General features: G+C 60.0%; 45 protein-coding genes and 1 CRISPR repeat array (2 of these 46 cut by a window edge). Of the genes, 13 read left to right on the plus strand and 32 right to left on the minus strand.

Annotated features, from left to right (window positions below):
• Positions 1–164, minus strand: partial view of a hypothetical protein gene (locus IPM16_00185; protein MBK9121524.1) — the 5' end (the start) only. The gene continues 493 nt to the left of window position 1, outside the view; the window shows 164 of its 657 coding nt (coding positions 1–164); its start codon is at positions 162–164; its stop codon lies off the left edge, out of view.
• 67 nt (positions 165–231) lie between these two features.
• Between IPM16_00185 and IPM16_00190 the strand changes: the two genes are divergently transcribed.
• Positions 232–963 (plus strand): hypothetical protein, encoded by a 732-nt coding sequence (locus IPM16_00190; protein ID MBK9121525.1) that lies wholly within the window; start codon positions 232–234, stop codon positions 961–963.
• 44 nt (positions 964–1007) lie between these two features.
• Positions 1008–1385 carry a hypothetical protein gene (locus tag IPM16_00195; protein ID MBK9121526.1) on the plus strand — a complete coding sequence of 126 codons (378 nt, stop codon included), beginning with the start codon at positions 1008–1010 and terminating at the stop codon, positions 1383–1385.
• On the opposite strand, the gene IPM16_00200 is transcribed toward IPM16_00195, so the two are convergent.
• From IPM16_00200 to IPM16_00230, 7 genes are all read right to left on the minus strand, one after another.
• Positions 1375–2208 carry a hypothetical protein gene (locus IPM16_00200; GenBank protein MBK9121527.1) on the minus strand — a complete coding sequence of 278 codons (834 nt, stop codon included), beginning with the start codon at positions 2206–2208 and terminating at the stop codon, positions 1375–1377. The two genes, IPM16_00195 and IPM16_00200, sit on opposite strands and share 11 nt — an antisense overlap.
• Entirely contained in the window at positions 2205–2462 is a 258-nt protein-coding gene (locus tag IPM16_00205; GenBank protein ID MBK9121528.1) for a hypothetical protein, read from the minus strand. The genes IPM16_00200 and IPM16_00205 overlap by 4 nt, the downstream gene beginning before the upstream one ends.
• Before the next feature lie 204 nt (positions 2463–2666).
• Positions 2667–4394, minus strand: coding sequence for a TniQ family protein (locus IPM16_00210; GenBank protein ID MBK9121529.1), 1728 nt, complete (start codon positions 4392–4394; stop codon positions 2667–2669).
• The gene (locus IPM16_00215; GenBank protein ID MBK9121530.1) at positions 4387–5520 is read right to left on the minus strand and encodes an ATP-binding protein; all 1134 of its coding nucleotides are present in this window, start codon (positions 5518–5520) and stop codon (positions 4387–4389) included. The genes IPM16_00210 and IPM16_00215 overlap by 8 nt, the downstream gene beginning before the upstream one ends.
• Positions 5521–5631: 111 nt before the next feature.
• Entirely contained in the window at positions 5632–8082 is a 2451-nt protein-coding gene (locus IPM16_00220; protein MBK9121531.1) for a DDE-type integrase/transposase/recombinase, read from the minus strand.
• Positions 8083–8259: 177 nt separating this feature from the next.
• Complete coding sequence (locus IPM16_00225; GenBank protein MBK9121532.1) at positions 8260–8475, minus strand: hypothetical protein; 216 nt, start codon at positions 8473–8475, stop codon at positions 8260–8262.
• Positions 8476–8506: 31 nt separating this feature from the next.
• The gene (locus tag IPM16_00230; GenBank protein MBK9121533.1) at positions 8507–9061 is read right to left on the minus strand and encodes a hypothetical protein; all 555 of its coding nucleotides are present in this window, start codon (positions 9059–9061) and stop codon (positions 8507–8509) included.
• A 20-nt stretch (positions 9062–9081) separates the two neighbouring features.
• On the opposite strand from IPM16_00230, the gene IPM16_00235 reads away from it, so the two are divergent.
• On the plus strand, positions 9082–9531 hold the full coding sequence (locus tag IPM16_00235) for a hypothetical protein (protein ID MBK9121534.1): 450 nt from the start codon (positions 9082–9084) through the stop codon (positions 9529–9531).
• Positions 9532–9539: 8 nt separating this feature from the next.
• On the opposite strand, the gene IPM16_00240 is transcribed toward IPM16_00235, so the two are convergent.
• From IPM16_00240 to IPM16_00350, 23 genes are all read right to left on the minus strand, one after another.
• Positions 9540–10409 (minus strand): hypothetical protein, encoded by an 870-nt coding sequence (locus tag IPM16_00240; protein ID MBK9121535.1) that lies wholly within the window; start codon positions 10407–10409, stop codon positions 9540–9542.
• Positions 10409–14221, minus strand: coding sequence for a hypothetical protein (locus IPM16_00245; protein MBK9121536.1), 3813 nt, complete (start codon positions 14219–14221; stop codon positions 10409–10411). The genes IPM16_00240 and IPM16_00245 overlap by 1 nt, the downstream gene beginning before the upstream one ends.
• A gap of 17 nt (positions 14222–14238) precedes the next feature.
• Positions 14239–15312, minus strand: a complete 1074-nt coding sequence (locus IPM16_00250) for a hypothetical protein (protein ID MBK9121537.1) — start codon at positions 15310–15312, stop codon at positions 14239–14241.
• Positions 15305–15766: a hypothetical protein gene (locus IPM16_00255; protein MBK9121538.1), complete on the minus strand. Its 462-nt coding sequence runs from the start codon at positions 15764–15766 to the stop codon at positions 15305–15307. Before IPM16_00255 ends, IPM16_00250 begins: the two co-directional genes overlap by 8 nt.
• Before the next feature lie 716 nt (positions 15767–16482).
• Positions 16483–18099: a CRISPR direct-repeat array (repeat unit 36 nt; unit sequence TTTCAGTACCCTCTGCGGGTTTTGATCTCTGGGAAC).
• 177 nt (positions 18100–18276) lie between these two features.
• Positions 18277–18864: a CRISPR-associated protein Cas4 gene (cas4, locus tag IPM16_00260; protein ID MBK9121539.1), complete on the minus strand. Its 588-nt coding sequence runs from the start codon at positions 18862–18864 to the stop codon at positions 18277–18279.
• Positions 18857–19117, minus strand: coding sequence for a CRISPR-associated endonuclease Cas2 (cas2, locus tag IPM16_00265; protein ID MBK9121540.1), 261 nt, complete (start codon positions 19115–19117; stop codon positions 18857–18859). Before cas2 ends, cas4 begins: the two co-directional genes overlap by 8 nt.
• Positions 19118–19123: 6 nt before the next feature.
• Entirely contained in the window at positions 19124–20146 is a 1023-nt protein-coding gene (gene cas1 / locus IPM16_00270) for a CRISPR-associated endonuclease Cas1 (protein MBK9121541.1), read from the minus strand.
• Positions 20147–20210: 64 nt separating this feature from the next.
• On the minus strand, positions 20211–21191 hold the full coding sequence (cas6, locus tag IPM16_00275; GenBank protein ID MBK9121542.1) for a CRISPR system precrRNA processing endoribonuclease RAMP protein Cas6: 981 nt from the start codon (positions 21189–21191) through the stop codon (positions 20211–20213).
• On the minus strand, positions 21188–21895 hold the full coding sequence (locus IPM16_00280; protein MBK9121543.1) for a hypothetical protein: 708 nt from the start codon (positions 21893–21895) through the stop codon (positions 21188–21190). The genes cas6 and IPM16_00280 overlap by 4 nt, the downstream gene beginning before the upstream one ends.
• A gap of 17 nt (positions 21896–21912) precedes the next feature.
• Positions 21913–22893, minus strand: coding sequence for a DevR family CRISPR-associated autoregulator (locus IPM16_00285; GenBank protein MBK9121544.1), 981 nt, complete (start codon positions 22891–22893; stop codon positions 21913–21915).
• A gap of 57 nt (positions 22894–22950) precedes the next feature.
• Positions 22951–24678, minus strand: a complete 1728-nt coding sequence (locus tag IPM16_00290) for a hypothetical protein (GenBank protein ID MBK9121545.1) — start codon at positions 24676–24678, stop codon at positions 22951–22953.
• A gap of 46 nt (positions 24679–24724) precedes the next feature.
• Complete coding sequence (gene cas3, locus IPM16_00295; GenBank protein MBK9121546.1) at positions 24725–27118, minus strand: CRISPR-associated helicase Cas3'; 2394 nt, start codon at positions 27116–27118, stop codon at positions 24725–24727.
• The gene (locus IPM16_00300) at positions 27111–28172 is read right to left on the minus strand and encodes a WYL domain-containing transcriptional regulator (GenBank protein MBK9121547.1); all 1062 of its coding nucleotides are present in this window, start codon (positions 28170–28172) and stop codon (positions 27111–27113) included. Before IPM16_00300 ends, cas3 begins: the two co-directional genes overlap by 8 nt.
• 403 nt (positions 28173–28575) lie before the next feature.
• Positions 28576–29679, minus strand: coding sequence for a helix-turn-helix domain-containing protein (locus tag IPM16_00305; GenBank protein ID MBK9121548.1), 1104 nt, complete (start codon positions 29677–29679; stop codon positions 28576–28578).
• 372 nt (positions 29680–30051) lie between these two features.
• Complete coding sequence (locus tag IPM16_00310; GenBank protein ID MBK9121549.1) at positions 30052–31245, minus strand: ParB N-terminal domain-containing protein; 1194 nt, start codon at positions 31243–31245, stop codon at positions 30052–30054.
• Positions 31242–32066, minus strand: a complete 825-nt coding sequence (locus tag IPM16_00315) for a ParA family protein (GenBank protein MBK9121550.1) — start codon at positions 32064–32066, stop codon at positions 31242–31244. The genes IPM16_00310 and IPM16_00315 overlap by 4 nt, the downstream gene beginning before the upstream one ends.
• 412 nt (positions 32067–32478) lie before the next feature.
• A complete protein-coding gene (locus tag IPM16_00320) occupies positions 32479–33675 on the minus strand; it encodes an MFS transporter (protein ID MBK9121551.1) in 1197 nt (398 codons plus the stop codon).
• Between the two features lie 99 nt (positions 33676–33774).
• Complete coding sequence (gene bglX, locus IPM16_00325) at positions 33775–36009, minus strand: beta-glucosidase BglX (protein ID MBK9121552.1); 2235 nt, start codon at positions 36007–36009, stop codon at positions 33775–33777.
• 73 nt (positions 36010–36082) lie between these two features.
• Positions 36083–37882, minus strand: a complete 1800-nt coding sequence (locus IPM16_00330) for a sulfatase (GenBank protein MBK9121553.1) — start codon at positions 37880–37882, stop codon at positions 36083–36085.
• Positions 37883–37966: 84 nt separating this feature from the next.
• On the minus strand, positions 37967–39640 hold the full coding sequence (locus IPM16_00335; GenBank protein ID MBK9121554.1) for an ABC transporter substrate-binding protein: 1674 nt from the start codon (positions 39638–39640) through the stop codon (positions 37967–37969).
• 82 nt (positions 39641–39722) lie between these two features.
• A complete protein-coding gene (locus tag IPM16_00340) occupies positions 39723–40532 on the minus strand; it encodes an ABC transporter ATP-binding protein (protein ID MBK9121555.1) in 810 nt (269 codons plus the stop codon).
• Positions 40522–42483 carry a dipeptide/oligopeptide/nickel ABC transporter permease/ATP-binding protein gene (locus IPM16_00345; GenBank protein ID MBK9121556.1) on the minus strand — a complete coding sequence of 654 codons (1962 nt, stop codon included), beginning with the start codon at positions 42481–42483 and terminating at the stop codon, positions 40522–40524. Before IPM16_00345 ends, IPM16_00340 begins: the two co-directional genes overlap by 11 nt.
• Positions 42484–42501: 18 nt before the next feature.
• Entirely contained in the window at positions 42502–43482 is a 981-nt protein-coding gene (locus IPM16_00350; GenBank protein MBK9121557.1) for an ABC transporter permease, read from the minus strand.
• Positions 43483–43669: 187 nt separating this feature from the next.
• Between IPM16_00350 and IPM16_00355 the strand changes: the two genes are divergently transcribed.
• Together IPM16_00355 and IPM16_00360 are read left to right on the plus strand one after the other, a co-directional pair.
• The gene (locus IPM16_00355; protein ID MBK9121558.1) at positions 43670–44446 is read left to right on the plus strand and encodes a FadR family transcriptional regulator; all 777 of its coding nucleotides are present in this window, start codon (positions 43670–43672) and stop codon (positions 44444–44446) included.
• Positions 44447–44520: 74 nt separating this feature from the next.
• Positions 44521–45837 (plus strand): anaerobic sulfatase maturase, encoded by a 1317-nt coding sequence (locus IPM16_00360; protein MBK9121559.1) that lies wholly within the window; start codon positions 44521–44523, stop codon positions 45835–45837.
• 2 nt (positions 45838–45839) lie between these two features.
• Here IPM16_00360 and IPM16_00365 read toward each other — a convergent pair whose 3' ends face one another.
• Complete coding sequence (locus IPM16_00365; protein MBK9121560.1) at positions 45840–46265, minus strand: hypothetical protein; 426 nt, start codon at positions 46263–46265, stop codon at positions 45840–45842.
• 135 nt (positions 46266–46400) lie between these two features.
• Between IPM16_00365 and IPM16_00370 the strand changes: the two genes are divergently transcribed.
• The 8 genes from IPM16_00370 to IPM16_00405 all read left to right on the plus strand — a co-directional run.
• The gene (locus IPM16_00370; protein ID MBK9121561.1) at positions 46401–47411 is read left to right on the plus strand and encodes a LacI family DNA-binding transcriptional regulator; all 1011 of its coding nucleotides are present in this window, start codon (positions 46401–46403) and stop codon (positions 47409–47411) included.
• 306 nt (positions 47412–47717) lie between these two features.
• Entirely contained in the window at positions 47718–49019 is a 1302-nt protein-coding gene (locus IPM16_00375) for an extracellular solute-binding protein (GenBank protein MBK9121562.1), read from the plus strand.
• A 96-nt stretch (positions 49020–49115) separates the two neighbouring features.
• Complete coding sequence (locus IPM16_00380; GenBank protein MBK9121563.1) at positions 49116–50036, plus strand: sugar ABC transporter permease; 921 nt, start codon at positions 49116–49118, stop codon at positions 50034–50036.
• A complete protein-coding gene (locus tag IPM16_00385) occupies positions 50033–50914 on the plus strand; it encodes a carbohydrate ABC transporter permease (protein ID MBK9121564.1) in 882 nt (293 codons plus the stop codon). Before IPM16_00380 ends, IPM16_00385 begins: the two co-directional genes overlap by 4 nt.
• A gap of 5 nt (positions 50915–50919) precedes the next feature.
• Entirely contained in the window at positions 50920–54381 is a 3462-nt protein-coding gene (locus IPM16_00390) for a hypothetical protein (protein MBK9121565.1), read from the plus strand.
• A 13-nt stretch (positions 54382–54394) separates the two neighbouring features.
• A complete protein-coding gene (locus IPM16_00395; GenBank protein MBK9121566.1) occupies positions 54395–55204 on the plus strand; it encodes an SDR family oxidoreductase in 810 nt (269 codons plus the stop codon).
• A 145-nt stretch (positions 55205–55349) separates the two neighbouring features.
• Positions 55350–56552 (plus strand): starvation-sensing protein RspA, encoded by a 1203-nt coding sequence (locus IPM16_00400; GenBank protein MBK9121567.1) that lies wholly within the window; start codon positions 55350–55352, stop codon positions 56550–56552.
• Positions 56553–56597: 45 nt separating this feature from the next.
• Positions 56598–57671, plus strand: the 5' portion of a protein-coding gene (locus IPM16_00405) for a glycoside hydrolase family 3 C-terminal domain-containing protein (GenBank protein ID MBK9121568.1). Its footprint extends 846 nt past the window's final position; 1074 of the gene's 1920 nt are visible here — the first part of the coding sequence; the start codon lies at positions 56598–56600; its stop codon lies off the right edge, out of view.

A 57671-nucleotide genomic window follows, 5' to 3' on the forward strand; every position in this document is an offset into this window, starting at 1 on the left:
AGCGCCGCTGCGACCTGCGCCGGATCGACCGGGTATTCGGTGACGGTTCCGCCATCGGACCTACGCAGCATCAGGCCGAAGCTGTAGAACGACAGCGTCAGCGACGGCTGTTCGGTCAGCACCGTCTTGAGTGCGTGGCCATTCGAGTGGGCTACGGTGTTCATACCACTGCCTTTCTGTGTTGGGTTCTCAGGTTATGATGGAGTGCATGAAAATCGTTCAGGACCTCTGATGGTTGCTCGTTTGTGCTGTTTCTCTCTCCTAGTCTTGGCGTTTGCCTTGCCGTCTTTCGGACAGGCGAGAACCTGCAACGACGGGTTTGGCACAGTTGTGCAGGCTGACCCGGATGAACCCGTCACTCCGCAAGCTCAGGTTGGCGCGACTACCATCGCTTGGACCTCCCCGCAATGCATTCTCATTGGTTCAACAACTGGCTTGTGGCTTGTTGACATTAGCCATCCAGACAATCCCTACCGGCTCGCCTATCATGATGAACAGGCGGTCGGAAGCGTTGCGGTTAACTCTGAAGACGGCAGCATTGCTTTCAGCTTCGCGCACGATCGTTCTGTACATCGACTGTTTCCAGGCGGTGCGATTTCCACTTTGGAAGCCGGCGGAAGTTTTGTCACTGATCTGGCGTTCTCGTCCGGTGGCACGCTTCTTGGAGTAGCCAGCATGGACAATGAAGACGATTTACCCGGTCCTTATTCCCCGCGCATCCAGTTTTGGAATGACGATCAATTGGTCACGGACATCGTGACAAGTGAAGTGGGCGTCATTCTCCGTCTCGACTTCAGCGCGGATGATCAGCATGTGCTGATACAGCGTCTACGATCAGGCTACTTCGGTGACCAAGTCGAGTATTGGGATATTGTCCGGGCTGAGCGCCTCTGGGGTTACGACGATGTATTGAGAGAATTGAGCGTTGGTCGGAGAACGATCCGCTCGCAGTTGCTTTCATGACCATGCGGGGAGAAGTTCTGGCATTGGGTGGACTGGATGGTTACATGAACTGGGACGAGTACTTCGGTTCAGCAGTTCATGTATGGGACGTGGAATTGATGCAGCGCCGACGACAGATTGTCATTTCGCGTGGTCGTGCTGAACAAGAGGACACGCTGGCAGGCATCGCCTTGAACTCGAACGGCGGACTTCTGGCAACAGTGACACAGGATGGCAGGCTTCAGCTCTGGAATACCACAAATGGTGATCAAGTGACTGAATTCAACCTTGGCGCACGGCAGATCACCCAGTTGGCTTTCAGTCCTGATGATCGCCTGCTAGCGATTCTCAGTGAGTCTGAGACAGCGATTTGGGACATTCACTCTTTGGAGCGACAGGCACAGATTGATGTGCGAGATTTTTCCGCTGTCACTACTCACTAGGCACGAGCAAGGGCCATGTGAGTTTCATTGAAGAAGTGTCCCGCCGTTGCCCGCCATACTGCTTAACTGTACCTGTGCACAACCGCCTTACGTTCTCAACAAGCGCTTGCATGATTGATGGCGTGGACTTGAGAAGATCCAAACCCGCCATTGCGTCCGCCATGATTTCGTCCGCCTCTTCGATCATCTCGATGGCGAAGGCGACGTCGTCACTGGACCACGAGAGCGGTTCCATTTCGTTCAACGCCTCGTCGGAGCAGTCGACCAATGAGTTTCCGGTGCCGCTGAACAGCCAGCCGAGCAGCCAGCCCACCTGCCGCAGCGCCGGATCGTCCTGCGCATGCAAGCTGAGCGCAAGCGCGCGCCCGATGTCGTAAGCCCGTTCCGGCACATCGACGCGCCCCACCGTAGCGTCCGGCAGCTTGACGCCAAACAGCGCGAGGATCGGCAGCAGATCGGGATGTGCGGCATAGAACTCGGGTTCGGTCAGCTCGGCGCCGTATGCGTACAGCGGGATCCCCCAACTCATCATGTACAGATCGTCCAGCGGGATGCCTTTGGCGCTGATCGCGCTGCAGATCAGCCGGTCGAGTTCGGCCGTGGTCGCGCCCTGCCGCATCTGCTCGACGACCTCGGCGTACACGTCAGGAAACGCGCCGCGGGCGACGCGCAGGCCGACCTCCAGCGGATCGGGCTCGTCCTCATCCTCGTCTTCGACATTCCAGAACGGGTCGAAGGTTGCCACCGCCGACGCCAGCAGCAGCAGCGGATCGGTGGTCAGTGCGGCGGACAACAGCGTGGTGATCTCGGTCAGGATATTCATACGCCGAACTCCAGCACGCTCACCGCCTTCAGCGGAACGGGCCCGATGCCGGCCAGCTTGTGCGCCGCCGCTGAACACTGGTCGGTGTAGGCGATCAACTCTGTGACGGCGTCGACAAGCCGCTGGCGCGGGATAGGCTGCGACGCGGAGAGAACATGAGGCCGCTCCTTGAGCAGCCTCATTCCCTGTAGCTCCACCGGCGCAATCGACACAAGACACTGGTGCAGATCGGCCTGACTTGTGACTTGACCCATAAAATTTCCTCATCTTGAAGCATATCCTTGCCAAATCGGGCGGTTTGGTTGTGGTTTTGCGGTCGTTGAATCATCGGTCTTGAAGCATATCCTTTCCAAAGTTGCAAAAACGGAAGCATAAAACGTCCTAACGTCGCGCTCTTACGACGTGAGCAAAAGCAGAGCAGTGAACACTGTCCACTGCTCTAATGCAACGGCTGAGGTTTACCGCGACGGGGTGGACAGATACCCACAAAAGGTCATCGCCTCGTTGTAGGCATGGCGGTACGGTTTCCCGTGAACCATCCAAGTGCCAATGACCGCATGAATCCTGTCCACGCTGGGATAGATACCCTGTTGGTGCAGGTCGAAAACAGACTGGCGGATGCGCTCACAAGTCGCTTCAACTTGTCTGGCGACATGCTTACCCCGTCGCACGAGCAGGATACGCGACTGCAGCGGAAAGTGGTTTTTGAGGTAGCGCACACTTTTCCCCACTGCTTTAGCAACTTGGTGCAGAGAAGGTACTGCTTCAGTGTTGGTCAGCATTCGGTCGAGATAGCCCCCGACGAAAGCTTCGTGGTGTTCAATCTGCGCTTGTCTCCGGGATTTAATGACCTGAAGCTCCTCGTCAAAATGCTGCTTCAGATAATGGTCACTCACATTCAGCGTGGCACAGATTTCACTCAGGCTGGGCGGTGTCTGCTGTTGCAGAAGCGTTTGCAGATAAGCACGACAGCGTACTTCTTTAGCTGCCTGAAAGCGCTGCGTCACCTGCAGACATAAATCATAGAAGTGGTAGTAAAGGTCGCCCGTTCGGTAACCGTGCTGCTGCGCCCATTTGGAGAGCAGTACGGGAGGCTCCTGCTGAAGCGCCAACTCCAGCACCGTACGCTGCTCGTCATGAATGCGCTGTGAAACCATTTTGTACTGAGCTGGAGCAGCTTTCTGGAAAGCAGCCGTCGTGCCAAAACCATTCTGGCGGGCAAGCGTCTGAAGGGAAGGTAAACGTTGTGAAGGGGTAAGCAGAGACTTCACTTCAGCGCAGATTCCCGCAGTCTGCACAGCATCGTCTGCCTGTGTCAGGGCTTGCCAGAAAGGTTGGTCACAAAACGCTGCCAAGCGCGAAAAGACAGCCAGATTGGGGAGGCGAGCCTCTGTCAGCAGCATACTCAATCCGCTCGGGGTGGTCTGCATGACTCGTGCAAAATGGGTATGGGTCGTTTGCTGCTGCTGCCTGAGGAGTGGTAAGACGTGTCCCATTCCGCTGCATTGGTCGGGACTTGTTCCGGGCGCAAGCGACAGCAACTTCCCCACTGCTTCTGCGCGTTTGCAGGCATCCGTCTCGTACAATGAGGGCTGTCCTGCGGGTTTTCCAAGCCAACCTTCACACTTTGGGCAACAGCCTACTACAGCCACATTCGACAGTGCGGTGAACGACTTGCCACAGGTTGGACACTGCTCAACCAGCGGAGATCCATGATGAATACAAACTTCTACAGCCTGCAAACGCCACGCCAGCGGTTCGTAGAGTGGAGTCTGGTCTTGAAGCGCGTCCGTAAAACACAGCGGACACCAAGCATGGCACTGTCGCAGCAGTTGGTACGGATTGAGCAGCAACCGCCAATAGTTCATGCTCAGACAGGCGATGCTGTTTTGGCAAGTTAGGTCACGCAGCAGGGCTGACCAGATTGCACCACTCTCCGTTATCCCATCTATTCGCGACAGCTTTTGCAGCGTCGAGGGGAGAATATCTGTCTCGCGCTGCGTGCCACAAAACGTCACCAGATCCACTACCTTGAGATGATGTGCCTGTGCTAGGCGTTTGAGGTAGCTGGTCAGGCTCTCAACAAAGGGCGTACCCACCCCAAGCGGTGCAAGCGGGTACAGGACACTCGGAGATACTTGTGGAGAGGCGTGCATCTCCCAGAAGGTCGTTTCCATCTCAACCATGACCGACCACCTTGTCGCGTACCGGATTACGAGTTCCCGGTCTGGATTTCCGCTTCAAGGGTTGAGGACGGGATGCAGAAACGGTGGTTTTACTGGTTTGCCCTAATCCCAGCAGCGTTCGCAGTTCGGTTGTGCTGTGTTCTTGGATGAACTGTGTCTCTCCACTGGTTATTCGTTGGAGCATATCCACTAGCACGTCGGTCTCTCTTGCCCATGTATCGCACATGCTGCGTGTGAGCGTCGGCTCATTCCGGTCAAAGGCAGCCCCTGCTGCTTGGTACAACCAGTCCTTGAGGATGCCTACACAGCCCAACGACCCGGTGAAGAAATACTCCCAGTCCTCGACCAACTGCGGTTCTTCTGGAAAGGGAAGATGTTTTTGCAGTCCGAACAATACCTGCTGGAATGCAGTGACATCTGTGGGATGAGCAGCCCGGTAGCGCGGAAGGTGGATGCGGAAAATACGTCGGTCGAGCTGCGGACTCAACCCGAGCAGCACATTCATTTCGTAGGTTCCAAACAGCACCGTTGGGATGTGTGAACGGTTTGCCAGAGATTTCAGTACGTCCAACTGGTCGAGCAGTCCTCTTGCCCCAGCCACTTTAATGAGATGCTGCCCTTCGTCGAACCACAACGCCTGAGGCTGGCGCTGTGCCAATACTGTCAGCAGCAGTTCGCCTAAATCGTCCGAGGACAGGCGGGTGCTGCGCTGTAAAACAGCATGTTCACCTTCCATGGTCGTGGAATACCACACTTTTTTGTCCACCATGGGTTCGTGCAGTGCGCGCAGTAGTGCCTGACGAGTCTGTTTCCACTTGAAGTTCCCGCCTCCAAACGCTTCCAGTTCAATGCCCGCGACCGGAAGATGCCCCGGATGGCGCTCAGGTTGAGCCAGAAACTGCGTGGTCAGGTCGCGCACCATGGCTTTACGCACCGTCGTCTTACCCACGCCCGGTGCGCCAATGACCATGATAATCTGCCCATCGGTAGGATGTCGCAGTGCAGACATGAGCAGCGTGTGGGCATGAGTAATACTGGGATGGGCAACGACTTTGCTGCTGAAGTAGGCTTTGCGTGCTTCCGGGGAGGCTTGCAGCAGCTCCTGAGGGAATTGAGGACTATCCATGTGCAGTGTCCTTTTCATGACTAAAAGTCGTCCGGGAGTAGCAAATGCGTCAACAAGGGTTTGGATGCAGCCTCACCGTTTGCTCCATCTACAAAGGAACGTATCTCCGTTTCAGCAGTGGACCCGGGCGCGGACTCGGTCATACTCGACCGGAGGGACTGCATCGCGTCGTCGCACTGCTGCTGCTTCCAGCAGGCGCTCCGAAGTGGTCGTACGCTCCAGAAAGTCTGCCAACAGTCTGGCGTTGAGGGTGCGAATGTCGCGTCCCCGTGCGCGGTAGCTGGCAACTAACTCTTCCCGTGCAATCTGGAGTTCCTGCTCGGTGCGGTTGTGGAAGGTCGCGTAATATTCTGACGTGCAGCGCGTCCACAGATGGTCGAGGTAAGCGTAAGCCACACCTACGTTGAATGGGTCGTAGCGAACTGCAACCTGTGTTCCGAGAATATCTGGGCGGTACATGAGGTCATGCCAATAGTAGATGTGCTCAATTTTGACTCCACTGCGCTGAACCGTGCGCAGGTCTCCCCGTGCGGGTGCAGGCAGCGCCTGCAGGATGAAAGCGTTGTAATCCAACTGCTGGAACGCTCGTTCACCATGCTGTACCAGACTATCTTCGTAGACCTCGCGGGGAGATTGTCCCAGTGAAGCATGTATGGTCTGGTCATAGACTTCGTATGCCCATTCTCGCAGCGCAGCGTTGAGCGCTTCCAGCGTCCACAGCGCCAGATGACGTGGGTCATGCGAGGCAGTCATGAGGCGAACGTGACGGGAGAGCTGTGTATTCCCCGTCAGGTTGTAGATGAATTGGGTATGGGCAGTGCGAAACAGGCGCTCCACGACATCGCCAAAGCGGGGTTGAGCGGGTGGTCGGTAGGCGACCTCGACCGCGTAATGCGCGAGCAGCGCCTGAAAGTAGGTGCTGTGAAACTCTTTTCCGTTGTCCACCACCAGCGTTTGTGGCAAGCGTCCCAACCGCGACACCATTTCGCGTAGCACCAGCATACAGGTGCGGTAGCTGGGTTGGTCATCCAGCGTGAGGACGACGGCGAGCAGACGACGGCTGTAAGCATCTACTGCGAAGGTCGCCCATGGACGGCCCAACACCTGTCCAGTATGTGCATGGCGCAGTTGGATGTCCAACAGCGTGTGGTCGAGATGCACAATCTGCCAGATCCGTTCGCCATGCTTGGGTGTGGTTGACTCAAGCACCCAATAGCGTTTCTGAATCTGGTGAACGGCTCGCTTGCCTTGTCGTCTGTACACTTGTATCTCTTGTGGACGCTGCTTGACTGCTTTTCTAAATGTCTTCAGGCTGGCAGGCGGAATGCCTTCACACTCACATGCCTGACGGTAAGCAGCCCATACAGAAGCAGCATGAGGCTGACGTGCGGTTTCGTAGTCTTGGTCGATGTAGTGTTCTAGCTTCTCCCATGCTGCGTTTGAGAGCTTGCGCTCACGGTTGCCCCGTTCGTGAATGCGGGGAAGCAGCCCCACATATCCACTGCCTGAAACCTGTTGAGCATCTCGAAATTGCTTCTGCCATCCGCGAATGGTGCGTGGACTTTTTTGCGTCCCCAGAATGCTGCCAATCTCCTCCTGCTGCCAGACCTGTTCCAAGGACATCCCTGCATCCAAGGCACGCAGCACTTGAAGGCGCGCATTGGCAATCCGGTAATCCTGTTCACTGGCAGCACGCCAATGAAGGTTCTGGGATGCTGTTGCGGACAGACTATGAAATTGTGTCTCCGTCGTGTACTGGTGTGCTTCAGCAGCAGACTGACTACTGAAAACATGGACGTGCGCTGGCTCGACCAAACGCTCGTGCTGAAGATTGACATACAAATGACGTAGCGCAACGAGCAGGTAAACTTCATCCGGGGGATATTCTTCAAGCAGCTCCACTAGGAGCATGCCCTGCTGTTGGCGAACCCGCTCAATGACCGCCATACGATTCAGTGAAGTCAGTTCTGTTGCCCCAAGATACTCGTGTAAAAATTCCAAGTTACTGAATAGTGTCCAGTTCACTTCCGCATTTGAGCGTAGGCGGTAGTACAGACCGAACTTCGCAGCATATGCCTCTCCGGGTGGGCAATGCCACTGCCCTGCCTCATCTCTCTGGTAGCGAGCAGGCTGGTGCAGAGACAAGTGGCTCAGTTCCGGTTCCGTTTTCCATTCTTCCCATCCAGCGCCATCCTCTCGGATGACAAAGAAATCCGGGGTATGCCAAGTCGTGACAGCACGTCCACGCGCTGAAGCGTAACGCAGCACTATTCGGTCTGGTTGGTCGTAGTATTCCAGAACACGGGTCTCGTCTGGGTTTTCCAGGAGATGGTCGTACTCGTAGAAAATGCGAATACCTGGTTTTTCTGCCGTTCGGCTTTCGCTTTGGATGGTCACCCCCATTTTGTGACTGGGCAGACGGGCGCTGACATTGCCTTTCCCGCCTGCAACATTTCTGGAGGGTGGTGACGTGCGGATGCGCTCTATGAGATGAATGGCGGGTTCGTCGTACCCAACCGCCTTGCACCAGCACGCAAAGGCGACTTCATTTTTGAACTTCATTTGTCCATTCCTTTGTACTTACAGGTCGTTGCTTGCAGCATACGTCCTGAATTAGGAATGACAATTCTTGTGTGCTGGTGGAAGCATATTCTTGCCATGCGGTTTTGGAACGATATCACTGCCATTTGGCAGTTTTATGCTTCAAGTCACATGAGTCATCAGGTTCGCGGACACGGGCTATCCTTTCCGCCCCGGCTGCGGCAGGAACTCGACCACGCGCAGGCCGTTTTCGTCTCGCTCGCGCACGGTCGCATTGGCAACTTCCGGGTAACTTGGTTTGAGCAGATCGCGCACCTGATCGCTGCTGAGGCCGGACATCGCCTCGGTCTCGACAATGCGCGCTGCGCCGATCTTGAACACGCGGGGAAGTTGGTTCGAAGTCTGGTCGGTCATGAGGTTGGGTCTCCGTTTACTGGGCGATGGGCTAAAGCAGTGCATCGGTCTGGGTGTCGGTCGGGACGCCTCCGATCTGAACAAAGTCCTCCAGCTTGAACAACGCGAAATCGCCGTCAGTCAGGTACTTCATCTTTCGGGCGACAGCTGGCACATCGTCGAACCGGATCGGTGTCTCGCCGTCCCACAACTTGCCGTCGATCAGGCGGCCCGCCAGTAGCACCGCTTGACGATAGGCCGCGGCATCGGTGTCACCGGCGGTAATCTTGATGTGGCTGATCCTGACTGCCTTCGTCCCTTTCCGGAGCGGCACATCGACTGTCGGCTCGGACGGCGCAGCCGGAACAGGTTTGGCCGGCGTCGCAGTCTTTCTGGCGGACGGAGGTGCCGCGGGCGCCTCCGGGATCACCGGCGGATCGGCTTCGACCGCGTCCAGTGCGATCAACGCCTCGGCGATGATCTCGCTTAAGTCGCCGATGTGGCTGTACGTGAACTGGTGGATGCGCGCCAGCTCGCCGCGCTGGACGAGAATGCTTCCCTCTGTGTGAGAATCGTGTAGACTAATCGTGATGGTCGTGTGAGGCATACGTTCTCCTTTGGAGTGTTGTGACTGATCCGATTGAAATCCGTTTTGGGACGAACGACGAGACATTTCTCTCGCTCCAGATTGTGGGGCGCGCTGTTCCCGGAAGTGATGACTATTGGGATGGGAATTCGCTGGTCGCCCATGCTGAGGTCAAGGTCGAAGGACTTTCAGGGAAACTCACCGGTGTGCTGAGAAGCGAGGAGATCTTGCGGTTCGGCGAGCAGCTCCAGCACGGCTACGAAACGCTCTCGGGGGAGGTCACGTTCACCACGATGGAAGGGTGGATAGAGTTTGTCGTGAGGTTCTTGAGAGCAGGAAGCGTTGTCGTGGAGGGCGTCGTGACGCCGGATCTCGCACTAAGGTCCCGACTCCAATTCGATCTCGGTCTCGACCAGTCGTATCTCCCTGCTGTCCTGGCACAGATTCGGCAAGTTGTCAAACGCTTCCCGGTTGTCGGACGCGCACGCTGATTTTGGATTCAACGGGCATCAAGGACGGCAGACAACTCTCTCAGCAGCATCGAGCCGCAGACGTGGCAGAAGCCGTAGCCGGTGCGCGTATTGAAGCCGAACGACGGATGCCGGTCGCCGTGTTTGTGCCGATCCGCGTTGGGACACGGTCCGTTCAGCCAGTCGCCGCGCCGCGTGAATCCTTGAAGCGAGAGCATGTCGGCGACCTGCCCGATGCGCTCCGTGACGGTGTAGTGCGGCAGATGAATGGCGGTCGGCAGTGTGTGGACGCGCGGCGTCGGCAGCGGGAAGGCGTCCAGCGGGTAACGCCGGTCATCGAGATGCACGAGACGGCACAGCGCACCCCTGCGGGCCGGCTTGGTGTTGACCGTCCCGACGATGCGCAGGCTTTGCGCGACGCTCGTATGGTCGCCGCCGAGGCAGGCTGCCAGTGCCTGCAGCACCCTGCGTGCCTGATCCAGCTCGCGGGTTGGCGCTTCCAACCACCAGTACGCGTGGAATCCGCCGCCGCTGTGGACGATGCACGACGGAGGCAGGCCAAACCCGCGCAGCCGCGCGAGCGCATCCGGCGACCGGTCGTCGATGTCGACGAACACAGCCGGCAGCGCGACGACATCGTCCACGCTGCCACGCTGCCAGCGGCTCAAGCCCGGCCGGCGCAGCCCGATCGCCACGAACGCGCCCCAGCCCTGCCGGTTGGCCGCGTCGAGATCTGCCAGTGCGTCACGCAGCGCCGCCTTGTCTGCGAACCGGACGTGGCGTGAGGGATGGGGATGGCTGCCGTCCGGATGGATGGCGGTGAGCGTGATGCAGGCTTCGTCGTGTGGCGCAGTCCGGTGGAACAGTGCGTCAAAGAACACGTCGCGTTCATCGCGCATCAGAACAACGCGAGCTGCCGAGCGGAGGCATCGTCGCGAGCCGGTTCGGTTTGCGGGAAGGGCACGATCTTTGCTGAAGGCTTGTGCTTCGATTTGACGGGGTCGACCGAAGGCTTTGGCTGTTCGGCTGATAAGAAAGCCTCCTGCAATCCGTCGGCAATGACCAGTGCATGAAGGCGCGATGCCACTTCACGCTCACAGCCGGGGAAGACGACCCGGTTTGCCGACAGCCAGTCAGACAGATCAGCGTGAGACGCGCCCGATTCAGCTATATCGATCACTTCGGCGCGCAGCGTGCGCCACTGCGCCTCGCTGAGGATTAGCGTGACCGAGTCGAGATACGCGCTCGGTGCCATCGGCACGGGTTGTTCCTCGTGCGCCGTTTCCTCGCGTGTCACCGTCGCGCCAAGGTCCAGAGCCGTGACGAGCAAGGGATCCGGGCCGACGATCAGCATTTCGTCTTCGTCGCGGACTTCACTCTCGACATTCCAGTAGGCGGCGTCCTCGCGGTCGATCTCGCTCACCGCGTTCGTCGACTGGAACATCTGCGACGGATCAAGCAGCGCCGCGTCGCGCCCGATCGCGTCCAGCAGCGCTTCCTCGAAGCCGCCTTCGCCTTCGGTCAACGCGTCGAGCCCGGTCAGGCCGATGTCGCCAGTCAGCAGCTTGGCCGCCCGCTGCTTGCGCGACATCAACTGCACGGCCGTCTGCTCCATCGTCCCTTCGGCATACAGGTAGATCACCTTGCAGTGTTCGTGCGTCTGATTCAGTCGGTACGAGCGCGCCGCTGCCTGCATCAACGTCGAGAGGTTGAACACCAGCTCGTAGAAGATCAGCGTCGGGAAGTGGATGAGATCCAAGCCGGTCTTGATTAACTCAGGATTGCACAGCACGACGTTCGTGCCTTTCGCGATCTCGCGTGCGATGACGGCTTCACGCCGTTCGGCATCGACCGTATTCTTGAGGATGAACGTCCGCGCTTCCGGCACGTGCCTTCGCAGCAGCGTTTCCAGACGCGGCTGGATGTCGCGGGTTGCCGTCTGCCGGAAATAGATCACGCACGGACGATTGGCGGCGAGCTCTGCCTGCACCCGGTCGATCAGCGCCTGTTCCTTGGCGAAGATCCGATCCTCGCCATAGCTCGGCAGACGGGCGACCGTGTAGGGTTCTTTCACACCGGTAATCGGGTGCTTCAGGTTGTGGATCACCTCATACGGGCGAAAGGGCGCGTTGTGCCAACCCATCGCCCACTGCAAGTACGCCCCGCGGAAGGTCGTGTCGCCTTCCCAGCGCCGCTGGATCAGGTAGTCCTTGAGCCGCTGACGGGTGCGGTCGTATTCGGCGTACAGATCCGCGTCAAGCTCGACCGGGTGCGCGATTTCCTCATAGCGCGGCAGCGCCTTGCCGAGGTCGCCCAGGCTGAAGAACACGGCGTGATCCAGCACTTCTGCGACCAGCAGCGGCGAGATGCCTGGCGCTTCCTGATACGGCCGCTCGTAGGTCGACGTCCCGGTATAGGCGCCGGTGTCGCGGTCGTAGGACGGCCGCTCTTCGACGATCTGTTCGCGAACTCCCATCTCACTGACCCAACGCGACTCGGCGCGCCCGCGCTGGCTGCTGTTTTCGCTCAACACCTCCTGGAACGTGCGCGAGCCGCGTTCTTTCCGGCTCAGGCGTCTTCCGCCGCCCCACGGGTAGCGTGTGCGCACCCGCGGATTGATGGCGTATTCGAGGTTGAAGATCGACGACGAGCGCCCGTTGAACGGCGTGCCGGTCATCGCCAGCACCTTTTTGGAGAGACCAGCCATCCGGCTGAACGCTTCGCCGTTGCCTGTATCCCCGTGCTGCGCCTCGTGCACCTCGTCCCAGATCAACAGGTACACCCGGTCCGGGTACATGCGCTTGAGGTATTCGTCCAGCCGGTAGCGCGGATTCCGGGTCGGGTACTTCTCGCCCGGCTTGGGCTGCGATCCACGGTCGCGGCTTTCGCGCCACAACGGCGCGTGGCAGATCGTGCAGGTTCGTTTTCCGCCGTTCAGCCACGCCTCGGACGCGGCAGCGCTCACGCCTTTCTTCTCCTGCATCACAGTCTGTCCGCAGTGCGGGCAAGTCGGCACGCGCACACGGCGGATGCGCTCGTGCGGTTCGTAGCCGTCCGGTGTCGGTTGACGATGATGCCACAACGGCGACGCCTCCGTGCGCCAGACGACCGCGGGCTCCCACGCGCAGCCCAGCTTGGTCAGGTCGCGCTTGATCAGGCCAATCTTGGGCACATGCGCGGGCAGCGTCTCGGCGCGTTGCATGAATCGCCTGACGTCTTCGTGCCGGTCGAGCCGCTCGATGGCGGCGTTGGGCGCCACGCTCAACACCTCGCGCTTCCATTTCTCGATCAGGTGCGGCGGCGCGACGATCAGCACGACGTGCTCCGGGCGCACGGACGTTTGAAACGCGGTAGCGATCTGGGACGCAATCGCGACCGCTGCCGAGCCGCCGATCGCGGTCTTGCCCACGCCCATCTGGCCGACCAGCAGGATGCTGTCGCGGTCCTGCAAGCCGCGCGTGATGGCCGCGACGACGTGTTTCTGCGCCGCGTACAACCGGTGTTTTCCGTTCAGCCGGATGCTGTCCAGCCAGTGGCTGAAGCGCTGTCCAGCGCTCGGGATCGCGTCCAGGTCGAAGCGGTACATCGGCTGGAATCGGGCGTTCAGGTAGTCGGCCAGCGCGCGCTTGTTGGCCGTGATGAAGCCAAGCAGCGCCTCGTCGCCTTCCATCTCGACCGTGGTGCCATCTGCGCCCAGCAGGGTCAGCGTGGTGGTCGGCTTGAGCCGGATCGTGGTCTTCTTGACCTGCCGGTCCGGATCGGTCGGGTCGGCCTCGACCTCGACCCGGGCGATCTGTTCGACGTGGCGCGTCTTGCCACGCAGCGCCACCCGTCCGTACTCACCCGACTCGATCACGGCACCGTCGGCCACACCGGCTGCCAGCACGAGGGCCAGATGTCCCGGGCGCGGCGCGACCACCGGCTCGATCTGCGCAGGCGGTGGAGGCGGTTCGAGCAAGGCCTGAAACCCGCTGGTGCGCCACGCCCCTTGCTCTTCGATCAGGCGCAGCCCGGACGCCTCGTCCAGCATGTCGGCGGCGAACACGAACCGCTGGATGACAGGCGGCTTGGGCAGCGCGTAGACCGGCTCCGGCTGGACCGTCAGGACACGCGGTTCGTCCCGCGCGCGCAGGATCTGCTCGAACAGCGCGGCGGAGTCGGCCGGTTCGCCTTTCACGGCGCAAACGACGATCTGTTCATACTGTCCGAGATGCTTGCCTGGCAGCCCCCAGACATCGATGCGGCTGCTGTGTTTGGCGAGGAATGCCGCCGCTTCGCGGGTGACGTGCTGCCGGTAGACGCACCACATCGCCAGACCGCCGTCCTGCACCCATTTCCAGGCGTGGCGTAAGTAACGGAACTCGACGCGCTTGCTGCCGGAGGCTGCGGCATCGTGGTCGTACGGCGGGTTGAGCCACGCGGCACCGAACGCGTTGTTCGACGCGACCAGCCGCTCGACATCGCAGCGCACCGCTTGTGTCAAGCCGAAGCGGGCGATGCAGGCGGCTGCCCGCTCGCCGTCGAGTTCGTTGGCGTAAGGCGTCAGCTTCCACGCCTTGGCCGCGGCTTCTAGAAACGCGCCTTCCCCGGCGAACGGATCCAGCAGCCGGACGCCTGGATGTGCCGGTGCCACCAACGAAAGGAGCGCCGGATAGTGGCGCTCCTCGATGGGCAGATAGCCCATGATCATTTTGCTTTCTGCACGTGCCATGCGGGTTGTCTCCTCTCTCACGTTGTTTGTTTGGGCAGCTCAATGACGCCGTGCTCGAGCCCGCCGGTGATCAGGCGCGTCCATGCATCGACGTCCAGATCGACGGTGAGCAGGTCGATCTCGCCGGCCGCGCGGGTCTTGCGCACCAGCGTGGCCCGCTGTCCTGCGTCGTACAGATACGCCGACCACGCCTCGAACACCGGGACGTTGACGAGCTGCGTCACGTGATGCGCCAGCTTGGCGGCTGCCTGAGCGTCGCTGGTGCGGAAGATGAACGTCGTCGCCTTGCCGCCGTAGTTCGGCGCAACCGCCCACGCGTGCACAAGGATCAGCGAGGCGAACCGCGCTTCCGGCAGGTAGTGCAGGTAGGCGTGAAACATGCCGGTATTCCCTTCGCCGGCAGTCAGCTCGACGCTCGGTGCATCGGGCGGCACGACGGTGACGTGCTCGCCTTTGCTTAGCTTCGCACGGATCGCTTCGACGGCCATGCGCGGCCCGGCCAGATTGATGTAGACCGCGATGCCGTCATGGATCGCAAAGCCGTAGCAGAAGACCTGCCCGGTGATGCTGCCGGTGATCTCGCCGCAGAACGCCTGGTCGATCCGCGCCAGACGACCCGTGGACACGCTTGGGGCGGAGTGCGTTATTGGCGGCTCCTGCTTCACCGCGCGGATCGCGTGCTGCACGGCGTCCATCACGCCGTCTGTTGGAGGCGATGCCGGCTTGCTGACGCGAATCAGCGGTCGTTCCGGCGATTCCTCAGATGTGATGTCGGGCGTCGGCTCGACAGCGGGTGCCGCTGTCCGCAGCGCGTCGTCTTCGGCCAGCACAGCCAGAATCTGCCGCTCCAGTGCCGGTGGCAGGACCGGCTCAGGCGACGGGGCATCCGGTTCGCCGACCAGCGCCTGGATCGCTGCCGGCAGCGTCTCGCCGATCCAGTACCATGCGCGCCGCCTGCTGCTAAACCGTGCGCCGTGGCGCTTGAGCAGATCGCGATGCGGATAAGTGTCGCCGGTCAGCCACCACCAACATTTGCCGCCGGCTTCCCGCTGACTGCGTTCCGCGATGATGGGCCGTGCTGACTCAGACATGGCTGTTCCTCCACGGACTGAAGTCCTTCAGGTGCGCATCCTTGCCGCGCTGGATCGCGTACTCGTAGCCGGCCAGCGTGCCGGGGCTGTGGCCGTTCCAGATGAAGAGCGCGTGCTGGGACATATCGACCAGCCAGCGGTCGCGCACGGTGTAGCCGCCCAGCGGTAGTCCGCCGGCGCCGCGATACAGCTCGCGCGCCACTTTGATGTACTGGCCGTGCTTGCAGCCGTGGTTACGTGGAAACGGGGCGGTTCCCGCCACGATGACCGGCGCCTTCAGTCGGCGGCATTCGCGCACCACCGCCAGATCGACGCCTTTCGGGCTATCACCGACCAGGACTGTCCAGCCGAGCCGGTGCGCGCGCTGTACCGCTTTCCGTGCGTAGGCCAGCATGTCCGGACTGGCGTCGCGGCTGCCGGCGATCAGGACGTGCGTGATCGTGCGAATTCGCATCGGTCACCTCCATTCAGGGTGTGATGTGTGAGAAACGAAAACGCGCCGCCTTCGGATCCGAAGACCCGAAGACGACGCGGAGTAAGTCCGTTCTGTGCGCCCATCCCCGTAGAGTTCTGCCTGGGTGCGTCCCGAGTCAGGCACGAACCTGCTCAAGACGTTGGCCGTTCCAGTCGATGGTCGATTGCGACCATCGCACCCACGACGGTGTACGGGATCCGGACCGGAGTGTCCGGGGGCGTTTGGCACAGTCAGGACAGAGCGGTCACCTGTAGGAGGGCGTCGACGCGCATCGGCGTCGGGCAGGGTTTACAGCGCGCCCTTTCGAGCTAACGCGGCCATCACACGGCGCATCCGTGTGACCGGTGTCCCACTGTGCATATGTGAAGGTGCAACAACGCCCCACCCCCAGCACGCCGGGGCAGCCCCGACGGCGACCCGAAGGGCGACCGGTGCGCGGCTGAGCGCAGCGGCACCAGCCCGCGCCGCGCGCCGAGTCGAAGCCGCCCGCGGCTTTCGCCGGTGGGGTGGCGTGCTACATTGCGTGGCGCGTTGCACCGGAGATGCACAGGACGGGACGGGTATATGGAAGGGGCTGGGGGAACGGGCAAGAGGCGCGGCCGTGAGGAGAAAGATCACGGCAACGTTTCTCGGTTGGGAACCTAACAGCGTTCGTTCTCGAACAGTTCGAATACGGTGAGGGTGGACTACCAGTGTTTCAGTACCCTCTGCGGGTTTTGATCTCTGGAAACCGGGTGCGGGCGGCTCGTTATGCTGCTCGGACTTGTTTCAGTACCCTCTGCGGGTTTTGATCTCTGGGAACCATAGTAGCCGCGCCGCATGGCTTCACGTATTGCCGTTTCAGTACCTTCTGCGGGTTTTGATCTCTGGGAACAGACGTTGGACGGCCGAGTACAAGTGCATTGTCGCGTTTCAGTACCCTCTGCGGGTTTTGATCTCTGGGAACTCGCGGCGTCATCAATCCAAGCGGAACCGTCAAGTCTTTCAGTACCCTCTGCGGGTTTTGATCTCTGGGAACCGGTGCGCGAATGGCGACAGGTTACGACGTTTTGCTTTCAGTACCCTCTGCGGGTTTTGATCTCTGGGAACCCGGGTGGCACGGTCAAGTACGTTGGTCATTCCAGCCTTTCAGTACCCTCTGCGGGTTTTGATCTCTGGGAACGCCGGTATCCGCGTGAGCATCGGCGGCTTCAGCGTGTTTCAGTACCCTCTGCGGGTTTTGATCTCTGGGAACTTACATGGATAACAGCTATGGCGTACTGAGCAACGGTTTCAGTACCCTCTGCGGGTTTTGATCTCTGGGAACCCGACGCGCTGGACGTCGACGTGTCCGTGCTGCTCTTTCAGTACCCTCTTCTGCGGGTTTTGATCTCTGGGAACGCGTGACCCACTGGCAAAACCGCATTATTGGTGAGCTTTCAGTACCCTCTGCGGGTTTTGATCTCTGGGAACGACAAGCCCACCTGCCGCGAGGCCAGCGACGCGACCTTTCAGTACCCTCTGCGGGTTTTGATCTCTGGGAACCATACTGCGCGCGCCCCGTCATCAGTTCCTTAAACCTTTCAGTACCCTCTGCGGGTTTTGATCTCTGGGAACTCGCGTCCTGACGGAGATGGGGCATCTATTTCTACTTTCAGTACCCTCTGCGGGTTTTGATCTCTGGGAACTCGAGACGGCGGCGTTTGCGGCAGTCAGTGAACCACTTTCAGTACCCTCTGCGGGTTTTGATCTCTGGGAACCCGGTATCTCTGTGCCGTGCAACGCAACGCACACCCTTTCAGTACCCTCTGCGGGTTTTGATCTCTGGGAACCCGCGCCTTGCGCAGGAAGTCCCACGTCCAACCGACTTTCAGTACCCTCTGCGGGTTTTGATCTCTGGGAACCCTTGCGCTGCGGCCAGACCACCGCGCCGGTTCGCCTTTCAGTACCCTCTGCGGGTTTTGATCTCTGGGAAGTGCGGACAGACGTTCCGCGTCAATCGGTATGCGCTTTCAGTACCCTCTGCGGGTTTTGATCTCTGGGAACCTTGCGCAGATCGTGACGCGCGTACCGGCAAGCTGCTTTCAGTACCCTCTGCGGGTTTTGATCTCTGGGAACGCGTGTGGGCACGGATCGCGCCGCAGACGGTCAAGTTTCAGTACCCTCTGCGGGTTTTGATCTCTGGGAACACGTCGCCAGCACGGCGACGACCGAGGCATATGCCCTTTCAGTACCCTCTGCGGGTTTTGATCTCTGGGAACATCGTCGAGAAATCGCGCGGCATGGATCTGGCGCACTTTCAGTACCCTCTGCGGGTTTTGATCTCTGGGAACCCAGCACGCCTGACAACACTGGCTGGAGTGATTTGACCTGCGCTCTTCGTTTCGGGCCTCAAAACGGCTTGTGCGCGTTCGTCAACGACGTCGATCCGTGTGAATTCCATGACTTATTGTACTCCATTTCGCAACTCTCCTACCGCAGTCATCCCGCGGACAAGTTGCGATTCACTGCTATACATCATTGCAGAAGCGTCGGAACTCGCAATCAAGGCAACGCTGGCGCCACTCTGTTGGCCCAGGCATCCGTTCTGACTGCTGAATGACTGTCATTTCGTTCACTGCCGACTCCACTTTGCACCGGAGTTGCGAACTAATGCGAATTTCGACGGCTTTTCTGACCTTCGTCAAATATACGAAACCACGCTTTGCGGGTACCAGGTACGACTCTTCGGCCAATATGGCATATGCGGCCAACTGTACTTCGAAGTGTTTTCCGTAGCGACTGGCGATCTTGTAGTCCACGATGATCAGTTCATGTGGTGCGATAACCAGTTGATCCAATCTTCCAGTCAGGTTCAATCGACTGGAAGCCACATCAACATCGAACAATACCTCTCCGCTGTCGATTCCATACATCGCCATCGTACGTCGCGCCGCCCGCCTCCGCTCGTCGCTGTGCCGCTCAATGCTGATGCTCATCTTGCGCGTCACCGGGCGAACGTCCGGTAGGCACAGGTGGAAGTACGAAATTCGCTGACAGTAGATGTGTTGTTTGAGATCCGTCACGGTGAACGGTTGAGCAACCTCCAGGCTAATCATAGTCGCCTCCGATAACAATGCGATTCTTCCATTCCTGCTGCCCTACAGAGATCAACTGGACGCGACCTTTCCCGCTATCCAGAATTTTCTCAATCCGCATCATCAACTCTTGTTGATGATTACGACTCAGCTGGCCGATGAAGGCGCTGAACTGTACGCGGTCCAGCCCATAGTCAAGGCATGCGTCGGCGATTCTGGTACGAGCCTTGTCGTCTTCAATGTCGTACATAACAAGCGTAGGGTTCATAGCCATGAGCGTTCACCAGCTGATCCGGAATGGTGTGTATTGATCACGCTCCCCGCGTACGAAACTGGCAAGCTCGCGGGCCTGCATCTGGATAACCACACGCAGCTCAAACCGCCTTCCCTGATGACGTACTTCGGCCTCAAGGTGTTCCAGAACCTTTTCCGCGAGGCGCTTGCGGGTTTCGACGTCCAGAAGACCCTGTTCATCTTGCCCGACTCTGAAGCCTCTGTTGATCAGACCAAACACCAGCCGATCCACCGCAACCTGTCTGAATTCCTCTATCAGGTCGAGAACAAGGCTCGGCTTGCCTGACCGGTCAGCATGTAGAAACCCGGCATAGGGATCGAGGCCGGCCAGCACGACGGCTTGGGCAATCTGGCCATAGAGGATGCCATATCCATAATTCAACAGGCTGTTGATAGGATCGCGGGCTCCACGCGTTTTGCGGCCTTGCCAGCCGTAGCTCTCCGGGAACAATACACCGACTGCCTGCCAATAGCGGCGTGCCGCAGAGCCTTCAGCGCCCATCAGCGCGGCACGAATGTCATCTAGTTCGCCGCGCCGGAGCTGCTCGATCGTAGCCACATGATCCTGAACCTCGTCAGCGGCGGATCGAAGTGCATCAAACACTTCCGGTTCGGTATCCGACCGGTTCTTCGCGACATACTTGAGGGTAGTGGCTTGGTTGGAGATCTTGCCCTCGGCGACCGCGCAGGCAAAATGCACGCCCCGTGGTGAGGTATATGCATCAAGCTGTGCTCGCCGGGTGAGCGCGGTGCCGTTCAATCCATTGGACATAACCGAGGCGTAGACATAGCCGGTCGGGTCAACGAAGTGGATTGGAATGCCGCGCTCGCAGCAGGCTTCAACAGCGTCAGCAGAAATGCTGACTCCCCGACCTGATATGAGTATGGACTGCAAGTGAAGGAGGGGGGCCTGTTCCAGTACCCCGTCCTTGTTGGTCACCTTTAGACGCTCGGAGTACTTGCCGATATGACACCCGAACGTCTCGACAATGAGGTTGTTGACAATCATGGAAGGTATCCTCATCCTGGGCGACTACCGCCCTACACCTTCCACAATAACGGCTAGTTGGAATCTACTGTTCCAACGTGACGATTTCGTACCAGCCGTTCCCCTTCACAACGTTCTTTCCGACGTGAAGTGCGCTTCCCCATATCAGCCAATAGAGCAGTTCAGAAAGGTCGCCATTATATTGCACCTCGCCGATGACGCCGCTGATCGGCTTCAGCCCTTGAGCGCGGCGTGAGCCACTCATGACATGCACCCACCGGGTGCTGTCTTTCGTTATAGAAATCGATCGGGCAACGTCCTGCAAATGCAGATGCAGGGATCGCCACTGCGAATGCTCGCGAGGTTCCGGCGTATAGTGCAATTCCAAGAGCTGAGCACGTTCTGCTAACCGCGCCAGCAGGATGTGGGCGTATGGGATGCGCGCGGGTCGCTGCTGCTCGGTCAGTTCACAGGGAGTAAGCCACTTCAACGTGATGCGATCTTTCGGCAAGGTTTGGACTGTTGCGGCGATCTGTTCGTGGGTGATGGGTACGCCAGGAAGACCACGTAACCGACCGTCACTAAAGATGTCCTGCTGCTGCCCCGTCAACGGGTTACATGCCAGCGCACGCCGCAACACGTATTGTCCGCGCCCGTAGCCAACGCCAATCTGTCCGATCTTATAGATCGCTTGGCACACATACGGGAATAGCTGTTCAGCATCGCCATACAGGTTGACGCCGAAGCGTAGAGTTTCACCAGTGACAAGTCTAAGGCGCAGGTGATCGTCGAAGTCCAACGGCGGACGAATGGCAAATGGTCGCGGCGGGTTGGCGCCGCGGGGACTAGTTTGCGATTCCATCATGATGAGCCGACACAGCGGACAGTACAGGCTGTGTTCGGGCGTGCCTGCCAGCTTATCGTCGCAGAACACGACGTCGCGGAGCGCCTCCCATAGCGCTCCGCGAAGCTGCGCGCCCACCTGTGGACCAAACTCGATCGGTGTCTGAACTTCGGCCTCAAATACCAGTTGGTGCATAGTTAGGGGCAGGTGCGTGATCGTCATTCGTCATGCCGCCGGTAGTGTGTATAACTGCGACTGCTGCCAACGCGGCGGTAGGGAAGCGCGACATGCTTCAGGACACGCTCCTTACCCAACGTGATACGGTCCGTCGTGTAGATATTCACCTTGCCGAAACCAACTCTTTCGTCGGTGTCGTCGAGCTGAGTCAAAACGCTGTCCATCGCCATGCCGGTCAAGTCGCCGGTTATGGGCAGATAGCCATCCGGCAGCGTGTCGCCTGACTCTGGCCAATCCTGTATCTGGATGAACCCGCCGCGCTTGCCTAGATAGTTGATGTTGACCATCCAGCGGGCGATGCGCTCAGCCTCGTCTGCCGTACTGGTTTCGACCGCCAGCCCAATCGTACCAGCGAAGTATGCATACTCGCGGTAGGCGATGGTCTTTCCGAAGAAGCCCGCGTGTTGTTCGCCTAGCGCAGCTTCATTGCGCCGTTGACGTAACACCTTTGCAAACGTGTTGTTGACCACAACCTCATCCGGCGGACGGATAGCGACTATCGCCTGCGCTAACACCGGCCAGAAGGCTTCTGCTGAGTCTGCCCCGTCCAGGCGACAGGTGATATCGAGCAGCGCCATCTTGATACTGTATGGCGTCGGGACGAGTAGCGTCTTGCCGCCCGACGACGTCGCCCCCGCCGGCTTGAGCGTGAAGAGCGCCGTAGCTTCGTACTCTGCGTATACCCACATTGTGGTTGCTCCGTGGGCTAGGCGTACTGGTGGGCGTAGGGCATCCACCGCATCAGGTCGGTGAGGATGTTTCCGAAGCCGGTCAGGTCATCAAACTCTGCCACGCCGACCGAGCCATCCTCCACCCGGTTGAGTACCCCGGCCAGACTGGCGACTTGCGCCCGGAACTCATCCTTGAGCGCGCTGACAGTCGGGGCAGGGACTGGGGCGGTGCTATAGCTGACCACACCCTCGAAGTTGACCAAATGCGGAGCCTGGGTGGTGCGCATCGCGCCGTTCGGCTCAAGGAAGGTAAACAGCACGCTCTCCAACAGTGCCTTGGCCCGCCGAGCGCGCTGATCGAAGTCGATTGCGTAAGTCTGGGTGATGTCGTTGAAGCCGATACGGGCGAGGTCGATGTGGCAGACGGCGGCGTAGATGCCCGACGAGGCCGGGCGATGGAAGATGGCCTGGCCGAGGTTTGAGCCGGTGCTTTCCGTCGAATCGCGATCGGCCTGTCGCTTACTCTCACTGCGCTCATTGGCGTACTTGACGTGGAAGTAGCTATCGGTCGTGACTACCTCGGGCACGCCGACCACCCAACCGAATTCGACCATGCTCTTACGAGGCACGCTGCGCTTTCCCTCGGTGATGAGGATACCGGCCATGTCGTCCACAGCGCACGTCCGCAGAAGTTCCGAGAGTAGGTCCGCGTCGCTGAGGTCAGCAGTGCGATCGAGGAAGTCTTTATCCGCATTGATCCGGTTGGCGTTGAACTCACGGCAGCCCGCGCAGATGGGCAGGCCAACGCCCAGCACCCTTCGGATGAGGTGATTGGACTGGATGTGTTTGTACATATCGCCGCTGATGGCGTTGACGTTCTGGAGGCGTCCGCCTTGATCGACGATGTTGACCATGCGGGTCTGAATCTGGTTGCCCTCGCCGCCTTCGTTGTTCAGGCTGTGCATATCGAGGGTGGCGCGGGCGCTGATGGAAATGCTGTACAGGCTATCAGACATGGTTGTGTTACTCCTTTGGCATGATAAACGAGCAATCTGACGGGTAAACGGGTCTGGCTATTCGCTGTCGTCTGCCTCGCCGGCGTCCTTGCGCGGCGTGCGGGCATAACCATAAGCGATCAGAAGATTGGCGACGGTCTCTGAGCCGAAACGGTCGATGAGCGCCACCACCGACTCGATGTCGCTTGTCTGGATGCTGCGGCGATAGGGCGGGCGCTGCATCTTGGTGACCTCCATCACCTGTGCGTTTTCGGCGTTGAACTTGAACATGAATTCGGACAGCGCGGCGATGAAGTCGTCCTTGTAGCGTGACTTACGGGCCAAGTCCTGGCCGAGGCCGTAGCGGACGTCGTACTTGCGATTGCCCTGCGATTTCTGGAACTGGGCGGTGACGGTGCTGGCGCGAATGGCATAGGCGATATTGCGAAAGCCTTCGTCCTCCAAGATCTCGGCATAGCGGGGTTCGGTCATGGTGATGATCCTTTCGAGGATGTCCTCTTGTATGGCGTAAACGTATTTATTGCGTTCGCGCATCCCTATGTAGTAAGCAGGGAAGGCGCGGGTGAACCGGAACAGCGCGTCGAGCGTGTCGGCTGACACAAAGTCGCGAAGCGCCTGAAGCATTGCAATCGCGTCACTGTGTGTTTCGTCGAACTGGTTGACTAGCATCACGAGTTCCTGGACCATGGCGGTGTACAGTGCGATATCGCTTGGCTCGCCGATTTCGATCCAGCCGGGCAATCCAATGAACGCAAGGTTCATCGTCGCTACAGCATTGCCCAGGTCTTTGTAGAAGGCGGCGTACAGACCGGCTACCAAACGCTTCTTCAACCGTCCCCGCTCACCGAGTGTGAATCGACGGACTGGCTCATCAAAATAGGTCAGAAGTGCCTCGGTATAGCGCAAGGCCGCCAGCGTATCTCCTTTGATCGACGTCAGGCTCACGCGCATTGAGTTGGCGAAATTGCTGAAGATTTCGCGGTGTTCAGTGTAGGTCAACTCACGCGGGGCGATCACGTAGGTTTTGCGGTCTTTGACACCCTGAACCAATCGGGTCTGTGCCGCCTCGTAGAAACCGACGATCTTCAGCCACTCCAGCAACCAGAAGTTATCGAGGTTGCCGACACTCAGGCCGTTGGACTTGGCTTTGTTCTGGCCTTTGCCCTGATCGGGGTTATAGAGCTGCTGGCCGGTAGAATGTGGCTTGATGCCCCAGCCGTTGGCCTTGTCGAGGGCCTTCCAGCCGTCTACCGCCCCGTCGAGGTCGTTGGGGGAAGTCGAGAATAACTGAAATAACAGGTTCAGGATGTCGGGCTGTGCGTCCCGCGCTACCCACCAATCGTTGAGGATGCCGTTATAGCCGGGCAGCGAAGCCGGGTTAATGGCGCGGAAGATGTCCCAGTGGCGGTGCGGTTCGGACACTGACGCATCCGCCGCCTGTGCCTTGGCTTTAGCACTGAAGTAGGCCGAGACGCGCTCCTTTTCAAGTTCGTAGTCGACCTTGTTCAAGACGCCCGCCGGGATGCTGTCACGGTTCTTGATCGTCTCGATCATCGGCATACTTCCCGGCCACAGCGGGTTATGACGCAGAGAGTCCAGCGTCTCCGGTTGGATCGGGGCGCAGGTGATGGTGAAGTATGCGCCGTCATCACGCAGGTGGATGTCGTGGCTGGTTTCCTGCTTCTCGTGCAGTTCCGCCAGCACGCGCATCCAGCCGAAGGCGGCCAGCGTGTCGGCAAATGTGCCGCTGCTCTTGTCGATGTAGAACGTAGCTTTATCAGGCATAGAGAGCATTCCTTATTGTTTTCCGGGTTCTATGGCATCTTGACGTTCAGCCCCTAATCGTGCCTAGTCTCGTACCCTCCTGGTCAGCGAGGCGCAGAACCCGCGCCAGCAAGAGGTACGCCCAGTACGCTGCCCCATCGTCCGGCTTGGCGATGTTGTCGTGCTGCGGGTCGGCGTTATCGCCTGCATCCTCGATGAGTTCCAGCTCGCTGGTTGGCACACCGCTCAGATGCGCATTCAATGTCGTAGCGACGTGCCGGATCGCGCCTTTGATCAGTCCGTACTTTCCATTGGTGTCGGCAAACGGGGCGTGGTGGCGGGCAATCGCGCTGTAGATCGCCAGCGCAAGCGGATGATCTTCACCCAGGACCCCGGCGTAGATCGGCATGGCCGCCAATGCGCCCTCGACCGCGTGGGTCGGGCGGCGCTTCATCGACTTTTCGATATCGCCGTGTTCCCGTGTTTGGCTCTCTGTGTGGGCATAGGCTTCACCCGGTGCGACCGGCCGTCCGATCCGGTCCTGATACTCGCGTACCCAGTTCTGCCAGCCCACGCTCAGTTTGCCGACGTCGTGCAGCAGCACGGCCTGCTCGGCCGCCCGGCGGACATCGCCCGGCGCCCAACCAAAGCGCCGTTCCAGCCGCTTCGCCAACCCCGCCATACGATCCCATGACCCGCCGGGGCCGAACGCCGCGTCGTAGACAAGCTCGATATGCCGGGCGTAGGTCTCCAGCGTGTAGGTAAAGTTGGCGCGTTCCTCCTGCAGCTTTGTCGCCGGGATCGACGCCTGCCAGCCGTCCGGGTCGCTGGCCTGACCCAATACCAGTCCGCGCTGGGCGTCGTAGCGCGCCACCGACGGATGGACGGCCAGCAGCGCCGCCCCCAGAATGTCTTTCCCGGTGCGTACAGGTTCCCAGCAGTACTCGGTGCGCCGGTAGGTCTGGCTGTCGCTGGGGGCCTTGTCGTTTTCGACCACGTAGAGGTACTTCATCGTGAACGGACGATCGACAGGAAGCGATTCCAACTCCTTGAAAGCTTTTTGCAGCGAACCGGGGTGCAATCCGAACGCAGGTGCATCGAACGGCGATTCCAACAGCGAATCCGGGTTGTCCGAAATCGTCACCCGCGCCTGAAACACGTTGCGGATGAGATCGGACGGGTTCGAGACGTTGTAGAGACCGCCCATCACGTCGAACATCTGGCGCTTGTGTTCGTACTCGCCTTGCTTGAGCGCAGCGACTATCTCCCGGTCGCTGTCTCCGTGAACCTCGGTCAACACCTCCTGTTCGTGTTCAAACGAGAACTCCTGCCCGTCCCGTGCCGAGAACGCCGACCACGTCTTGGCGAGGACGTCCTTCTGACTGGCATAGGGGTTGGGGTTTTCGGTCAGGTCGATAGGCTCGCCATCCTTGCAGCTGTAGCGGTAGATCGTCACCTCGCCGGATTCGCCCTCGTAACGCGCACAGCGCCCGGCCCGCTGGATGATGGAATTGGCGGGTGCGAGTTCGGTGTGCAGGGCCGTGCTGGTGATGTCCACGCCGACCTCGATGGCTTGTGTCGCGACCGCGATCGCGCTCCCCGCCTGACGGTCGGCGCCCTTGCCGAACAACGCGACCAACCGATCTTGTGCGGCCTTACGGTCAGCGGGCAGAAATTGGCTGTGCAGCAGGATCACCTCGGTATCGGGACTTTGCCGCCGCAGCTCGTCGAAAATCGCGCGGGCGCGGACAACGGTATTGCAAATGACAATGGAACGGCGCTCGGCCAATGTATCGTGCACCTGAAAAACGCGTTCCGCCGCCAGAGGCTCGGTGCAGATGGTGTAGCGGCGTGTCTTGCGCTGCGAGGGCAGGCCGCGCAGCGCCGCGCGCTCCTCCGGTGTCGCAGGGATGACCTCTGCATCCAGCTCCTTCGCCAATTCGTGCAGCATCGTCCCGCTGAAGGTGGCGGTCATCAGCATGAACGGGGTGATACCCTTCAACAGCTTGAGCATGGCGAGCGCGGTCGGTAGGGTCGAGGCAGGGTCGAGCAAGTGGAACTCGTCGAACACCAGATACGCGCTCATCACCGCCGCGGCGTGCAGGTTGGCCTTGCGCTTCGAGACGCCGTAGGGGTAATTCAGGAAGCGGCTGAGGGCCTGGTCGATGGTGGTGAAGATGAGGTCGCCGCTGAATTCGGGGTCGCCCACGTCCTCGCCGGTCTGGATCTTCGGGTTGAGGTGCGCAAAGGCGTCGACAAACTGATTAGCCAGAACCCGCATTGGTACAGTGTATATACACTGTTTAGGGAAATCACGGCCATAGCTTTGGCTGTTCATCCACGGCAGCAGTGCGGCCAACGTTTTGCCTGCTCCGGTAGGAGCTTGAAGGATGACGTTCTTGCCACCCAGTAGGAGTTCTGCGGCGCGCTGTTGGTGGGAATATAGGTCTAGATCAGTCACTGTCAGGCCTCCGGTTCATCAGTCGAGCGAGTGAGTCCTTAAGATCATTCGGATCGGAGGAATTTGGTGCATTGTGGCTGACGTGCCACCCGTATAGCCTCGCATTCTCTCTGACCTCTTCCACCATCTCATCCCGCAGCGACTCGGGTTCCAGGACTTCGACGTTGGCGCCCCACGAGCGGATCCACGGCTTGAGGTCGGTCGTGTCGGCCACGTTTAAGGTCACCCGGATGTAATTGATTAAATCGGGGTCGGTTTCGGGAGCGGAGGCAGTACGCCAATTGGTCTCGAGGACACGGCGCGCCACCGCCGGCGAAAAGCGCAGTGCGACGCGTACGGTCTGTTCACCGTAATAGATCGACCACGCATTCCGCAGTAGATCGAGGCCAGGGAAGTCATCGGGGATAGTGAAAGTGGACCGAAGCAATCTTGCCGATGCGATACGCTCGACCTTATATGTCCGCAGCGCGCCGACGATGCTGCTTTCTCCTATTGCATACGTCGCAAACCCGATTCCTGACGGCTCGAGCAAATAAGGTGAGAACGTGGTCTTGAATTCCCGCCCCTGATACGGTTGATAGACCAGCTCAACTTGACGGCATTGAATCATCGCTTGAGCCAGCGTGCGAAGCGTGTCGTGGTGAGCGCTGTCTTCGGGGCGCGCTGCAAGCTCACGCATAGCCTGTGCAAAGTGATCTCCTACTGCGAGGTCATCGCTGAGGATATCGGCCAGTTTCATCAACAGCGTTTCGGCGGTCTCCATGCGCCGGTCGGACTGCTTGACGAACAGTCGGATCGCGAGGTACAGCACGACCGCCTGCTCCGCATCAATATCCAACTTACGGGGAATGCGGGCTTGGAACGGTGACAGCATCCAGTGACGGCCGTCCTTTTCAACCCTGGCACCGAGTTCATGAAGATAGTTATTCACCGTTCTTCGCTCAAGGTTGAGGAGACCAGCAATCTCTGCCTCAGTGAGTTGGGATTCGGTCTGCAGCAGCCGCAGGATACGCTCCTTACGCTGCGCGATAGTTGAGTCGTGAACACGGGTCATGCTAGTGGTTCTCCATCTATAAGAATAACCCGATTATAGTTGCTAGTTGGAAACTGATGTTCCAACCGTACAACACCTAATATTACCGATTGTCGTTTGCCGATCCCCTGGAAGACTGCTTTCGCTACCGCGCAGAGGAATTGACACCGGGATCTTGCATATCAAGAGGAAAGACGGGAATCGCGACGCGCAACGCTTGCATGTCTCGTGATCAAACCTTTCACGCAGCTCTAAGGCGGGACACGAAATTGGCCATCGTTGACTGACCGAGGTTGCTATGCCTGCCAAGGGCCTGAGACTCAGCAGGAATGATAGAGTTGGGCAACGAGTGAACACGCTTGCGTAATTGTGATCGTGGAGATTGTTGGTAAATAGGAGAAGCACCGTTGCACCATTCATTCGCCTAACAGCCCACAGCGCCGAGCTGGCGCTCGACCATCCTCACCGCAACCGATCCCTCGTTACCAAGAACCTCACGGCTCGCGAAAGCCACAAGATGCCGCTGCGTGTCTGTGAGGACGGAATACGTGCGCGGATCTGTGACCTTGATCGTCAGAACACCATCCACGAGACTGACCGCAGTCGCCATCCGGCTGAGCCGGCCCAGCTGCGGCAGTCGGTCGCATATCCCCTTCCAAGCGACCGCCGCGGGATCCGACCCGTCCGGCGCTGCACCAGCATCGCGGACGAGACTCGGCGGCGGCCAGACGAAGTCCGGTGATGTGTCCAGAGTCTCGCTCTGCTGAACCGGATTCTGTTCGACCTTCGGCGGCGTGATCTTCCGTTCGCCGGCGCGACCGGTCTGTTTCCACGCGCGCAGGATGCGCCGCACATACGCGAGGCTGCGCTTCTCGTAGATGACCGCCTCCTGGATCGCGCCCCGAACCCAGCCGGAACCGTAGTCCTTGACCAGGTCGGAGACGACTTGCGTGGCCATCGCGGTGAGCGCACTGATGTTTTCCTGATAGTCATCAAGCACCGATTGAAGTTCCAAATCGGCGGCGGATGCAGACGCGGGCGCGAGCTCGCGCGCGTTCTGGATCTCTTGAGTCTTATTACTCTGAGTCTGATTCTTTGATTCTGGTTCAGGTCCAAAATCTGCACCACCGTGGTTCAGAATTTGCACTACCGGTAGTGCAGGATTTGTACCACCGTGGTCCAAACCGTGTACCAGGAGTGGTACAGGATTTGTACCACGTGGTGCGTAGATTTGACTCCCCCCGCCGCAGATCGTGTACCGGTTGCTGGTCAGATCGCCCTGACCGCTCGGCTGCGCCTGCTTGCACAAATAGCCGAGATTGATGAGCGCCCTTACCGCGCTGATCGCTGACGTGCGGCTGGTGTTGGCGTCGCGGGCGATCGTGGCGTAACTCGGGAACGCGGACACGGTGTCGCTGCCGAGGCGGCGCGCGATGACGGCATAGACGCGCAGCTGGACCGCGGTCAGTCGTGGATCGAGCAGGACGGCATCCGGGATGCGAGTGAACGGAACGGTCGTCGCGCTCATGACGCACCGCCGATCGGCGTGACGTTCTCAGATCGATCGTGGCGCGAATACGTTTCGCGATTCGTCCAGGTCGGCACGATCGGACCATCAGACGGCAGACAGGCATGGGGCAATACAGGATCGGGAAGCATGAGGTCCCTCCAGCAGCAGGCAATGCGGAATAGGGGCCGCGTCAGAAAAACGCAGCGCGAATTCGGATGTCAGTTGCAGGAGGACAGGGGCTGTGCTACATTGTGATTGTCTAGGTCACTATGTAGCACAGTGTTTCCCTGCCCACCTGCTTTCCCGCACGTGGGCCTTTTGTTTGTTTAGGGCGGATCGCGTGCTCGTTTCATGCCGTCATCTCCAAAAGGTTCGGGCACCCGAACCTTTTTACTTCACAGCCAGCTGAGCCAAGACCTCAGATAGCACTCGCTGCAAGGCCTGCAAACGTGCATACGCGATGTCTGCGTCGCCTTCCTGTCTGATCAATGCTTTCGCGATGTCTGCCGGCGACAGCGACGCGACTGTCTGCGTCATCTTGGCCACTTTCATCGCTGCTGCCGGCGGCTTGTCGAGCACGCTATTGTCGTTTTCTTCCATCTCGCTTCCTTCACAGAGTTCCTTGACCTGTTTGCTTGAAAGGCCCAAGTCGATGACCTGTCGAACCACTTCTGCGTGATACTCCACCGGAAGGGGAAGCACATACCGAAGCTTGTACTGCTCAATCCCGTGACGGTCGGCAAGTTCAAGCGCCTCATCCGATAGTCGAAGCAATGCCTTGAGTTCGCTGAAGTAGGCCTTCTTCATGCCGCCCATCGCGCTGAGGATCGCTTCGGTGTATTCACGCTTGCCACGCAGATCCAGGTCGAGTGCCTGCCGGTAGAAGTCGTTGGTGACCGCACCGTCCGGGATTTCGTAGCCGTGCACGGTCAGTAGCAGGAGCGCTGCCTGTCGGGCCATCGCGACCGCCGATAGTCCGCTGCGCGCCGTGTTCTCACGCGCCTGCCGGAACACCGACGTGTTCTCGGTCGGGATCACGATGCATGGGACCATGCCGTCTCCGCTGTAGTTGGGGATGAAGTCGCGCAGCAGCCAGCTCGCCCAGTAGCGCCGTTCGCCGGTCTCGATCCGGAACTGCTGCACCACGCCGTTCGACACGTCGACCACCGTCAGTGGATTGACCTGGCCGTCATCACGTATGGTGACGGCCAGGTTGACCAGGTCGTGCAGCAATTGTTCCTCTGCTGTGAGGCGAACCTCTGAATCGTCTGGCGCATCGTCATCGGGATCCGGCAGCAGCTCGAGCACGTTGCTGAACGGCCGGCCACGCTGCCGCGCCGAGACCTGCACGAGCTGGACCAATCCGCGGAGCGCTTGCGTCGGCGTCATCCGGCCAGCGTGGAAGTCGAAGTGCAGAACTTCGGGCAGCACGCGCCGCGGCTGAATGGGATCCGGTCGCACCATTTCGAGCAGCAATCGCTCGACGCGAAGGCCCGAATCGGTGAACTGCGGTTGTCCGCCTGCCAGCATGTCGTCGGTGACGCTGTCAAGGAGCTCGTCGATGCGCTGGTTCTGACGTTTCATGCCGCACCGCCTGCCATGATCTGGACAAGCCGGACGACCACGCTCATGTATGCCTTGCTGGCCGGCGCATTTGGATCGTAGGTGAAGATGCTCTGGTGGCACTGATGCGCGTACGACACCGCCTCGTTGACCGGTACCACGCCGAGCAGCAGCGGCCCGAGCACGTTATGGGCCTTGAGTTCGTCGAGCAAGTACCGATGACCGCGCACGCGCAGGTTCATCTTGGTGACAAGGATGCCGCTGACGCGCAGGTTCGGTTGACGCCACCCGTCGCGGATCTCGTTGATCTTGCCGATCACGCTCATCAGGCCTACGGTCTCGAGGTAGCGCGGCTCGACCGGCACGATCGCGTCGGTCGCGGCGATGAGACCCATCTCGGTCATCAGTGAGAACGACGGGCGGGTGTCGATGACGATCGCGGCGTAGCGACCCGCGATCTGGTTCAGCGGATCGGCGAGGCGGTATGGTGCGCCGGCCAGCCCGTTCAGTTCGCGCTCGGCGCCTTCCAGCATCGACGAGGCCGGCAGAATGTGCAGGTCCGCGTCCCAGTTCGACGGCACGATCGACCGGAGCAGCGTCTGCGCCGCGTTCTGCCGGTCGGCCATCAGCACGGTGTACAGGCTGTTGTCGGCTCCGTAGTCTTTCGAGCCGGTAGTGACCAGCGTGGCGTGCGCCTGACTGTCGGTATCAATGAGCAGCACGCGCGGGTTGGGTGCGCCGGCGTGTCGCAGCATCGAGACGATGCCATACGCTGTGTTGGTGGCGGATGTCGACTTCCCGATGCCACCCTTGTGGTTGGTAAATACGAAAACGCGAGTCATGTGTCATACCTTTCGAACCCAACATCCAGTCGATTTCGCTGCGGCTGGCGAGTGCTTCCCGGACCTGTGGTACAGTGGCGTCCGGAAGCCTTGCTGACGCGAGCAGCGAGCTTCAAGATGGGCGGGGGAGGGGCGCCTCCTCCGCTCACCGCTAAAGCCGATCTAGTTGGAGTTCATCGTGGCGTAGCGCAGACAGTGTTCGCGCTGAGGAAAGGTAATGACTTGATAGAACTGGGCGACTTGTTCCCCGCTGAATTGTTCGAGTTTAGTCCAGTCAGTGCAGCACGACAGGAAGTTTTCCGAACCACACCAACGACCGGCAGCCACCTCTGGCTTGCCGGTCGTTGTCTTGGGGCTGTGTCTACGGTGAAGTGATGAACTGAGGCGAATCGCCTCGGCTTTTCGTCGGCAATCAATCGCTGGCGCCGACGACAACCGGCCGTTTCGCATGCGCCATACGCGCAAACTCGTGGGCCGCGAATGACAGCACCGCCAGCGCCACGAAGGCGATCGTCATCGACTCCAGACCGAACGTCCTTCCGATCGTCCCGATCAGTCCGGGGAAGATCGCCGACCCAATCCCAACGGACACCATCTGGAGACTGACACCGTTTTCGGCGTGTTCCAAGCCGAACCGCTGCGGCGTGGTCATCATCAGCATGGCGAAGATCGGCGCCGAAGCGAAGCCGACGAGGATCAGGCCGATTTCACCGACGATCGGCAGCGGATTCCACGCCAACAGCAGCGTCCCGAAGATCATGCCCAGCAAACACCAACGGAGCAGGCGAGTGGGGTGGAAGCGGTTGGCGATGAACCCGAACAGGATACGGCCGCCGGTAAAGACCCCCCAGTAGACGCTGACCCACGGGCCGGCCGCCTCCTCGGGAATACCGCGCGACTGGGTAAGCAGGGTGTACGCCCATTGGCCAATGCCGATTTCCACACTGACGTAGGCGAGGAAGGCGATCATGCTGAACCACAGCACCGGCATCCGCAGCGTCTCGCTGAGTTTCGCCCGCTGTACCGGCGTGTTGTCGGCGCTCTGGAAACCCTCATTGCGCCACTGGCGGCGTGACGCGAAGAGCAGCGCGAAAATCACGATCAGGATGACGCCGGCGATGACATACCCCGTCTGCCAGTTCAGGTTGAGCGCGCAGTAGGTCATCAGCAGCGGACCCAGCGTGATTCCGATGCCGAAACTGGCGTGCAGCCAGTTCATGTCGCGCGCCGAGTGATACGTCGTGACATAGAGGTTCAACCCGGCGTCGATAACGCCGCTGCCGAACCCTGCAACGAACCCGACGACGACAACTACAAACCATGCAGGAGCAGCGGCTATCCCGAACATCCCCAACGCGACGATCAGCATGCCGCCAACCAAGCTCATGCCGCTGCCGAACCGCGCCATGATGCGGCCGATGATGAAGCTCGCCAGCGTATAGGTGGTCGTCTGCAGCAGCAGCAGTACGTTGACCGCATCGAGCGCGAGGTCGAACTCGGCCTGCATATACGGCCACGCCACGCCGAGAAGGCCGGCCGACAGCCCCAACCCGATGAACGCCAAAAAGGCGATCAGAATGGTCCCGCTTCCCGCGCGATTCGATGCCATGATGTCACTTGCCTTCGACAGCAATTTGAAGCACTCGCTGAAACACTGAAGAGGGTGAAACGCCGTTCACCCTCTCTTGATCACGCGTGCAGATCCTGCTTATGGAACGACCGCAAACTCGGCGTGGAGCGTTGCCAACGAGTCGGAACCCACCCAGACGTCGAAGTCTGTCGCATCTTGCACCCACATGCCCCGGCTCGTGCTCCAGTACCCGAGCTCCGATGGCCCGAGTTGGAACGTGACCGTCCGCGTTTCGCCGGGCTGCAGCGTTGCCCGCTTGAAGCCTTTCAGCTCGCGCATCGGGCGCGTGTCGCTGCCCGCGCGCTGATGGATATAAAGCTGCACGACCTCGTCGCCAGTCAGGCTGCCGGTATTGGTGACGTCGGCTGTCACGGACAGCGAGTCTCCGACCTTCATCTTTGGCGCCGACACATTCACGTTCGCGATCTCGAATGTCGTATAACTGAGGCCAAAGCCGAACGGATACAGTGGTATCGGCAAGCCGTCCCAATAGCGCGGATTGTACATCGGGTGGCCTTCTGGCGAATGGGTGAGGTTGCGCGCGTAGTACAGCGGCGCGTGACTGCCCTTGCGGGGGAAGGTAACCGGCAGCTTGCCGCCCGGATTGGCGTCTCCGAACAGGATGTCGGCCACGGCGTGACCGCCTTCGGTGCCCGGTTCCCACGCCTCGAGGATCGCCGGCACGTTTTCTGCCGCCCAATTGATGCTGAGCGGGCGTCCGTTGAGCAGGACGAGCACGACCGGCTTACCAAGCGCGACCACGGCCTTCAGCAGCTCTTCCTGCCGGCCGGGCAGATCGAGCGAGGCGCGCGAGGCAGCCTCGCCGGACATATTGGCGTGTTCGCCGAGCACCATCACCACGAAGTCGGCGTCGCGCGCAGCAGACACGGCCTGTTGGAAAGCGACTTCTCCTTGTTCGGGCGTCTGCGGGGCGGGTCGGTTCGGATCGGGCATCATCGTGTCGAACAGAGACGGGATGTCACGCCGGATTTCCGGCCCGGGTGCATACGTAACGCTTGCGTTCGGCAGCTTGGCGCGGATGCCTTCGAGGACGGTGACCGCCGCCGGGACGTGTCCGAAGACCATCCACGAGCCTTCGGTCGCTTCTTTCGAGTCCGCCAGCGGGCCGATGACGGCGAGGTTCTTGATGCCTTTGTCTAGCGGAAGCAGCGCGCCCTCGTTGCGCAGCAGCACCATCGAACGCTGGGCCGCGCTGCGCGCTTCGGCGCGGTGTTCGGGCAGGGCAACGACCTGTTCCAGCAATCCCTCGTCGGTGTACGGCTGTTCGAACAGCCCCATGCGCACTTTGATCGCGAGGATAGCGCGTACCGAGGCGTCGATCACGTCGATGCTCAAGGTGCCGTCTTCGACCAGCCCCAATACGTGTTCCATATAGGTGCCGCTGGCCATGTCCATATCGAGGCCGGCGCTCAAGGCGCGGAAGGCGGCGTCACGCCGGTCGCGCGCGAAGCCCTGCGTGACAAGGTTGCCGGGGGCGAAGGCATCGCTGACGACGAAGCCCTTGAAACCCCATTCGCCGCGCAGCACGTCGCGCAGCAGCCAGCGATTGCCGGATGCCGGCACGTCGTTGAGGTCCATGTAGGCGCTCATGAACGTCCCAGCGCCCGCCTTTACGGCGGCGTGGAACGGCTGGAAATACACATTGCGCAGCAGCCCTTCCGGCAGGTAGACCGGATCGTAGTCGCGGCCGCCGTCGGATGCGCCATAGCCGGCGAAGTGCTTCGCGCAGGCTACGACCCGGTCGGGGGCGCCGATATAGTCGCCCTGGAAGCCGCGTACTTGCGCCGCCGCCATGGCCGCGCCCAGAACCGGGTCTTCGCCGGCCCCTTCGACGATGCGCCCCCAGCGGGCGTCACGGGCGATGTCGACCATGGGGCCGAACGTCCAGTGCAAGCCTGCCGCACGGGCTTCTTTTGCTGCAACCGCCTGCGCGCGCTCGGGGACTTCCGGGTCCCACGACGATGCCATCGCCAGCGGCACGGGAAACACCGTGCGATACCCGTGGATCACGTCGAGGGCAAAGAGCAGCGGGATCTTTGACGGGCTTTCTTCGACGGCGATCTTCTGCAATTCGTTGAAGCGCTTCGTATCGTTCAGCCACAAGACCGATCCGGCGCCGCCGCGGCGGATGACCTCTTCCGGCTTTGGCCCCGGAACAAAGCTCGCCCCGCCGACTTGTGTGAGTTGCCCGACCTTCTCTGCGAGGCTCAACCCGCGGAGGATAGCCTCGACGCGCGCTTCGACCTCGGCATCCGTTAGGATCGTCGAGCCGGTACCGTTATAGTTCTCCATTTCATCACCTTCGTGTTTCTAGTACGGCGACATCCGCCGTCAGGCAAGCAATGCGTACTATTGCAGGACGACCTCAACGCTTATCGTTGGCGGAGAGCTGGAGCTCGTCCAAGTCACGAGCGACCGCCTGCATCGTTTCCGCTGTCAAGAGCTGCGGCGCAAACAAGCGCATCAACCCCAGAGTCATCCGCTTCATTTGCGGATAGTTCGGCATGTCCCGCAAGTTCGGAAAATGCCGACCCATGACCGCTCCGGTGCGATCGTCGCTGTAGAGCTTCTCAATCGCCGTGTGCAGCAAACGGGGATTATGGTTCATGGCCGGGAAACGAACCGCCATGAACTCCGGTTCCATCGCCTTGAGCGCTTGCGCCCGCTGCTTTTCCAGCAGCAGGTGAGTGTGGTCCACCTGCCCGTCGGGCGGAAGTCCGAGCCGTTCATACTGTTCCGGCGGGGCGTCGTTGGCCCGCATCGCTGCGACAAGATGCGCGACCCACTGCCGTTCGGCCGCTTCGTTGGACAGCGGGTTGTTCTGATTGGGATCGGCTTGCAGATCGAACAGCAGCGTGCCAAATCGGTGCGCTTGACTACCGCGCGCCGGGATCCTCATCAGCCGGCATCCTTGCGTAAACGTGAACGGTTCCACAAGCTCAATGTGCTGTAGTTCCTGCACGCTGAACATCTCACGCATGTGTGTGGGCATGAGCGTGTATTCGTACAGCGGCGTATTGGCTTCCGTGGCCGGCGCGCGCATGTAGACGAACCGCCCATCGGTGATGCTCACATGACCGCCGTGGATGCCAAACAGCGCCGTATCGCGGATGGGCGAGTCGACTTCGATCACCGGTTGTAGTGGTCGCCCCTGCATGGATGGCGGGAGGTCTTGGCCGAAGAATTCCAGCAGGGTCGCCGGCAGGTCGATGGTCTGCACAAGACTCTGGCGCCGTTCGCCTTGTTTGCGGCTGCGCGGATCCCAGATGAACAGCGGGGTGTGAATCAACTCCTCGTACCACGGCTGAATCGTCTTTGCCCACCAGTCATGCTCCCCGAGCATGTAGCCGTGATCGGTGTTGACGATGAGCAGGGTGTCATCCCACAGGCCATACTCGTCCATCGCGTCCAGCACGCGGCCCAAGTAGGCGTCGCACATGCTGACCAGCGCCGCGTACTCGTAGCGGACATGCGCGATCTGCTCGGGCGTTTCGGTGACGCGAGCGTAATCGGGCCAGTCGAAGTCCGGCCCGTCATAGGCGTGCGGATACAGGTCTTTGTAAGCCTGCTGTGTGAAGAACGGTTCGTGCGGATCGAACGTTTCAATTTGCAGGAACCAGTTGTCTTCCGCATGATTGGTCGCGATGAACTCCAGCCCGGCCTTGAACGTTACGGCCTGCGGTTGATCGGCTTCGGTGGGCTGATGCTGACGGTTGATGATGTCCTGACGGTACATCCCGATTTGCATCTTCTTTAGGTTATCCCGATAGACCGGGTCGGCGACCTGACCCTTCCACGCGTCGCCTTCTTGCCCGCGCGAGAATTCCCACGAGTTGTAGCGAGTGTGGTAAGTGCAGCCACCGTCCTCGAAGTAGTGCTGATGGTCGGTGGCGAGGTGCGTGTAGATTCCGTTCTTGCTGAGGATCTCGGGCATCGAGACGTCGAACGGCTCCATCGGCCCCCAACTGCGGTGCAGGAAGTTGTAGCGCCCGGTGTGCAGCTCGCGCCGCGCAGGCATGCACGGCATGCTGCCCGCATAGCTGCGGTCGAACGTGACCGATCGTTCCGCAAGGCGCTGGAAGTTCGGGGCATGTACCCACTCACAGCCATACGCTGGCAGCATATGGCGGTTGAGCGAGTCGAACATAACCATTATGGCTTTCATGGACACACTCTGACTGTGATTGGCAGCACCGGTAGTGAAGATAGGGAGACCGCTTGAAGCGATCTCCCTTTCACGCAGAACCGTCTACTTCTGATACAGCTCGTTGAGGACGATCAATCGTGTCTGCATGGTGTTGTTCCGCGTGACGGCACCCGTCGCATAGTAGTTGTCCTCAGTCGGGAAACCGGCGATGTCGGTGTCGTTCCAGTTGTACCACATCGGCCCGTCCCACATCGGGATGGCGACCGCGTTTTCGACATAGATCGTCTGAAGCTCGTCGATGATGGCGGCCTGCACATCCGTGTCCGTGGTCTGCGTAAACTGCTCCAGCAGTTCGTCGCTGCGTGCGCTGGTCCAACGCGGCCATGCCGAACTCGTCACGCCTTCAGCGTCGATCAGCGGGCTGTACAGCATGTCGCGGTAGAACGTCCACGGAGTGACACCTGCCGTAGCAAACCACATCGCAAGGTCGAATTCGCCGGTGCGCATCGCTGTCACTGCTGCGCCGAAGTCCAGTGTGGTTTGGCTGATGTTGAGGCCGGCATCCTGGAACGCCTGCGCCATGATCTGCGTGCTGGCGACCCACGCGGTAAAGCCGTTTACCGCCTGCAGACTGAGCTGTAGCGGCGAGCCGTCGGGGTGGTCGCGGAAGCCATCGCCATTGGCGTCGACGTAGCCCAATTCATCGAGCAGAGCCGTACCGCGCTCGAAGTCGTAGCTGGCGAAGCCGGTCTGCTCGGCGAGCGCGAGCGCCTCTTCGTTGATAACATCACCCTGCGTGAAGGAGAAACCGGTCGCGCTGCTCCGCTGCGTCGCGCCCTCCATGCCGACATCTACGACGAAGTCGTAATCGATCAGCATACTGACGGCGATCCGGAACTGCGGGTCGTCCAACGGCGCCTTGGTCGTGTTCAGCACGAGGTACTGTGTCGCCCCGCCCGTCCAGTAGTAGTAGTGATGATTCTCCGGGTTCGCGTTGGCGAAGCTGGCTTCGTCCGGGAAGTTGATGCCGGCCCACTCGACACTGCCGTCGAGCAGCGCCAGCGCGATCGCCTGATTGCCGTTCAGCGCCGGGAAGTTGACGCAATCCAGATACGGCCGGCCTTCTTGCCAGTAGTTCGGATTACGGCACAGCGTGAACTCCTGATCTTGGAAGTTGGCCACTTCCGTGAACGGGCCGGTGCCCACCGGGGTCTCGACGACGTATTCCGCCGGCTTTTCGACGGACGACCAGATGTGTTCTGGCACGGTATTCATGGCGCTGAGGAGCGTGTGCGCCAGCGTGTTCACGCCCTTCAAACCGAACGTCACCGTGTAGTCGTCGACCTTTTCGACGCTTGCAGCGACTGTCCCGATGTTGAACGAGACGGCATCCATCGGCGGGTTGTCGAGCAGCATTTGCGCCGTGAACACGACATCGTCGGCCGTGAAGGCCTCGCCGTCGCTCCACAGCACACCCTCCCGCAGCGCGAAGGTCAGCGACTGCAGGTCGTCGGAATACGTGTAGCCGGTGGCCAGCCAATAGTTCGGTGTGCTGTAGTCGACCGGGTTCCACACAATCAGCGGTTCGTAAATCAAGTCTCTCGCATCAAATTCGCCAGCCTTGAACGGGCTGAAGTTGCGCGTCCAGACGTTGCTGCCAGCCTGTAAACCGATAGTGATTGAGCCGCCCTGAGCCGGCACGTCTTGCGCTACCACGCTCAAGCTGGTGAATAGCAGCATGAGAACAATCACACTTGCCAATAACTTACGCGACATCGTGTTCCTCCTTGAATTGCCTCAACTTATCGCTCATCCCGGGTCGCGCCCACGCGGTGGCCTGACCCGTACGTGCCAAAACCTAGAAGACCCGCGATGGATCGGCGATCGACGACAGCAGCAGACGAGTATAGTCGTCCTGCGGATTCTCGATCACCTCGCCGCTGGCGCCGCGCTCGACGATCTTGCCCTTGTGCATGATCAGGATTTCGTCCGAGAAGTAGCGGGCGCTGGAAAGGTCGTGGGTGACGAACAGAAATGCGATGTTTTCTTCATCGCGCAGCTTCGCCATCAGATTGAGGATGCTGATGCGGATGGAAACATCCAACATCGACACCGGCTCATCGGCGAGAATGACTCGTGGCTCGATCGCGAGCGCCCGCGCAATGGCGACGCGCTGACGCTGCCCGCCGCTCAACTGATGCGGATACTTCTTAGCGAACTCGTCGACCGGCGTGAGCGAGACGCGCTCCAGCAGCTCTCCGATCCGCAGCCTTTCGTCCCGCATGTTCTTGACCTTGCCGTGCAAGCGCAGCGGGCGTCGCAGGTGATAGTCGACCTTCTGCGTAGAGTTCAATGAGCCAAACGGGTCCTGAAAGATCATCTGGACCTTGCTGCGGTAGTCGAAGATGTCGCGGTGTCCACGCCCGGCTGTAACGTCCTTGCCCTCGTATAGAATCGAACCAGAGGTGGGGTTGTACAGCTTCGCCAGCATGCGGATCATGGTGCTCTTGCCGCTGCCGCTTTGACCGACCAACGCGACGGCATGGCGGGGGCGCAGCGCGAGCGAAACATTGTCGACCGCGATCACTTCTTTGCGGTTGAACACGCCGCCGGTATGGAACACTTTCCGCAGGCTGACCGCCTCGAGAATGGATTCGTTACTGGTCATCTTGCGGCTCTTTCAGCGAACTCGCCGGCAAGCTGTGCTCTTCCAGCAGGTGGCACCGGGCGAAACGGTCATCAGCAGAGACGATGGGCGGCGCGGCAACATCGCACAGCCCGGCAACTGCGACATCGCAGCGCGGGTGGAAGCGGCATCCGGTCGGGGGTGTCCGCAGATCGGGCGGCGTTCCTTCGATGCCGTACCGGCCCGTGCGGTCGTCATGGATCGACGGGAACGCATTCATCAAGCGGCGCGTGTAAGGGTGCTGAGGGTTGGTATAGAGTAACTTTGCCGGCGCGACCTCGACCAATTCCCCTGCATACATGATGCCGATACGGTCGGAGAACTCGATCAACAGCGACAAGTCGTGGGTGATGAAGAGGATCGAAAACCCGAATTCGCGCTGAAGGACCTTCACGCGCTGCAAGATTTGCCGCTCGACGATCACGTCAAGTGCGGTGGTAGGCTCATCCATGATCAGGAGCTTCGGGTTGAGCGCAAGCGCGATGGCAATCACGACCCGCTGACGCATTCCGCCGCTCAACTGGTGAGGATAGCTGTCGATCAGGTCGGGGTCTAGCTCCACCATCTCGAGGAGCTCGCGGCCGCGTTTGAGCGCCGCCTTGCGGTCCATGCCCCGATGCGCTTGGATGACGTCGACGAACTGCTCGCCGACCGTGATGACGGGGTTGAGGGAGTTCATCGCGCTTTGGAACACGATCGAAACAGCGTCCCAACGGAACTTGTTGAGATGCCTGTCGGGGATCGCCAGCACGTCCTGCCCGTCGACGAAGATTCTTCCTCCGGAGATGATAGCTGGCGGAAAGTGCAGGCGGGAGATCGCGTAGGCGACGGTCGACTTTCCGCATCCGCTTTCACCGGCAAGGCCGAACACCTCGTTTGGACGAATGTCGAACGAGACGTTGTCCGCGGCGCGAACAGGGCCGGACACCGTCCAATAATCCACGTTGAGGCCGTGGATATGGACCAGACTATCGTTGTCCGATGGCTTGGCCTCGCTCCCGTTCTTTTCGGGTGCCTTCACCGCATCTTTGGGTATGCGGATCCGCCGCAGGCGCGGGTTTGTGATTTCGTCAATCGAGTAGTTAATGAGCGTGAGCGCGAGGCCAACCGTCGCGATCGCCAAACCGGGCGGCACAAACGTCCACCAACGACCGGAGATCAGCGCGGTGTTGTTCTGCGCCCAATACAGGATCGTGCCCCAACTGACCACCGCTGGATCGCCCAAGCCGATGAACTCAAGCGCCGCCTGCGACAGAATCGCGAAGATCACCGCGCCAATCCAAGCGGCGACGACCAGCGAGATCATGCTCGGCAGCATCTCGAAAAAGACGATCCGCCAAACCGGCTCGCCGATCAGACGCGCAGAGGTAACGTGCTCGCTGTTGCGGAGCGCCAGCGCCTGCGCTCTAAGAACGCGCGCGCCGAATGCCCAACCGGTCGCCGCCAGCACCAGAATGATCGTGATGGGACCGGTGTTCCGCGCCCAGCTCGCGATCACGATGATCAGAGGCAATTGTGGGATGACCAGCACCACGTTCACGATCATCGAGACGACGTTGTCGATGCGCCCGCCGATCAGACCGCTCGTGATGCCAATCGTCATTGCGATCAGGACGACCAGCGTGCCTGTGGCAAATCCGACGGTCAATGAAATCCGTGTCCCGAAGACCATCTGCGAGAAAACGTCCTGCCCGAGCGACGTGGTCCCTAGCACGTGGTCACTGCTCGGCGGAAGGTCGCGGCGCGCCACGATGCGATCCGGTTGGTAGGGGGCGATCTGGGGCGCGAAGATTGCGATGAGCACGAGCGCGAGCAGGATAATCAGCCCGACCATCGCGCGCGGATTGCTCAATAGGGTGGCGACCCAATCCGGCAGCGACGCCCATAGTCGGGCCGCGCGCTTTGTGGGTGTCGTGGGTTGAGTCAAGGTCATTCTGACAGGAACCGTACTCTATGAACGGGTGCGTGGGTCGAGCAGGATATACAACGAATCGGCGATGAAATTGGCGAGCAGTACCATGATGGTCAAGATCAGGAAAATGCCTTGCATGACCGGATAGTCGCGCGTGTTGACCGCGTTGAGCAGCGTAAGGCCAACACCGGGGTAGGAGAAGACGACCTCCGTCAGAAGCGACCCGCCCAACAAGAAGCCGAGCGCGAGCGCGAAGCCCGTCAAGCTTGGCAAGATCGCATTACGTGCTGCGTACTGGTATTTGACTCGGCGATCGGGCAGCCCTTTCGCGATCGCCATGGTGATGTAATCCTGCGCGATGACCGCCACCATGTTGTTGCGCATGCCCATCATCCAACTGCGGAATCCGGCAATCAGCAGCGTCAGGACCGGGAGCGCGAGGTGATACACGACTCCCATGACGTAGTTCGGGTTCGACCAGTCGGCCGGGATTCCGCTGGCCTCGGCCCGTCCGAGCGGGAACCAACCGAGCTGCAGCGCGAACACGTACAACGCAATCAGAGCGACCCAGAAGTACGGGATTGCCCCCATGATGGCGCCGAACGGCAGCACGTAGGTGTCTACGAATCCACCGCGCTTCCATGCCGCCTGGATGCCGAGTAGCACGCCCACACTGAAGGTGAGGACGAGCGCTGTGCCGGTCATTAAGAGCGTCCAGCGCAGTGCGACTCCGAGGATGTCGACGACCTTCGTGGGATAACGCGACACTGAGACGCCGAAATTGCCTTGCAGGATGTTCGAGACGTAAGTGACGAACTGCTCGGGAAGCGGCGCATCGATGAAGCCAAATGCTTCGCGCAGTTGATCGATGGCTTCCGGCGTGAGCGAAGATGTGTCAAACCCGGCGAGCATCACGTCGACCGGGTCGCCGGCCATCATGCGTGGCAGGAAGAAATTGATGATGATGGCAAGCAGCGCCGCAATCAAGTAAAAACCCAGACGCCGCAGAAGATAGTTCATTTGTTGTAAACCGGGCTACAATATACTTCTTGATAAATCATACTTATCCTCCAAGTCGGTTGTCAAGAAATTGGCGTGGTTGCTTTCTGGCGATTCGTTTTGAGCTTGCGATGTGTTGTATGATGGTTGTGTATGTCGGTTGCGGGTGTGAATGTTGGCATAAAAATCATACAAATAGAGGCTGATCATGCGTAGTCGTTTGAACTTGCGCCAGCGAATTCTGTACGATCTCGGCGAGAAGATTGTGCTGGGCCATTACTTGCCGGGGAATGTGCTTCCACGTGAGAACGATCTGGCCGATCATTACGACGTCAGCCGGACGGTCATCCGCGAAGCCGTCAAAGGGCTGGCCGCGCGCGGGCTGTTGTCGTCCCGCCGCAATGTCGGCGCGACCGTCAACCCACGCAGTGAGTGGCAGTGGATCGACGGCGACGTGATCGCATGGGCGTTGTCCAATAAGCAGAACCGCGCGGATGTCCTTCTGTACTTGTATGAAGCGTTCGCAGTCATCAATCCTGCGGTGATCGAGAACGTTGCCCTCAATGCGACCCCGGAGGAACACAAGCAGGTTTGGGCCGCGTTCAGGCAGCTTGAGGCAAGTCAGCAGGGCGACATCGAGGACTGGGACCGCGCGATCGGCGAGTGGTACATCGTCCTGCACAGGATATGCCGCAGTCCGATCCTCCAGAGCATCGCGATGCGTGTGAACGAGATCTTCCGGTCCAACCTGCACGATCTTACGGCGACGCGGCTCGCACTTAGTTCTCCCCACGTCAACCTTCCGTGGACGCACAGTTCTGCCGAGGCGCTCCAGCATCACCGGCAGATTTGCCAGTGTATCGAACTCCAAGACAGCGACATGGCGTTCATCATCGCGCGCAGGTTGTTCCGGGCCGTGCTGTACAACGTGCGCATCCTCTGCAGCGATCCGCAGGTTCGTAAACTGATCGAGACGGCGCTGTGATCGACGATATGCGATACTCGGCTTACGCTGATCGTTTGGCGAACTGCTGACGGGTTGATGGCAATGGGAGCGACATGACCGACTTCTCACCCTCTGTCCCCGCCTTCCATGTAATGACCAAGCCGCGTGGGGCGATCTGCAACCTCGATTGCAAGTACTGCTACTTTCTCAGCAAGGAACGCCTGTATCCCGACAGTGATTTCCGCATGAGCGAAACGCTGCTCGAGGAATACACCCGCCAACTCATCGAGGCGCATAGAGTGCCTGAGGTGACGTTTGCATGGCAAGGTGGCGAGCCGACACTGATGGGACTGGACTTCTATCGGCAGGCGGTCGCCTACCAGCAAAAGCACAAGCGTCCCGGAATGCGCATCTTCAACGCCCTGCAAACCAACGCCGTGACGTTGAACGACGACTGGTGCCGCTTTTTCGCTGAGAACAACTTCCTGATCGGCGCGAGCCTCGACGGGCCGCAGGCGCTGCACGACGCGTATCGGGTCGACAAGGGCGGCGCGCCCACGTTTGACCGCGTGATGCGCGGCATCCGTCTGCTTCAGCAGCATCGCGTCGAGTTCAATATATTGACGACCGTGCACGCGGCCAATGCCGATCACCCGCTGGAGATCTATCGTTTTCTCCGTGACGAGGTCGGGACGTCGTTCATCCAGTTCATCCCAATTGTGGAACGCGACAACGCGACAGGGTTTCAGGAGGGCAATCAGGTCACCGACCGTTCGGTCAGCGCGGAGCAGTACGGCAGGTTCTTGATCCGCATCTTTGATGAATGGGTGCGGCGCGATGTCGGACGCGTCTACGTGCAGATCTTCGACGTGGCGCTGGCGGGGTGGTCAGGGCATAGCCCCGGCCTATGCATCTTCGAGGAGACGTGCGGCACGGCGCTGGCGATGGAGCACAATGGCGATGTGTACTCGTGCGATCACTTTGTCGAGCCGATGCATTTGGTCGGCAACATCGTCGATATTCCGCTCAGCGAGATCGTCACCAGCGACAAGCAGCGCGCGTTCGGCCTCGCCAAGCGCGATAGCTTGCCGCAGTACTGCCGCGAGTGCGACGTGCGGTTCATCTGTAACGGTGGGTGCCCAAAAGACCGCTTCATCCGGACGCCGGATGGCGAAGATGGGCTGAATTACCTGTGCGCGGGGTTCAAGGCGTTCTTCACGCACATCGACCGCCCGATGCGCTTTATGGCGAACGAGTTGGCGCACCGCCGTCCGCCTGCCAACGTGATGCTGTACATGCAGCAAGAAGGCGAGAAGCTTCAGGCCGCTTTCGCGCGGGCCGGGCGCAACGATCCGTGCCCGTGCGGCAGTGGGTTGAAATTCAAGAAGTGTCACGGCCGCCGTCTTCCGGATCGACAGGCCGTGCGCTGATCTCATCGCCAGAGCTGGGCCGTCAGCTCCCGGACCCTTGCGCGATGGGCTGCACTGAGGGGAATTGTTGGTGAGTTTGCGGCCTGTGTGTCTCGATTCTCGACAATCAGGACGGTGGCGTCGTGGGACAGCGTGTGCGTGTGCCACGCGCCTTTCTTGACGTTGTAGGCGAGCTTCGGCTCCATGTCCACTGCGTTGACCGCCGTGACGCCGTCTGCCCCTTCGCCGATAAACAGGATGCAGTGGCCCTCAAGCAAGACGAACACCTCGTCGGTTTCGTCGTGACGTTGCATCGTACTGATCGCATCAGGTTCAAGCTCGGGGTGATAGCGCAGAATAGCCACGCGCCATGCCCCATAGTCGACGATCGGCCGGTAACCCTCTCCGGTGTATTGCTGCACATCCAACAAGCTGTGATGAATGGACATTGCCGGTAATCCTTCAGTGCGAAAGCGCAAAGGCGAACGGTGCTGTTTCTAGGTGGTCGAGTCGGAAATTTGACAAACTCCAGAAATCGATTCTATACTGTGAGAAACATTTGAGAGCGCTCTCAAAACTATACCGTGAAAAAGCAAACGCGCAAACTAACTCTTGAGGATATCGGCAAACAGGTCGGCGTTTCACGCGCCACCGTGTCGCGCGTCATCAATAATTATCCGCACATCACACCAGATGTTCGAGAGCGCGTACAACAGGTTATCCGCGAGACCGGGTTTCGCCCAAACAAGATTGCGCGATCGCTCGCGTCTGATCGATCCGGCGTGATCGGGTTGGTCATTCCCCATGTGGCCAGCACCATTCTGACCAACCCCTACTTCCTGTACCTCATCAACAGCATAACCAGCGCGACGAACCGAAACGATCTCACGCTCGCGCTCTTCCTCTTCCACTCCATCGACGAAGAACAGCGCATCGCAAAGTCGATTTTCAACGCGGACCTTGTGGATGGGGTGATCGTTACGGCGGACCGGCGCGAAGAATCATTTGTCGAGCAGCTTGTGGAACATGGCGTACCGCTGGTGTTCATCGGCAAGCCTGAGCCGGGCGTGCACGTGCCGTTCGTCAATGTGGATAACGAAGCGGGGGCGATGCTGGCGACGGACCATCTCATCAAGCGCAGTCGGCGCCGCGTTGCCGCAGTCACCGCGCGTTACAACACAGCGGGCGATGACCGCTATCTCGGGTACCTGAATGCGCTCAAGGCGAATGGCATCCCGTACGACGAGCGCCTTGTCGCTGAAGGCGATTTTACGCAGGAGAGCGGCTACCGGGCCATGAAGGCGCTCTTGAAGGAGTCCCCCGATGCGGTCTTCGTTTCGTCGGACATCATGGCGCTCGGTGCGCAGCGGGCGATCCGTGAGGCCGGGTTGCGCATCCCCGAGGACATCGCCGTGGTCGGTTTCGACGATCTGCCGCAAGCCAGCCACGCGGAACCGCCATTGACCACCGTGCACCAGCCGATCGCCGAGTTAGGGCCGATCGCCGTCGAGATGTTAATGCATGCAATTGCGAAGCCGCATGATGCGCTCGCGTCGCGCGTGCTCCCCGTAGAACTGGTGGTTCGGGAGAGCTAACGCGGTGACCGTGTTTTTTTCGGAGGTTTTGAGAGCGCTTTCAAAGCGGACAAATGCAGTGAAAGCGATATCGAGGCGGCGCGCTTCAGCTGACTAGCAGGTTGTATCAAGATGAGCTGGAGACACATCACCTACGTTTTTTCGGCGTTTTTGAGAGCGCTTTCAAGCTCGACCTCAGGCAGCACCATTGCCGGTCGATAACCCCAACGCGAAGGAGACGTTCAAAAGGAGTGCTATGGGAAAAGTCGTCACCATCACATGGTTCACCACCACGGCAAGGCAGAATGAGTTTGAATGGAGAAACAAATGAACAAGCTACGTCCGATCGCCTTCATCGTAGCACTGAGCCTGATCCTCGTGCTCGGTGTGCAGGTCGCCGCCCAAGACGCGGTCACGCTTCGCGTCCTCGTGCATCAGAACCCGCCGATGGTGGAGTTCATGGAGCAGTTCAACACGGCATTCACCGAGAAGTACCCGAACATCACGATCGACATGGCAGTCGTGAACGCCAACGATCTCGCGACCGTGACCCAGACGCGCCTGTCTGCTGGTGACATCGACGTCATCGACATCTTCGGGTTTTCCAACAGCGTTCAGCCCTACATGAGCGGCGCGACGCCGCCCAACTGGCAGGTGATGATCGAAGCAGGGTTGCTGCTCGATCTGACCGGCCAGCCGTTCGTTGAGAACTACGATCCGGTCGCGATCCGCGATTCCGGCATGTATGGCGACTCGGTCTACGCCATCAACCTTGGCCGCGTGGTCTACAGCGGTATCTACTACAACAAGGACATGTTCGCTGAGTTCGGCGTCGAGATTCCGACCACATGGGACGAACTTGTTGCAGCGTGCGAAGTCTTCACGAGTGAAGGCATCGGCTGTATGACGGCTGGCGGCGCCGATGGTTGGCCGATCTTCGTCGGCGCATACGGTCTGCTGGGTTCACTGTTCCCGGATCAGGCCGCGTATGTCGAAGGGCTGTGGACCGGCGATATCAAGTTCAACGACGAGCAGTCGTTGGTCATGTGGGAACGCATGAAGGTCTATGCGCAGAACATGATGGAACGCGGCGCGAGCGGCATCCCCGGTGACGCTGCCCCCGGTCGCTTCGCGTCGGGCGCCGTTGCGATGTTCCCCGGTGGTTCGTGGTACGCCTCGGCGATTGACGCGGCCGAGCCTGATTTCGAGTGGGGATACATCCCCTTCCCGGGCAGTGACGACCCCGAAGCCAACGCAGGCTGGTTTGGCAAGTACGATCAGGGCTGGGCGATCGCGGCCGGCTCGCCGAACGTCGAAGCCTCACTCCTCTACCTGTCGGAGTTCTCCGAGCCGGAGAATTATCAGGCGTTTGCCAATGCCGTTGGATTTATTCCGACGCAGCCGACGGCCACGCTCGATACCCAGATCGGTCAGGAAATCGCCGTCTATCTGGACAACTTCCGCGTGGGATACGAGCAGTACTGGGTGGCACCGACCGGTACCGGCCAGTGGGCATCCCCGTTTGCGTCGTTCTTCGCCCCGTTCAATGAATGGGACGACGCCGCTGAGTTGGCGGATCGGGCGCAGGCTGACCTGCAGTCCGGCCTCGACGAAGTTGCCGGCGACTAACGCCTAAGTTAACCGCTGCGCTGAGTAACCACCCGCCGCTATGGAGGGTGGTTACTCAGCCTCTCACAGCACAGTAGCTCGAGGAGGGCGCACGCCATGGTGTATCCATTCGGCAAAGGTTGGCAGAGGTGGACTCCCTACCTTCTTATCGTACCGGGGCTGTTCTTCTACTTTTTGGTCGCGCTGGGACCTTCGCTTGCAACCGCGGTGTATTCGTTCACGGACGCACGAGGTGTTGCAGGCGCACCGATCAACTGGGTCGGCTGGGAGAACTACCGCGAATTCTTGTTCGCCGGCCAAGCGGCCCGTGACAACATCGATGCGCTGGGGCGTACACTGGTCTTTTGTGCCGTCGTCTCAAGCGTTCAGTTTGGGTTGGGATTGCTGGTGGCGGTGCTCTTGTCGCAAGGGCTGCCGGGGACTCGATTCTTTCGAACACTGTTCTTTATGCCCGTCATCCTTGGCGTGGTCATTCAGGGCTTGATCTGGACGTTGTTCCTCTATCCCCTAGGAGGGCCGGCATCCCGGATAGTGGAGGCGCTCGGCGGCTACTCCGAATTCCTAGGAGGGCAGAGCGCATTCTGGTGGGTGATCGTCGTCCAGATTTGGGCGAACATGGGCATCACCATGATCATCTTCATCGCCGGGCTGCAAACGATCCCGACCGATCTCTATGAGGCGGCACAAGTCGACGGCGCAACGCGCTGGCAAAGCTTCCGGCACATCACATGGCCGCTGCTGACGCCCAGCGTCAACACCAACCTCATCCTCAACATCATCGGTTCCCTGCAAGCGTGGCAGTTGTTCCTCGTGCTCATCGGGTATCGACAGGGTACGCAGGTTCTGGGCTACGTCATCTACGCACAAGGCTTCGGGCAGACGTCCGGCAGCGTTACGAATGCATTTCGTCAGGGATATGCCGCCGCGGCATCGATCGTGTTGTTCTTGCTGGTGCTTGTGATCGGCATGACGACGCAATACGTGCTGCGCCGCAGAGAGGCACGGTTACTCGGATGAACACCACAGCAGTAGTTCAGGAAGACGGCTTGCTGAAGCTCGACACCCCGCAGCCACCCCGGAAGCGGCGCTTCTCGCTGGGGACGCTTGGCTCGTATGCGATCCTGCTGGTTCTCGCGGCGGCCTATCTAGGCCCGTTGGCGATGCTGGTCAATACGTCGTTTATGACCCAGCGCGAGTTCAACCGCAATGCTACGGCGCTGCCGGCGACCATCCAGCTCGAGAACTATGCCGAAGCATGGGAGAGGGCCAACTTCACGCAGTACCTAGCAAACACGGTGCTGTATGCAGCGACTGCAACGGCCGTGTACGTCATCACGGCGGTGTTTCTCGCCTTTCCGATTGCGCGCGGTTATATCCGGGGAGGCAATGCGATCTTCTTGTTGTTCGTGATCGCTCTGTTCTTGCCTCCGGCGCTGATCCCACAGTTCCAGTTGATCTTAAATCTGGGGCTGTATAACACGCGCACGGGCTACATCATGCTGCTGGTGACCAACCCGGTCGGAATCATCATCTTGGTCAACTACCTGAAGTCCCTGCCGCGAGAACTGGACGAAGCGGCGGCCATGGACGGGTGCGGCTACCTGCGGTTCTTGATGACGATCGTGTTCCCGCTGGCTCGGCCGGTCATCGCAACTGTTATCGTGCTGCACGCGATCGGCATCTGGAACGAGCTGATCCTCGCTACAATCTACCTCACCAACCAAGACTTCTATCCGATCACGCGTGGCATGATCGTGTTTCAAGGGGTCTACGGATTTAACTGGCCGGTCCTCGCTGCTGGTGTCGTGCTGATGGCCATTCCTATGGTCATCCTGTTCTTGATCCTGCAGCGATACATCATCTCCGGGTTAACGCAAGGCGCCGTAAAGGAATAAAGCTCATGGCAAACAGCGATCATCGTCAGGTCCATCACCGTGATCGTTCCGAGGGCGTAACAGGGTCGTTGGTCACACTGAATGGTGAGACCTACTACCGTATCGGCAGCTACGACCACATGGCACCGTTCTTTATCACCGTGGTGAGCAGTGCCGATCATTGGCTGTTTGTCTCGACGACCGGCGGTCTAACCGCCGGTCGTGTCAACGCCAATCGGGCGTTGTTTCCGTATTACACGGAGGACCGCATCGCGGAGAACGCCGACAACACCGGCAGCCGCACGATCATCCGTGTCGATCCGGACGGCAAGAACGCTCTGTGGGAGCCGTTCATCCAGCGTCGTTACAGCCCGTACGCGCTGACGCGCTCCCTGTACAAGAATGTCCGGGGAACGGCGCTGATCTTCGAGGAGGTCAACGCCGACCTCGGGCTCGCCTTCCGTTACGCATGGCGCACAAGCGCGCGATTTGGCATCGTCAAGACCGCTTGGCTTGTCAACGACCGAGACGCGTCTGTTGCCGTCACGATCACCGACGGCCTGCAGAACATCCTGCCGGCGCAAGTCACGGCAGCGAGCCAGAACGAATTCAGCGTGCTGTTGGATGCGTACAAACGCAGCGAGTTGGACGCCGCCACAGGACTGGGCCTGTTCTCGCTCAGTTCCCGCCTGACCGACTTGGCCGAGCCGAGTGAAGCGCTGCGCGCCAACACGGTCTGGCAGGTCGGGCTAGTCCCTGACGCCTATCTGCTGTCCACATCGCAGCTTGATGCGGCGCGAACGGGCCGTGCCGTCCACACTGAGGCCGATATCCGCGGCAAGCGCGGCGCGTACTTCGTCCACTCGTCGTTTGAGATGGCTCCCCGTACCGAGCGCACGTGGCATCTCGTGGCCGAGGTCCATCAAGACGGCGCAATGGTCGCGAATCTGAGCCAGCTACTGCGCGCGAGCGCCGGCGATCTGTGCGATCTCGTGGAACAGGACGTCGCGCAATCCAGCGATCGGCTCGCGCAGATCGTCGCCGGTGCAGACGGGCATCAAGTGTCCGGCGACCCGCTGAGCACCGAACACCACTTCGCAAATGTCCTCTACAACGTGATGCGCGGCGGCACGTTCATCGACCGGTACTGGATCGCCAAGTCCGATCTGATGGCGTTCGTTCGCACGCACGATCACGCGCTGTCCGATCGTGCATCCGGATTCTTCGATGCGCTGCCGGACCGGTTCACCGTGCAGACGCTTCATCAGATCGCAGCGGATCAGCGCGATCCAGACGTCGTTCGGCTGTGCACCAGTTATCTGCCGCTGACTTTTAGCCGCCGGCACGGCGATCCGAGCCGGCCATGGAACCGTTTTGACATTCGCCTGAACAATGCGGACGGATCGCCACAGCTCAGCTACGAAGGCAACTGGCGCGATATCTTCCAGAATTGGGAGGCGCTGGCCTTCGCATACCCCGGATTCGTCGAGTCAATGCTGCACGTGTTCTTGAACGCGACAACGATCGACGGCTACAACCCTTACCGGATCACACGCGATGGCATCGACTGGGAAGTGCCGGAGCCGAACAACGCGTGGGCCAATATCGGCTATTGGAGCGACCATCAGATCATCTATCTGCAGAAGCTGATGGAGGTTTGCGAGCGCTTCTACCCCGGCAAGCTGCGGTCCCTGCTGACGCGCCCGATTTTCGCCACCGCGGACGTGCCGTATCGTATCAAGCCGTACGAGCGGATCGTACAAGATCCGTACGCGACAATCGACTTCGACTGGGACGCGGAACGAGCGATCGAAAAGCGGGTGCGCGAACGCGGCACCGACGGCAAGCTATTGCACAACCAGAACGGTCGAATTGTCCACACGACGTTGGCCGAAAAGCTGCTGAACCTGCTGTTGGCGAAGCTGTCGAACTTTGTGCCGGACGGCGGCATTTGGATGAACACCCAGCGCCCGGAATGGAACGACGCCAACAACGCGCTCGTGGGCAAGGGGCTGTCGGTTGTGACGACCGCCTATTTGCGCCGTTTTGTCGAGTTTTTCAAGCGTCTTGTGGCGGACTCGCATGGACAGTTCGTCGTTACGCGAGAACTGCACGCGCTGTACGCTGCGGTTCGAGATACGTTAGCCGCATACACCTCCACCCCAGACCGGATGACCGACGCGACACGCCGGGCCGTCTTGGATGTGCTGGGGAAGGCGGGCAGCGATTATCGCTGGCACTGCTACACGGACGGTCTCTCCGGCGAAACGGTCGAGGTGGCCGCTGAGGCGCTTATCGCGTTTCTCCGCGCGGTAGAGTCCGCTCTCGATCGGACGATCGCGGCTAACCGGCGTGACGACGCGCTCTATCACGCCTATAACACGCTCCATCTCAGCGAGGGTTCGGCGCGCATCCGGCACTTGTACCCCATGCTCGAGGGGCAAGTTGCCGTGATGTCTTCGGGTGTACTGCCACCGGAAGACGCCGTCGCGCTGCTGCATCAGCTTCGGCGCAGCCCGATGTACCGCGAAGATCAGCACAGCTACATCCTGTATCCCGACCGCGAGCTTCCGGGCTTCATGGCCAAGAATGCGTTCGACGCGGAATCGGTAGCCGGCCTGACGCTGGTTCAGACGTTGATCGACCGGAACGATCCGCGCCTGATCACCCGGGATTCGGCTGGCGCCTATCACTTCGGCGGGGATCTGCGCAACGCCCGCGATTTAGGCACGCTTCTGACCACCCTCGCCGCTGACCCGACCTTGACCACACTGGTGGCCGCGGAGTCTGATCGGATACATGCGTTGTTCGAGCACGTGTTCAATCACGACACATTCACCGGCCGTTCCGGATCGTTTTTCGCCTATGAAGGACTCGGCAGCATCTATTGGCACATGGTCAGCAAACTCCTTCTGGCGGTGCAGGAGAACGTGTTCCGTGCCGCCGAACTGCGCAGCGACGCCTTGCCTGCGCTGATCGACGCTTACTACGACGTTCGGTTAGGTCTCGGCTTCAACAAATCGCCCGATGTGTACGGGGCGTTTCCGCTCGATCCGTATTCGCACACGCCGCGCGATCAAGGCGCCAAACAACCCGGCATGACGGGTGCGGTCAAAGAGGAAATCTTGACGCGTTTGGGCGAGCTGGGGATCGTGGTTGAAGACGGGCAGATCGTGTTCGACCCGGTGCTGCTGCGCGATACCGAACGGCTGCAAGCCCCGTCCGTGCTGCACTATCGGGACGTCACCGACGCCGAACAGCACGCTGAAATCCCCGCCGGGGCGTACGCGTTCACGTTCTGCCGGGTGCCGGTCGTTGTCCAACTTGCCGACCGCCGCAAAATCATCGCTGACTTGGCTGACGGCACGCAAGAAGTCGTAGACGGTCGAACGCTGGGCCCAGCCTTGAGCGCGAGTATCTTCGCGCACGAGGGGCGGGTGCGTAGGCTGACCGTGCTCACAGACGCCGACCTGCCCGCCAATCGATGAAAGCGCACAGTCCATGACACTCGCTGAGGTCTACCAGTCGATTCGCCCGCGATACCCCGAGCTTGCGGGTAAGGTTGCGGTCGTCACCGGGTCAAGCAAAGGGATCGGGAGAGGGATCGCGCTCAGGCTGGCTCGGGAGGGCATGCGTGTCGTGATCCATGGCCAGAGTAGCGATGAGGTCGGGCAGACGGTAGAGGAATTCAATTCGCTCGGGGTCGATGCGGTCGGCGTGTCCTCGGACTTTGCCGACCGTCACGGAGTCGAGCGTCTGTTCGATGCCGTCCGTGCACGTTACGATGAACTGGCGCTGCTTGTGAATAACGCCGCTGACCTGCGCCGTACGGACATCGACACGCTGAGTGTCGAACTGCTGGACTATCAACTCGAGGTCAATGTCCGCGCTCCGCTGTTGTGCAGCATGCAAGCCAGACCCATGCTGGGGCCGGGACAAGCGGGCTCGATCGTCAACATCAGTTCGGTGGGCGGGCAGCGCGCGCACCTTCCCGGCCTGCCGTATGACATGGCCAAGGGCGCGATCGAGTCGATGACTCGGGCGCTGGCCCTCAATCTCGCCAAGGACGGAATACGCGTCAACGCCATTGCGCCCGGCGCGACGCGTGGATGGCGCACCCCGCCACCGGATGACGAGCGGGTGAAGGCGATATGCGCGCGTATCCCCTTGGGCCGGTTCGGCACCGATCTCGATGTCGCCGCGATGGTGGCCTTCTTGGCGTCTGCCGATGCGGATTACATCACGGGACAAGTATTCGCCGTCGACGGAGGCATCTCGGCTCAGTTAAGTCCGCCCGGGCAGCCGATCTAATCGAAACGTTGCACGTCTTGGGGGATGAGTGCTGAGAATTTGCCAGAGCGTATGGCGCGCTGAACTTGGGGAAGTCGAGGTGCAGTCTCGCGGCTTTCGAGTGTTGGCCCAGAAAACTGGATTGACCGACTAAAGGAATACCACCATGTCTGTTGTCACGATTAAAGATGTTCAAGTCATCATGACCCAGCCGCTTACCTCGCGCCTGATTGTCGTCAAAGTCATAACGTCGGAGCCAGGCCTCTACGGCTTAGGTTGCGCAACGTTCACGCAGCGCTTTCACGCGGTGAGGACGGCGCTGGAGCAGCATCTCAAGCCGCTGTTGATCGGGCGTGATGTCAGCCGAATCGAAGACTTGTTTCAGACCATGATGGTCAACAGCTATTGGCGCAACGGCCCGGTCCTCAATAACGCGATCTCCGGCGTGGACATCGCCTTGTGGGACATCAAGGGCAAGATGGCCAATATGCCGGTCTATGAGCTTCTGGGCGGCAAGAGCCGCGAAGCAGCCGCCGTTTACGTCCACGCCAATGCCGAGACGATCCCGCAGGTCATTGAAGCCGCACAGGGTCTGATTGCCGAGGGCTACCGTCACATCCGCATGCAGATGGGCGGCTACGGCGGAAAGCATCAGCAAATGCATCGCCCGGACGGCGCGCTCGATGGCGCCTACTACGACCCGCGCGCTTACGTCCGCAACATGCTGGCGATGCTGACGACGGCACGTGCCGAACTGGGCGACAATATCGAACTGCTGCACGACATTCACGAACGGCTGCACCCGGTTGACGCGATGGCTTTTGCCAAAGCCGTTGAGCCTCTCAATCTGTTCTTCCTCGAAGACGCGCTCGCGCCGGAGGATCTGGACTGGTTCGAGCGCATCCGGCAGCACACGACCACCCGCCTTGCGATGGGCGAACTGTTCGTCCATCCTGTCGAGTGGCGCGTGCTCGTTGAACGCCGGCTCATCGATTTCATCCGCATGCACATCAGCGCGATCGGTGGCCTCACGCCGGCCCGCAACGCGGCAATATTGGCCGGCGCGTTCGGTATTCGGACCGCGTGGCACGGTCCGCCCGATGTCTCGCCGGTCGGTCACGCGGCTAACGTGCATCTCGATGTGTGGGCCCCGAACTTCGGCATACAAGAGTGGTGCCGTTTCCCGGAGCTTGTCTATGAGATATTCCCCGGCACGCCCGAAGTGCGCGACGGCTATATGTATCCCAACGACAAGCCCGGCCTTGGGATCGACATCGATGAAAAGCTGGCCGCCAAGTTCCCGTGTACGGATGAGATCATCACGTGGACTCAGACACGCCTGCCAGATGGCACGGCGGTCCGTCCATAGCCGATCCGATAGATCGTGTTGTCAGTCGAGTTGGGAGTAGCGCCGATGACAGGCCTTCGACGTTTCGTCGTAGTGTTGCTGGGTGTGACCGCCATTCTTGCCGTGCCGCCTGCGCTCGCGCAGGATGCGCCTTATCTCGATCCGACTCTCGATGTCGAGATGCGGGTCGAGGACCTGCTCGGCAGGATGACGTTGGACGAGAAACTCGGCCAGATGACGCTGGTCGAGAAGAACAGCATCACGGAGGAGTCCGTCACCCGCTTCTCCATTGGTGGAATCCTGAGCGGCGGGGGCGGCTATCCGAACCCGAACACACCCGAAGCATGGGCAGACATGGTGGATGGCTTTCAGGCCGCAGCCCTATCCACGCGCCTGCAGATTCCCCTGATCTATGGTGTCGATGCCGTCCACGGACATAACAACCTTAGCGGCGCCACCATCTTCCCGCATAACGTCGGGCTGGGGGCTGCCGACAATCCCGAACTCGTGCGCCAGATCGCGGAAGCCACCGCCCACGAAATGATTGCCACCGGCATCTATTGGAACTATGCGCCGGTCATGGCCGTGCCACAGGACATCCGCTGGGGCCGCACGTATGAAGGCTTCGGCGAGGACACCGCTCTCGTCGACCGCCTCTCGAACGCCTATCTGCTCGGGCTGCAAGGCACACTCGGCGATCCGACGAGCGTTCTGGGAACACCCAAGCACTACGTCGGCGATGGTGGCACGACATGGGGCACGTCCGACAACGGCAGCATCGATCGCGGCGATACCCGCGTTGACGAGGCGACACTGCGCGCCCGGCACTTGGCGCCGTACGTCAACGCCGTCGAGAACGGCGCGCTGAGTATCATGGTCTCGTTTTCCAGTTGGAACGGCACGCCACTGCACGGGCACGACTTCCTCGTCAACGAGGTGCTCAAGGGCGAACTCGGATTCGACGGGTTTGTCGTGTCGGATTGGGGCGGCGTCGATCTGATCGCTGACGACTACTACGATGCCGTCGTGACCTCGGTCAACGCCGGCGTCGACATGAACATGGTTCCATTCAATTATCCGCTCTATCTGGAGGCACTCGCCGCCGGTCTTGAGAACAGTGATATCACGCTCGACAGGATC

The sequence above is a fragment of the Candidatus Flexicrinis affinis genome, assembly GCA_016716525.1.
Taxonomy (GTDB): Bacteria; Chloroflexota; Anaerolineae; order Aggregatilineales; family Phototrophicaceae; genus Flexicrinis; species Flexicrinis affinis.

Bases quoted from the DNA above. Each gene is read 5' to 3' on its own strand.
- IPM16_00190 (MBK9121525.1), top strand. From the start codon at position 232: ATGGTTGCTCGTTTGTGCTGTTTCTCTCTCCTAGTCTTGGCGTTTGCC.
- IPM16_00360 (MBK9121559.1), top strand. From the start codon at position 44,521: ATGACCGACTTCTCACCCTCTGTCCCCGCCTTCCATGTAATGACCAAG.
- IPM16_00380 (MBK9121563.1), top strand. From the start codon at position 49,116: ATGGTGTATCCATTCGGCAAAGGTTGGCAGAGGTGGACTCCCTACCTT.
- IPM16_00245 (MBK9121536.1), bottom strand. From the start codon at position 14,221: ATGGCACGTGCAGAAAGCAAAATGATCATGGGCTATCTGCCCATCGAG.
- IPM16_00210 (MBK9121529.1), bottom strand. From the start codon at position 4,394: ATGGTTGAGATGGAAACGACCTTCTGGGAGATGCACGCCTCTCCACAA.
- IPM16_00205 (MBK9121528.1), bottom strand. From the start codon at position 2,462: ATGGGTCAAGTCACAAGTCAGGCCGATCTGCACCAGTGTCTTGTGTCG.
- IPM16_00250 (MBK9121537.1), bottom strand. From the start codon at position 15,312: ATGTCTGAGTCAGCACGGCCCATCATCGCGGAACGCAGTCAGCGGGAA.
- IPM16_00390 (MBK9121565.1), top strand. From the start codon at position 50,920: ATGGCAAACAGCGATCATCGTCAGGTCCATCACCGTGATCGTTCCGAG.
- IPM16_00240 (MBK9121535.1), bottom strand. From the start codon at position 10,409: ATGCGCGATGAACGCGACGTGTTCTTTGACGCACTGTTCCACCGGACT.
- IPM16_00315 (MBK9121550.1), bottom strand. From the start codon at position 32,066: ATGACTCGCGTTTTCGTATTTACCAACCACAAGGGTGGCATCGGGAAG.
- IPM16_00320 (MBK9121551.1), bottom strand. From the start codon at position 33,675: ATGGCATCGAATCGCGCGGGAAGCGGGACCATTCTGATCGCCTTTTTG.
- IPM16_00375 (MBK9121562.1), top strand. From the start codon at position 47,718: ATGAACAAGCTACGTCCGATCGCCTTCATCGTAGCACTGAGCCTGATC.
- IPM16_00400 (MBK9121567.1), top strand. From the start codon at position 55,350: ATGTCTGTTGTCACGATTAAAGATGTTCAAGTCATCATGACCCAGCCG.
- IPM16_00290 (MBK9121545.1), bottom strand. From the start codon at position 24,678: ATGCCTGATAAAGCTACGTTCTACATCGACAAGAGCAGCGGCACATTT.
- IPM16_00200 (MBK9121527.1), bottom strand. From the start codon at position 2,208: ATGAATATCCTGACCGAGATCACCACGCTGTTGTCCGCCGCACTGACC.
- IPM16_00395 (MBK9121566.1), top strand. From the start codon at position 54,395: ATGACACTCGCTGAGGTCTACCAGTCGATTCGCCCGCGATACCCCGAG.
- IPM16_00195 (MBK9121526.1), top strand. From the start codon at position 1,008: ATGAACTGGGACGAGTACTTCGGTTCAGCAGTTCATGTATGGGACGTG.
- IPM16_00220 (MBK9121531.1), bottom strand. From the start codon at position 8,082: ATGAAGTTCAAAAATGAAGTCGCCTTTGCGTGCTGGTGCAAGGCGGTT.
- IPM16_00345 (MBK9121556.1), bottom strand. From the start codon at position 42,483: ATGACCTTGACTCAACCCACGACACCCACAAAGCGCGCGGCCCGACTA.
- IPM16_00365 (MBK9121560.1), bottom strand. From the start codon at position 46,265: ATGTCCATTCATCACAGCTTGTTGGATGTGCAGCAATACACCGGAGAG.
- IPM16_00310 (MBK9121549.1), bottom strand. From the start codon at position 31,245: ATGAAACGTCAGAACCAGCGCATCGACGAGCTCCTTGACAGCGTCACC.
- cas2 (MBK9121540.1), bottom strand. From the start codon at position 19,117: ATGGCTATGAACCCTACGCTTGTTATGTACGACATTGAAGACGACAAG.
- IPM16_00230 (MBK9121533.1), bottom strand. From the start codon at position 9,061: ATGCCTCACACGACCATCACGATTAGTCTACACGATTCTCACACAGAG.
- IPM16_00385 (MBK9121564.1), top strand. From the start codon at position 50,033: ATGAACACCACAGCAGTAGTTCAGGAAGACGGCTTGCTGAAGCTCGAC.
- IPM16_00350 (MBK9121557.1), bottom strand. From the start codon at position 43,482: ATGAACTATCTTCTGCGGCGTCTGGGTTTTTACTTGATTGCGGCGCTG.
- cas6 (MBK9121542.1), bottom strand. From the start codon at position 21,191: ATGACGATCACGCACCTGCCCCTAACTATGCACCAACTGGTATTTGAG.
- cas1 (MBK9121541.1), bottom strand. From the start codon at position 20,146: ATGATTGTCAACAACCTCATTGTCGAGACGTTCGGGTGTCATATCGGC.
- IPM16_00225 (MBK9121532.1), bottom strand. From the start codon at position 8,475: ATGACCGACCAGACTTCGAACCAACTTCCCCGCGTGTTCAAGATCGGC.
- cas4 (MBK9121539.1), bottom strand. From the start codon at position 18,864: ATGATTAGCCTGGAGGTTGCTCAACCGTTCACCGTGACGGATCTCAAA.
- IPM16_00255 (MBK9121538.1), bottom strand. From the start codon at position 15,766: ATGCGAATTCGCACGATCACGCACGTCCTGATCGCCGGCAGCCGCGAC.
- IPM16_00305 (MBK9121548.1), bottom strand. From the start codon at position 29,679: ATGAGCGCGACGACCGTTCCGTTCACTCGCATCCCGGATGCCGTCCTG.
- IPM16_00300 (MBK9121547.1), bottom strand. From the start codon at position 28,172: ATGACCCGTGTTCACGACTCAACTATCGCGCAGCGTAAGGAGCGTATC.
- IPM16_00335 (MBK9121554.1), bottom strand. From the start codon at position 39,640: ATGTCGCGTAAGTTATTGGCAAGTGTGATTGTTCTCATGCTGCTATTC.
- IPM16_00330 (MBK9121553.1), bottom strand. From the start codon at position 37,882: ATGAAAGCCATAATGGTTATGTTCGACTCGCTCAACCGCCATATGCTG.
- IPM16_00285 (MBK9121544.1), bottom strand. From the start codon at position 22,893: ATGTCTGATAGCCTGTACAGCATTTCCATCAGCGCCCGCGCCACCCTC.
- bglX (MBK9121552.1), bottom strand. From the start codon at position 36,009: ATGGAGAACTATAACGGTACCGGCTCGACGATCCTAACGGATGCCGAG.
- IPM16_00355 (MBK9121558.1), top strand. From the start codon at position 43,670: ATGCGTAGTCGTTTGAACTTGCGCCAGCGAATTCTGTACGATCTCGGC.
- IPM16_00280 (MBK9121543.1), bottom strand. From the start codon at position 21,895: ATGTGGGTATACGCAGAGTACGAAGCTACGGCGCTCTTCACGCTCAAG.
- IPM16_00340 (MBK9121555.1), bottom strand. From the start codon at position 40,532: ATGACCAGTAACGAATCCATTCTCGAGGCGGTCAGCCTGCGGAAAGTG.
- IPM16_00215 (MBK9121530.1), bottom strand. From the start codon at position 5,520: ATGGATAGTCCTCAATTCCCTCAGGAGCTGCTGCAAGCCTCCCCGGAA.